A 57,671-nucleotide genomic window follows, 5' to 3' on the forward strand; every position below is an offset into this window, starting at 1 on the left:
GCATCCTTGCCCTTCTTGCCGGCGCCGTAGCGATCGCCAAGACGGGTCGCCAGTTCCAGTCCGCCCGCACCTCCGCCAACGACGATAAATCGATGCATTGCACTCTCCGTGTAGCCGATGAATTATGCGTCGCGACGCCGCGCACGAAGGCGCCGTTCCGGACCGATTGTCCTCGACCCACACGGGTAGCCACAAGTCTTCAAAACCCATGTGTGACATGCACACGACGTTATCGCGCGCGTGTCATGGCAATGTCAGTGCGCCTCTTCCCAGTTCAGCCCGGCGCCGACCTCGGCGACCAGCGGCACCTTCAGCGCGGCCACGCCGCACATCAGTTCAGGCAGACGCTTGCGCACTTCCGACAATTCGGCGTCCGGCACTTCGAGAATCAGTTCGTCGTGCACCTGCATGATCATGCGCGTGCCGATCTTCGAATCTTCGATCCACTTCTGCACCGCGATCATCGACAGCTTGATCAGGTCGGCGGCCGTACCCTGCATCGGCGCATTGATTGCCGCGCGCTCTGCTGCCTGCCGACGCGGCCCGTTGCCGCCGTTGATTTCCGGCAGCCACAGACGGCGGCCGAACACGGTTTCGACGTAACCCTTCGCCTTCGCGCTCAAACGCGTCTCGTCCATATAACGCGCGACGCCCGGATAGCGCGCGAAATAACGGTCGATATACATCTTCGCCGCGTCGCGCGTGATGCCGAGGTTGGCCGACAGGCCGAACGCGCTCATCCCGTAGATCAGGCCGAAGTTGATGACCTTCGCGACGCGCCGTTGATCGTTCGACACTTCGAGCGGCGTCACACTGAAGATCTCGGCAGCCGTAGCGCGGTGAATATCCTCGCCTTGCGAGAACGCGCGCATCAGCGATTCGTCGCCGGAGATGTGCGCCATGATGCGTAGTTCGATCTGCGAATAATCGGCGGACACGAGTTTGTGTCCAGGCGGCGCGATGAACGCCTCGCGAATGCGGCGGCCTTCGCCGGTGCGCACCGGAATGTTCTGCAGGTTCGGATCGTTCGACGCGAGCCGCCCGGTCACCGCGACCGCCTGTGCGTAATTCGTATGCACGCGGCCGGTCTGCGCATTGACCATGCGCGGCAGCTTGTCGGTGTAGGTGGATTTCAGCTTCGACAGGCCGCGATGCTCGAGCAGGATTTTCGGCAGCGGATAGTCTTCGGCGAGCTTTTGCAGTACTTCTTCGTCGGTCGACGGCGCGCCGCTCGGCGTCTTCTTGACGACCGGCAATTCAAGCTTCTCGAAGAAGATCTGACCGATCTGCTTCGGAGAACCAAGATTGAATTCGCCGCCGGCCAGTTCGTACGCTTTGCTTTCGAGCTCGATCAGCCGCGCGGCGATTTCGCTGCTTTGCTGACGCAGCTTCTCCGCGTCGATCAGCACGCCGGTGCGCTCCATCTTGCGCAGCACCCGCGAGGTCGGCACTTCTATCTCGCTGTACACGTGCTCGAGCGTCTTTTCGGCGGCGATCTGCGGGTACAGCGCCTGATGCAGGCGCAGCGTGATGTCGGCGTCTTCGGCCGCGTATTCGGCGGCTTTATCCAGCGCGACTTCGTCAAAGCCGATCTGTTGCGCGCCCTTGCCGCAAATCTCTTCGTACTTGATCGTCTTCACGCCGAGATGGCGCAGCGCGAGGCTGTCCATGTCGTGCGTGCGATGCGATTCGAGCACGTACGATTCGAGCAGCGTGTCGTGCTGCACGCCGCGCATTTCGATGCCGTAATTCGCGAGCACCTGTTCGTCGTACTTCAGATGCTGGCCGACCTTCTTGCGCTCTTCGCTTTCGAGCCACGGCTTGAGCTTGCCGAGCACTTCGTCGCGCGGCAGTTGCACGGGCGCGTCCGGGCCGCGATGAGCGAGCGGCACGTAGGCGGCGCGGCCCGCTTCGACCGACAGCGACAGGCCGACGATCTGCGCGGTCATCGGATCGAGCGAGGTGGTCTCGGTATCGAAGGAGGTCAGTTCGGCCGCGTTGATCTTTTCGAGCCACGCGTCGAACTGTTCCCACGTCTGCACGGTGTCGTAATGGCGCTCATGGTCGACCGACAACGCGGGCGGCACGTCCGTTTCCGGACCTTCGACCGCATCGGCGATTTCGACCTCGCGCAGCCAGGTCTTGAAGCCGTGGCGCGTGAACACCTCGCGCAGTTCTTCGCGCGACTCCGGCCGGCTCTGCAAACTTTCCCCGATCGACACGATGTGGTCGGTCAGATTGCAGTTGCGCTCGACGGTCACGAGCTTGCGCGCCATCGGCAGAAAATCGAGAGCGCGGCGCAGATTGTCTCCCACCGCACCTTTGATCTCGCTCGCATGTGCGACGATGCCGTCTAGCGAGTCGTATTGCGTGAGCCATTTGAGCGCGGTCTTCGGTCCGCATTTATCGACGCCCGGCACGTTGTCGACGGTATCGCCGATCAGCGACAGGTAATCGACGATGCGTTCCGGCGGCACGCCGAACTTCGCGATTACGCCTTCGCGGTCGAGCGTTTCGTTGGTCATCGTGTTGACCAGCGTGACGCGATCGGACACGAGTTGCGCGAGGTCTTTGTCGCCGGTAGAAACGACCACCTTCATGCCGAGCTTTTCGGCTTGCGCGCACAACGTGCCGATCACGTCGTCGGCTTCGACGCGTTCGATCATGAGCAGCGGCCAGCCGAGCGCGCGCACCGCGACGTGAATCGGTTCGATCTGACGCGACAGATCTTCCGGCATCGACGGGCGGTTCGCCTTGTAGTCCGGATACCAGTCGTCACGAAATGTTTTGCCCTTGGCGTCGAACACGCACGCGCTATACTCTGCGGTAACTTCCTTGCGCATGCGCCGGAGCATGTTGATCATCCCGTAGAGCGCACCCGTCGGGCTACTGTCGGGACCGCGCAGATCAGGCATCGCATGGTAGGCCCGGTATAGATAACTCGAACCGTCGACCAACAGCAGGGTCTTACCTTCAAGGCTTCGTTCTTCAGGCATTATGACTAAGAGAAAAGTGATTCCGAGTCTGCGATCGCTCGCAGATCAAGAGCGCGCAACGGCCAAAAAAGCCCGCGCATCGTGGCAGATGTTCACGATTATGGCAGAGTTTATCGAGGCGACCGAGTACCTGTCGGAGATTCGCCCGGCTGTCAGTATCTATGGTTCGGCGCGTCTGAAACCCAACACGCCGTACTACAAACTGGCCACGCAGATCGCCCGCAAATTGTCCGACGCGGGCTTCGCGGTGATCTCCGGCGGCGGCCCCGGCATCATGGAAGCGGCCAACAAAGGCGCGCATGCGGGCAAGGCGCCGTCGGTCGGTCTGAACATCGAACTGCCGCACGAGCAATCGGGCAACCAGTGGCAGGACATCTCGCTGCGCTTCCGTCATTTCTTCACGCGTAAAGTCACGTTCGTGAAGAACTCGGACGCGGTCATCGTGATGCCTGGCGGCTTCGGCACGCTCGACGAACTCGCGGAAGTTCTCACGCTCATCCAGACCAAGAAATCGCGTCACGTGCCGATCATTCTGGTCGGCGCCGAGTTCTGGGAAGGGCTGCTCGCGTGGTTCAAGAGCTCGCTGATTCCGATGGGCCTGATCAATCCGACCGACATCGATCTGATGCAGGTAATCGACGATCCGGACCAGGTGCTCGAAGCGGTGCTGAAGTTCTATGAAGATCGCGAGGAAGGCGAGCAGCATCCGGTGAAGTCGGACGAAGACCGGATGTTCTATCTGTAACGATGCAAGCCGCGGGCCCCGAAGCATCGCAACATGGACCACCCACTCACCTCGCCCGAGCCCGGCGCCGGACTCGCGCCCACCCCAACGGTGCGCGAAATCTTCAGCGGCTTTCTCGGCCTGGGACTGATCTCCTTTGGCGGCGCGTTACCGCTCGCGCGCCGCGCACTCGTCGAACAACGCCGCTGGCTCAGCGCTGAAGATTTCACCGACCTGCTCGGCCTCTGTCAATTCCTGCCGGGCGGCAACGTGATCAATCTGTCGGTTGCGATGGGAATGCGCTTTCGCGGCTTGCCGGGAGCGCTGGCCGGCTTGCTCGGGCTGATCGCCGGACCTTCACTGGTGGTGATCGGCCTCGGCGTGCTGTATGAACACACGCAAAACGATCCGCATGTACGCCATCTGTTCGCGGGGCTCGCGGCGGCCGCGTCGGGCCTGCTCATCTCGATGGCGATCAAAATCCTGCTGCCGTTGCGCAACAAGCCGCTCGCCGCGCTGATCGCGGCGCTCGGCTTCGTTGCGATTGCGATCCTGCGGCTGCCGCTGCTGCCGACCATGCTGGTGCTCACGCCGCTCAGCATTTATCTCGCCGCGAGGAGCGCACGATGACTCACACACTCGTTGCGCTCGCGGTTATTTTCAGTCAGCTGTCGCTGCTCGCGTTCGGCGGCGGCAACACGATTCTTCCGGAGATGCAGCGCCAGGTGGTCGATGTGCATCACTGGATGCCGGCCAGCGAATTCAGCGCGCTGTTCGCGCTCGCGCAGGCCGCGCCGGGGCCGAACCTGATGATCGTCACACTGATCGGCTGGCATGTGGCCGGCTGGGCTGGGATGCTGGTGACGTCGATTGCAAAGTTCGGGCCGTCGTCGATTGTGACGATCCTCGCGCTGCACGCGTGGGAGCGCTTCAAGGACCGGCCGTGGCGACGCTACGCGCAACTCGGCCTCGTGCCGGTGACGGCCGGTATCGTCGCGGCGAGCGCGGCGGTGATCGCGCGAGCCTCGAACCCGACCGCGATCGCGTGGGCGATCACCGCATTCACCGCGGTGCTCGCGACGAAGACGCGGATTCATCCGTTGTGGCTGCTGGCGGCGGGAAGTCTGATCGGTTTGAGCGGGTTCGGACAAGGTTGAACCAGCCGAACTCCTGACCAGTTATGCCCATAGGTTTCGTGCTGAAAGAGAAAGGTTCGGTAAGCTAAGCTTTCCGCTTACTCCCTTAGATTGCTCAGCCCGGCACAAGCCGGCGCTTGCGCCGCGCGCAGACAGGCTCGTAAAGCGCCGCGGGCGATGCCGGCAGTCCCGCTCAGGACACCCGCATCGCCCGCCGCATCCGCCTCAGGTTACCGGCGCGGTTACTGGAACGCCACCTCCGCAAAGCTGCGCAGCTTGCGACTATGCAATCGATGCAGCCCGTTCATCCGCAGCAGCTCCATCGCCTTCACCCCGATCTGCAGATGCTGATCGACCTGCGCGCGATAGAACTGATCCGCCATGCCCGGCAGCTTCAGCTCGCCGTGCAACGGCTTGTCCGACACGCACAGCAAGGTGCCGTACGGCACCCGGAAGCGAAAGCCGTTCGCGGCGATCGTCGCGCTTTCCATGTCGAGCGCGATCGCGCGGCTTTGCGACAGCCGCTGCACCGGTTCGCGATGATCGCGCAGTTCCCAGTTGCGGTTGTCGACGCTCGCGACCGTGCCGGTGCGCATCACGCGCTTCAACTCGACGCCGTCGAGCTGTGTGACCTGCGCGACCGCGCGTTCGAGCGCGACCTGCACTTCGGCAAGCGCCGGGATCGGCACCCACAGCGGCAGATCGGCGTCGAGCACGTGGTCCTCGCGCACATAGCCGTGCGCGAGCACGTAGTCGCCGAGACGCTGGGTGTTGCGCAGCCCCGCGCAGTGGCCGAGCATGATCCACGCGTGCGGGCGCAGCACCGCGATGTGATCGGTGATGGTCTTCGCATTCGACGGCCCGACGCCGATGTTGATCATCGTGATGCCGCTGCCGTCCGCGCGCTTCAGGTGATACGCGGGCATCTGCGGCAGCCGCGGCGGCGGCGTGCCTTCCTGGGCCTGCTCGCCGAGATTCTCGTTGTAGGTGACGACGTCGCCGGGCTCGACGAACGACGTGTATTCGCTGCGGTACGCGCGCAGTTCCTCGTCGTCGGTACGGGTCATCATGTTGCGGCCCAGTTTGACGAATTCGTCGATATAGAACTGGTAGTTCGTGTACAGCACGTAGTTCTGCACGTGCGTCGGCGAGGTCGCGGTGTAGTGCTTGAGCCGGTGCAGCGAGAAGTCGACCCGCGCCGCGGTGAACAGCGCGAGCGGATGCGGCTCGCCCGGCAGCGGTTCATAGGTGCCGTTGACGATCCGGTCGTCGAGCAGCGCGAGGTCCGGCGTATCGAAGATGTCGCGCATCAGGGACAGGCGCTCGCGGTCCAGATCGCCTTCGAGGTGAATGCCCTCGGCAAACGCGAAATGAATCGGGATCGGCTGATCCGATACGCCGACTTCGATCCGCACATGATGGTTTTTCGCCAGCAGCCGCAGTTGCTCGCGATAGTAGTTGCCGAACAGGTCGGGCCGCGTGACGGTCGTCTCGAACACGCCCGGCCCCGCGACGAAGCCGTACGAGCGGCGCGAATCGACGTGCGTGTTGACCTCGGTGCGCACCCGCACGAACGGATAGCAGGCGCGCACGCGATTGACAAACTGCTCGTTGCGGCGGTAGCGCGCGAATGCATCGCGCAGGAACGAAGTGTTTGCCTCGTAAATCGCGGCGAGGCGGGTGACGGCCTCGGCCGCGTCGTCGAAGCCCTCGGTGGGGAAGCTGTTGGCGGGAGTTTGCACCGTGCGTTGATTGATATCGTTGTTCATCATCGTTCACCCCTATTGATGAGACGACCTTACCACGGAACCCGGCGCCGCCAAATGTCAACCACAGGCTGAAGACGGGCTTGCACACGGTTCGCGCGCGTTGCGCGAAAGCGGCGCAAAATAAGGCCGCGCGCCCGTACGCGAGGCCGGATTTGCTAAAATCGGCGCACCCTTTCGGAGAATCACCATGAAGCCGCTCCTTCCCATCGCCGTTGCGCTGGCTTTAGCCTTCGGCAACGCCGCGATGGCTGCCCCCGTCGACGAACCGCCGCCCGCCGACGCGCCCCAGTCGGCCAATGAACGGGCCGGTCTGCCGGACCTGGCGAAGATCAATCGCCCCGCCGCGGAGGTCAGCTCGAAGGTCGAAATCAACGTTCCGCGCACGCCGAGCTTCCACGAGGTGAGCCCGAGCGGCACCGAAATCACGGAGTATCGCGACAAGGGCAAGCCGGTCGAAATCAACGTGCATTCGAATTTCGGCACGCGCTACCAGATGAGCGCGCCGCTCGACACGTCGCCGACCGTCCACGACAGCGGCCGTCCGAGCACCCGTTTGCCGTCGGTGAACCTGCGCTACTGATCGATCCCGAAGCGGCGCGCCGGCACTTGCCGGGTCCCGCGCCGCGGCCCGTGTTCCCCGCAAGCGCAATCCGGATACGCCGAACCGCCTGGTTCGACACCGCCTCCACCCGCTTGCTGCCTACTTTTGTCGCACCTCGCACTGGCCCTACCGCGCCAGCCCGAACAACCTGACCCGACGTTTCCCGCATGGCCGTCTTCACCGCTGTCAACGACTCCCAACTCGCAGAATGGATGCGCCACTACGACCTCGGCGATGTCGTCGAATTGCGTGGCATCTCGTCCGGCATTGAAAACAGCAACTTCTTTCTGACGACGACGCGCGGCGAATACGTGCTGACGATTTTCGAAAAGCTGACCGCCGAACAACTGCCGTTCTATCTCGACCTGATGCGCCACCTCGCGTCGCACCGCGTGCCGGTGCCCGATCCGATGCCGCGCAAGGACGGCGCACTGTTCGGCATGCTGCTCGGCAAGCCGGCGACGATCGTCACCAAGCTCGAGGGCGCGCCCGAACTCGCGCCCGGCATCGAGCACTGCGTCGAGGTCGGCCAGATGCTCGCGCGGATGCACCTCGCGGGCCGCGACTATCCGCGCTATCAGCCGAATCTGCGCAGCCTGCCGTGGTGGCGCGACACCGTGCCGACGATCCTGCCGTATCTGGAAGGCGAACAAGCCGAGCTGCTGGCGTCGGAGCTCGCGCATCAGGAAGCGTTTTTCGCGTCGGCCGATTACGCGGCGATGCCGGGCGGCCCCTGCCACGCCGACCTGTTCCGCGACAACGCGATGTTCGCGCACGCGGCGCCCGGCACCGGCCACGAAGTGCGGCTCGGCGGCTTCTTCGACTTCTATTTCGCCGGCTGCGACAAGTGGCTGTTCGACGTCGCGGTGACCGTCAACGACTGGTGCGTCGACCTCGCGACCGGCCAGCTCGACGACGCGCGCACCGAGGCGCTGCTGCGCGCGTACCAGACGGTGCGGCCGTTTACCGTCGAGGAAAACCGCCATTGGGGCGACATGCTGCGGGCCGGCGCGTACCGCTTCTGGGTCTCGCGCCTGTATGATTTTCACCTGCCGCGCGCGGCCGAGCTGCTCAAGCCGCACGACCCCGGCCATTTCGAACGCATTCTGCGCGAACGCCTGAAAGGCGTCGCCAATCCTGGCATCCATACTCCATGCAACTGATCGAAGTTCCCGCGAAAACCGGCTACGTGTGGTTCCGGCAAGGCATCTGGCTGTTCCGCAAGAATCCGCTCGCGTTCCTCACGTTGTTCTTCACCTATCTGCTGGTGATGACACTGGTGTCGCAGATCCCGGTGGTCGGCGGCGTGCTGCCGCTGCTGTTCATTCCGGGCGTCGCGGTCGGTTTCATGGCCGCGTGCCGCGACACGATCGCCGGCAAACCGGTGTTTCCGACCATCCTCGTCGACGGCTTTCATTCGTACGGTCCGGTGGTCACGCGGCGGCTGCTGGTGCTCGGCGTCGTGTACGTGATCGCGATGGCGCTGGTGCTGGCCGGCTCCGCGCTTGCCGACGGCGGCATGCTGCTGCAGGTGATGCTCGGCAACGCGGCGATGGACGAGAACGCGATCGCCAACAGCAACATCCCGCTCGCGGTGCTGACCGCGCTCGCGTTTTACGTGCCGGTCGCGATGCTGTTCTGGTTCTCGCCGATTCTCATCGCGTGGCACGACGTGCCGCCGGTCAAGGCGATGTTCTTCAGCGTCGTCAGTTGCTGGCGCAATCGCGGTGCGTTCGTCGTGTTCGCGGCGCTGTGGTTCGCGGTGGCGACGCTGGTGTCGCTCGGGCTGTCCACGCTGATGCAGGCGCTCGGCGCGGCCGAGTTCGCGTTCGCGATCCTGATGCCCGCGACGATGATCGTCACCACGATGCTGTATTGCTCGTTCTACGCGACCTATCGCGGTTGCTTCGGCGTGCAGACGCCGCAAACACCGGATCTGCCGACCCGGCCGGCGGCCTGATCTGTCGATTGCCGCGCGGGGGCCGTTCCGGCGCCCGCGCGTTCGTTCCTCTCGCGCCCGTCATCTACGCCGGATTGCGGCACAATGGTTAGCGTGCAAGCCATTTGCACGCTCTTTCAGCCGAGATGCACGATGACCACTCAGCGCGCCGCCCTCCCCTTCACGCTCGACGAGCAACTGTGCTTCGCCCTCTATTCGACCTCGCTGGCGATGACGAAGGCGTACAAGCCGCTGCTCGAAAAGCTCGGCCTGACCTACCCGCAATACCTGGCGATGCTGGTGCTGTGGGAAACCGACAACGTCACCGTGAAGGACATGGCCACGCGTCTGAATCTCGATCCGGCGACGGTCACGCCACTGCTCAAACGGCTCGAGGCTCAAGGCCTCGTCGAACGCGTGCGCGGCACCGACGACGAACGGCTCGTCTATATCCGGCTCTCCAGCGCGGGCAAGACGCTCAAACGCCAGGCGCGCGAAGTGCCCGCCGAAATCTTCTGCGCGACCCAGCAGACGCCGGAATTCCTGCTGCGCCTGCGCGACGATCTCACCCGTCTGCGCGCGACACTCAACGATTACATGGACGACGGCGAGTAACCGCCGCGCTGCAGCCGCTACCCAAAACGGGAAGCGCGCTATCGCGTCGATGCAAAATTTAATTTGCACACAAATGATTTGTGTACTATCTTAGTCGACATGCCGCTTCGCTGTTACCTCGCCAGACCGGCGAACCAGCCCGCGGCGGCAAGCATGCGAACCCTGACCATCCCAGACAAGGAGCAGCACCATGAACATCCTCTACAAGGCAAGCGCAACGAGCACCGGTGGCCGCGACGGCCGCGCCGTATCGTCGGACAATGCATTGGACGTGAAGCTGGCCGCGCCGCGTGAGCTCGGCGGCAACGGCGCGGCGGGCACCAACCCCGAACAGTTGTTCGCGGCCGGCTACTCGGCCTGTTTCCTGAGCGCGATGAAGTTCGTCGCCGGCCAGCGCAAGCAGGCGCTGCCGGCCGACACGCAGGTCTCCGCGGACGTCGGCATCGGCCCGAACGACCACGGCGGCTTCGCGCTCGACATCGATCTGCGCATCACCCTGCCGGGTCTCGCGCCGGAAGCGGCGAAGGAACTGGTCGACGCCGCGCATCAGGTTTGCCCGTACTCGAACGCCACGCGCAACAACGTCGCGGTTCGTCTGCACGTCGCGTAAGCCGGCCGACCGGCGCGCAACCGCGCGCCGTCGCGAACAATGCCCGCTCCCTGCACAATGAGGGGCGGGCGTTGTTGCATCTGACGCCCACGGCACGCAATCTGCGACACCGCACCCTAACTTCCCGCTTCCCACCGCTACCCACCCTACCCGATGACACGCGCCCGCCGCCTCGACGACTCCTTCGACACCGGCCTCGTCTGGTTCCGCCGCGATCTGCGCAGCACCGATCAGGCCGCGCTGTACTACGCACTCAAGCATTGCGAGCGGGTGTGGTGCGTCTTCGTGTTCGACACGACGATCCTGCAACCGCTGATCGACACATGGCAGACGCGTCATCCGGACGAGCCGGCGCAGGACCGGAGGATCGATTTCATCCTCGCATCGCTGCAAGAACTCGATCACGCGTTGCGCGCCGACGGCGGCGGTCTCGTCGTGCTGCATGGCGACCCGGCTGAGCTGGTACCGAAACTGGCCGCCGAACTGCGGGTCGATGCGGTGTTCGCGAATCACGATTACGAGCCGGTTGCGATCGAACGCGATGCAGCGGTCGGCGAACAGCTCGCCGAAGCGGGTCGCCAGTGGCTGACGTTCAAGGACCAGACGATTTTCGAGCGCGACGAGGTGCTCAACGGTCAGCGCAAACCGTTCGCGGTCTTCACGCCATACAAGAACGCGTGGCTCAAGCAGCTCCGCGCGTTCGACCTGAAGCCCTACCCTGTCGAAACCTATGCGAAGCATCTGGCGGCGCTGCCGCGCAAGCTGGACCGCCCCCTGCCGACGCTCGACCAGCTCGGCTTCGCACCGAGCAACCTCGCCGAACTGGCGCTGCCCGCCGGCATGAGCGGCGCGCAACAGTTGCTCGACGACTTCCTGACGCGCATCGACAGCTATGCGGAGCGCCGCGACTTTCCCGCCGCGAAGGGACCGAGCTATCTGTCGGTGCATCTGCGCTTCGGCACCGTGTCGATCCGCACGCTCGCGCGCCTCGCGTACGAGATGTCGCTCCAGCCCGACGGCGAAGGCGCGGCGACCTGGCTCTCCGAGCTGATCTGGCGGGACTTCTACTTCATGGTGCTCGCCCATCATCCGCGCATCGCGAGCGGCGCGCCGTTCAAGCGGGAATACGAGCATCTGCGCTGGGAGCATGGCGCCGAGGCCGACAAGGCGTTCGCCGCGTGGTGCGACGGCCGCACCGGCTATCCGCTGATCGACGCGGCGATGCTGCAACTAAACCGCACCGGCTACATGCACAACCGTCTGCGGATGGTGACCGCGAGCTTTCTCGCGAAGGATCTCGGCATCGACTGGCGTCGCGGCGAGCGCTATTTCGCGGACTTGCTCAACGACTTCGATTTCTCGGCGAACAACGGCGGCTGGCAATGGGCGGCCTCGACCGGTTGTGATGCGCAACCGTACTTCCGCATTTTCAATCCGGTCACCCAATCCGAAAAATTCGACCCGGACGGCCGCTTTATCAAACGCTATCTTCCCGAGCTCGCGAACTTGCCGGCAAAATGGATTCACGCGCCATGGGTTGCGGGCGCGCAGCGGCTCGCGGAACTCGGCGTGGTACTGGGCAAAGACTATCCGGAACCGATCGTCGATCACGCGCAGGCCCGCGAGCGCACGCTCGCCCGTTACGGCAAGTGAGGGCCCGCTTACATCAGTGAACAACAACGTCTGGAGGGGTAAAGATGCGTCGTCTGCCGTCGCTGCTCGTGTTTCTGATCCTGACGCTGGCGGCCGGCTGGGCCGCGAGTCTATCGATGCCGGACGCGTGGTACGCGGATCTGCACAAACCCGTCTTCAATCCGCCGAACTGGGTGTTCCCGCCGGTCTGGACCGTGCTGTACGTACTGATGGCGTTTTCCGCGTGTCGGGTCTGGAAGCGCGACGGGATGACCGCGGCGATCGTGCTGTGGGTCGTGCAACTGCTGTTCAACGCGGCGTGGATGTGGCTGTTTTTCGGCCTGCACCGGCCCGACGCGGGGCTCGTCGACATACTGATCCTGCTGGTGCTGATCGTCGTGCTGACCTATATGTTCTGGCGACGCGATCGCCTCGCGGGCGTGCTGCTGATGCCGTACGTGATATGGGTCGCGTATGCGGCGCTGCTCAATTACGCGTTGTGGCAGATGAATCCGGCTGCGTGATGCGAGCCGTTGGAGACGAGTTGGCCGAAGCCAGGCGCCAGCACCGAGGCGCCGAAAGTAAGCCGCTTGACTGGCCGCGCGGGCCGCATGGAGGGCGAAGCTGGTGAAGCGAGGGTTTCGGGCGAGCGCCTGAGCGGCGTGCCCCGAACACCGGCGTCTCACTACCCGCCGATGCTCCGATTGCTACAGTCCGATGCGGACGTTTGACGCCCGATTAACCGTAGTGCTGGCTCATCCACGACGGCTGACGCACGTTCGCGTCACGGTCGAGCTTGCGCATACGGAATTCGAGATCGTACAGATCGGTCGCTTCGGCGAGATAGGCGTCGGCGCGCTCTTTGGCGAGCTGGTCCGGCGACTTGGTCAGGAACAGAAACAGGCGGCTAAGCAGATACATGGTCGACCTCGGCAATGTGAGCTAGGCGTTTACGCCTAAGGGATAACCCGTATTATAGGGAAAACCCTAGGATTACGCTACTGGTCAATATTCGAGGTGTTGTTACGGCGTCAACGGCCGGCCGACGAAGCCGCCACCGCCGCGCCCTCGGCGAGACGCGCGGCCTCGGGCCGGCGTTGATGCTTGAAGAATTCCCAGATCATCGCGCTGGCGTCCGGGCCTTTCGACGAATGGAACGGCACCGCGTCATCGCCGCCCGCCCATGCGTGGCCGAGCCCCTGGACCCGGCAGGTCCGCACCACGCGACGCCCGCTGCGCACATAGTCGCGCATCACCACACCGCCCTTGCGGTCCTCGCGCATCTCGCCGGACTTGCGCGCGCCGCGCGCGTCGATCATCCGGTTCAGGCGCAGGAACTCGGTAGCCAGTTGCTCGGCGTTGACCGGCGCGACCACGTGATCGGCGTCGCCGTGAATGATGATGGCCGGCATCCCCGGGTATTGGGCGACGTCGGTGAGCGCGTCGACGAGTTCGACCGGCTCGCGGCGCGCGCCGCGCCGCATCACGTCCATCGCGGTGATGCCCGAGCGGGCTTCGCCTAAAGCGGGGCCAGAGTGAAGGGCCACTGCGGCGAAATGCTCCGGATACTTGACGGCAAGCAGCGAACTCAGGCCCGCGCCCGCCGAAATTCCCGCCACGTACACGCGCTCGGCGTCGAAGCCGTGCTGCGCGACCAGCGCATCGACCAGCGACACCACCGCCCGCGCCTCGGCGCCGCCCGCGCTGTCGCCTGCGTCGTACCAATGCCAGCAGCGATGCGAGTGCGCGTGCTTTGACTGCTCCGGGTAGACCACCGCGAAGCCGTACCGGTCGGCGAGCAGGTTCATCCGCGTGCCTTCGGCGAATTCGTCGATGGATTGGGTACAGCCGTGCAGCATCACGACGAGCGGCATCGCCTCATGTGCATGGCCGGCCGGAATGTACAGCCCATACTGCAGATGATTGACGAGCCGGCCCGGCGCGGCCGGCGCGGAATGGAACGAACGGGTCCACGCGCCGCTCGCCCACGCGGCCGCGCGCGGCCGCACACGTGATTCCCGCGGCGCTTCGCGTTTCGCGGGCGTGCGCAGCGCGGCGGCCGGCTTCAACGGCCGGGTTTTACTCGATGGTTTGTTGGCGGCGGCGCGAACCGGTCGCGTCGGCGTTCGCTTCGCGGTTTTTTGCCCGTGTTCGGTCTGAATCGCGAGCAGGCGCTTTAAACCGCGCAGCCAGATTTTCGACAGGCTTTTAGCCATCGGCGATAACCTCGCAAAAAGGGACAGTGCAGATCGGCGAAAATCACCAGATCGCATAAAGTTGTGCAATGCACAATAACATCATTTTTAGTCCGTTGCTGAAGACCGCTGCCGTTAGCCAAGCCCGATTTCCGCCGTGGCGAACCTTGTCGCGCCCCCATCGTCCAACTCGCACGATGGCCGTTCGGCAGCCAACATTCAAGGCGATAAAAGCGTTGCGGGCGACAAGACCGTCAACCGACACCCGTCTATACTGACGGCTAGCCTTCGACCCTGTCGAACCGAGTCGCACCGGCATGCACCGCCGGCCGCGCGCCGCTTCCCACTCACCCCAAATTCCACGCGACCCGGGTCGCGCTTTTGCCCATGCCCGATTTACCCATCCATCTGTGGTATTCGATCACCAGCCTCGGCGGCGCCGGCATGACGCTGCCGCTCGCGCTCGCCATCGCGATCTGGCTGGCGGTCGGTTATTCGTGGAGGCTCTCCGTCTGCTGGCTGGCCCTGCTCGGTTCGGCGATCGGTATCGTGACCGTCACCAAGCTCGCGTTCCTCGGCTGGGGCGTCGGTATCCGTGAACTCGACTTCACCGGCGTCAGCGGTCATGCGATGTTGTCCACCTCGGTCTATCCGGTTGCGCTGTTCCTGATGCTGCTGCCCGCGCGGCCCGCGCTGCGGCTGTTCGGGGTGCTGGTGGGGCTCGCCGCCGGTATCGCGGTGGGCTTGTCGCGCGTCGTGCTGAGTGCGCATTCGCCGTCCGAAGCGGTGACAGGCTGCCTCGTCGGTGCGCTCGCGGCGCTGGTGTTCGTGCGCATCGCGTGGAATGCGGAGCCGGGCCGGCTGTCGGTACTGCCGGTCGCCGTCAGCATGCTGGTGCTGGCAATCGTGATGCACGGCGTGCACGTGCCGACCCAACGCTGGGTCACCGATATCGCGCTCAAAGTCTCCGGCCACGACCGGCCGTTCATCCGCGCGAAATGGAAGGCCACGGGCGACTTCCGGCCGCAAGCCGCGCCGCTGTCGCAGACTCTCAACACCCTCGAACCGGTGCCGCGCGCGCCGATCGCCTAAGCGGCCGGGCGGCCGGGCGGGCTGGCCGCCGCTTTCGCGCCGTCAGCCGGTCTTCTCCCGCTTCCTCCGCCGGTCTTCACCGCTTTCTGCGCGTGCGTGCGCGTCACCCGTCACGCGTTGCGTGGCGCGTGACCAGCCGCCCTGAATTCTGTCGCGCTCACCGCTATAACCGCGCATATATTACGATAGCGGTTTCACCTCGCAGCTTTGTCCAGCTCAGGCTTTTCAGGTCCTTCATGACACTTTCCCGCCGTTTGAAGCAATCCGCGCTGTGCGTTGCGAGCGCCGTCTCCGTTCTCGTCAGCGTGAATGCACACGCCGCTGAACTCGTGGTGTCCGCCGCCGCCAGCCTGACGAACGCGTTCAAGGCAGTCGGCGACGCGTTCCAGCAGCAGCACCCGGGCACCAAGGTACTGATGAACTTCGGCGCATCCGACGTGCTGATGCAGCAGATCGTCAAGGGCGCGCCCGCCGACGTGTTCGCGTCGGCGGATCAGAAGGCGATGGACAAAGCCGCCGCGGAAAAAGTCATCGTGCCGGCCACGCGACGCGACTTCGCGGCCAATTCGCTGGCGCTGATCGTGCCGGCCGACAGCCGTTTCGCGCCCGCCGGCCTCAACGATCTGACCACGGCCAGCGTGAAGCGCGTCGCGTTCGGCGATCCGGCTTCGGTGCCGGTCGGCCGCTATACGCAGGGCGCGTTGCAGGCCGCCGGCGTGTGGGATGCGGTGAGCGCGAAGGCGGTGCTCGCGTCGAACGTGCGCCAGAGCCTCGATTACGTCGCGCGCGGCGAAGTCGACGCCGGCTTCGTGTTCGGCACCGATGCCGCGATCATGCCGGACAAGGTCAAGGTCGCGCTGACCGTGCCGACGCAAACCGCGATCACCTACCCGATCGCGCAGGTGGAAGGCAGCCGCCACGCGGCCGACGCGCGGGCGTTCGTCGATTTCGTGCTGTCGCCGGCCGGCCAGGCGGTGCTCGCGAAGTACGGCTTCAAGCCCGCGCACTGATCCACAGCACTGATCCATAGAAGAGGCACACCGTCATGCAAGAGGCCTGGGTTCCGCTGCTGCTGTCGCTGAAAGTGGCGGGCTGGGCCACCGCGCTCAACCTCGTGCTCGGCGTCGCGGCGGCGCTCGGTCTGTCGCGCTGGCGCTCCGCGGCGCGCGACGTGATCGATTCGCTGCTGATGCTGCCGCTCGTGCTGCCGCCGACGGTGCTCGGCTACTACCTGCTGGTGCTGCTCGGCCGACGCGGCGTGATCGGCGCATGGCTCGACCGCTTCGATATCCAGCTCGTGTTCACGTGGCAGGGGGCGGTGATCGCGTCGACGGTGGTCGCGTTTCCGCTGGTGCTGAAGTCGGCGCGCGCCGCGTTCGAGGGCGTCGATCCGCAGCTGGAGCACGCGGCGCGCACGCTCGGCGTCAGCGAAACCGCGGTGTTTTTCCGCGTGACGCTGCCGCTCGCCGCGCGCGGCATTCTGGCCGGCGGCCTGCTCGCGTTCGCTCGCGCGCTCGGCGAATTCGGCGCGACGCTGATGATCGCTGGCAATCTGCCCGGCCGTACGCAGACGCTGTCGGTCGCGGTGTATTCGGCGGTCCAGGCCGGCGACGACAGCACCGCGAACTTCCTCGTGCTGGTGACCTCGGTCGCATGCGTGACGATCCTGCTGCTCGCGGGACGCCTCGTGCCCCAGCACACACTTCTGAGGTCCCGCTGAAATGCCGCTCAACGTCGCGATCCGCAAAACCTTCGCCAGCGCCGAGCGGCGCTTCACACTCGACGTCGCGTTCAGCGCGAACACCCAGCGGCTCGTGCTGTTCGGGCCGTCCGGCGCGGGCAAAAGTCTGACCTTGCAGGCGATCGCCGGGCTGCTGCGACCCGACGAAGGGTCGATCACGCTGCACGGCGCCACGCTGTTCGACGCCGCGAGCGGCATCGACCTGACGCCGCAGGCGCGCAAGATCGCCTATCTGTTTCAGGACTACGCGCTGTTTCCGCATCTGAACGTGCGCCAGAACATCGGCTTCGGCCTGCGCCAGGGCTGGTTCAATCCGGGCGCGCGCGGCGCGCATCCGCAGGTCGATTACTGGCTCGATGCGCTGGAGTTGCGCGGCGTCGCGGGTAATCATCCGGCGCAGCTGTCCGGCGGGCAGAAGCAACGGGTCGCGCTGGCGCGCGCGCTGATTTCGCAACCGCGTCTGCTGCTGCTCGACGAACCGTTTTCCGCGCTCGACAGCGCGTTGCGCCAGCGCATGCGGCGCGAGCTGTCGGACCTGCAAACGCGGCTCGATATTCCGATGGTGCTGATCACGCACGATCCCGACGATGTCGCCGCGTTCGGCGATCAGGTCGTGCAGGTCAACGACGGCCAGGTGCGTGAAGATCAGCCGTTCGCGGGTTATGCGCGCAGCGAGGCCTCGCCGCGTTGAGTGGGGGCTGTCCGCAGGCTGGACAGGCGCCCGTTCAATGCCGCGGGCAGCGCTCAATCCTTCACACCAAGTATCACGCTCGATGCCTTGAACGCCGCGACCGCGCTCACGCCTTGCCGCAGGCCGAGCGTATCGACGCTCTCATTGGTGACGACCGCGGTGATCACCGCGCCGCCTTCGAGATCTAGCGCCACCTCCGCGTTCACCGCGCCGTGCTTCACGCTCTGCACGATGCCGCGCAACTGATTGCGCGCGGACAGCTTGAGCGGCACGCCGTCGTCGCGCTCGACCAGCAGCACGACCCACGACGCCTTGATCAGCGCAAACGCCGCGACGCCTTCGGCGAGCCCGAGCGCCTCGGTGCTCTCGTGCGTGACCACCGCGACGATGGTCTGGCCGCCGGGCAGCGCGAGCGACACTTCGTCGTTGACGGTGCCGCGCGTGAGCGCCGACACCTTGCCGTAGAACTGATTGCGCGCGCTCGTTTTCACACCGATCCGGCCGATCAGATCCCAGTCGTTCGCAAAGCCCTCGATCGCCGCGCCCGCGCGTTCGAGAAAGCGCCGATGCTCGCGCTCGACCGCGCGAAACGTGTCGATCAGCTTGAGCGCGCGCGGCGTCAACGTGGTGCCCCCGCCGCCCTTGCCGCCGGTCAGCCGCACCACGAGCGGCTCGCCGGCGAGGTTGTTCATCGTATCGATGGCATCCCACGCGCCCTTGTAGCTCATCCCGACCGCCTTCGCCGCGCTCGTGATCGAGCCTGTGTCGCCGATCGCCGCGAGCAGCGCGATGCGCGCCGCGCCGCCGAGCGTCTGCGTGCCGGCCTGGAACCAGACGGAGCCGCCGAGTTCGAGGGGGTCGTGGGGCTGGTCGGTGGGGTCGGTTGCTTCGGTGGTCATGATTGGAGCGCTCGGGGGCTTGGGGACTGTGGCTGGGCGAACAGGGGGCGGATCATTATAGCGACGCGATACCGGGCGGCTGCGGGCTCCGGCCGGCGATGAACGATCCGTCGTTGCCGCGCCGGCTACCTTCATGATCGTCCAAAGATCGCCGACAATCAGCAGGAATCCGAGTCGCTCAGGAGTACGGCCGACCCCCGGCAGTGCCCGAGTCTGGAGGTTGCGCAATGTCACCTAAGCATGACTACTGGTTTGCGGCCAAACGCTATGGCTGGGGTTGGGGCTTGCCTGTGCGTTGGCAGGGGTGGGCGACGCTGACTGCGTATTTGGTGCTGCTCGGCGTGGTCGTTTTTGGGTTTCGACCTGCTGGACATCCGTTCGCGTTCGCGGTGCTGGTTGGGGTGCTTACCGCCGCGTTCGTGGCGGTTTGCTGGATAAAGGGGGAGCCGGCTCGGTGGCGGTGGGGGAAGGATTAGAGATCAACGGCCAAAACTCAGTCCTCCGGAACAAACGCGGGATTGAACACAACCTCCCACAGATGCCCATCGGGATCCTGAAAATACCCGGCATAGCCGCCCCAAAAAGTCTTCCCCGCGGCCTTCACGAGCCGTGCTCCCGCAGCGACCGCTTGCTGCATCACCTGATCGACTTCCTCCGTACTGCCAACGTTATGACCGATGGTGAACTCGGTCGCGCTGCGTGCGGAGACCGGCAAGCCGGCATCGTGCGCAATGTCGGCGCGGGCGAAGAGCGCCAGCTTCAGTCCCGCCTGAAGATCGAAGAACGCAACCGCGCCGTGTTCGAATTCCGTTCCGATGATGCCCTCGGTCGCCAACCCCAAGTCGTCCCGGTAAAACTGCAGGGCCCGCTCCAGATCGTCTACACCGATGGTCAGCACACTGATTCTGGGTTTCATTCGGTCACCTTTCATGGAATCACGGAGATTGTCCAACCATAGCAGTGCGACGAGGGAATCGTCTTGCTGGTTACCAGATCGACCTACGCGCCGCAAACCCAGCGCTATCCTGGTGAGCGCGCACCAGGCTACTTGCGGCGATCCCGATCCTAGAACCGGTGCCGCAACCCGGCGACCACTCCCACCTGAACTGTACGGCCTTCGCCGCCGGGCCCAAGCACGTTGAGCGCCACGGTGTCGGCGTCCGCGGCCGCGCGCTGATAAAGCACGGAGACGTGCAAGTCGGTCCGCTTCGACAACAGATACATCGCGCCGAGATCCAGTTGATGCCATTGGGGATGATCGCCGCGCGCGAACGCTTTCGCGCCGGTGCCCACGAAGCCCGAGCCATCCGTGAAGATGTACCCCGCGCCGAGCATCAGCGCCGGCGTGACGTAATAACGCGTGTTGATTTCGTAGTTGCGCACGCCGAGGCTTCCAGCGCCGGCGTAATCGAGCAACGTGTCGGTGAACACGAAGTTGAACACGGCGTGCTGCGTTGCATAGCTGATCGCAGCACCATAGACGTTCTGACGGGTCACAAATCCGGTGTTGTAGAAGATGCTAGTAGCGTTCGTGTACTCGCCGCCGACGGCACCACCCGGGTTGCTGCCCGAAGTCGACGATGAAGGGTTATCCAGATGCAGCCACGTTAGCGCCGCCTGCCACCCGTTCGACTTCCACGAAAGGCCCAAGCTGTACGCGCGATTATTCGCGAAGCCCATGTCCGGTGCGCCGCCCGCCTGATTGCTGAACGCGTAGATCGCGCCCGCGCGCAGACCCTCGATCGGGGACACCTGGTACTTCACCGTGTTGTCGAGCCGGAAGGTGTCGAAGGTGTTGTCGACGTCGCCGATATGGGCGCCATAGATGCTGCCGAAGGTCTGCCACGCGAGGAACGGCGACAGATAGTCATAGCTGATGTCGTATTGCCGACCGAGCGTAACGCGTCCGAAGCGCTCCGAGTCGAGTCCGACGAACGCCTGGCGACCGAACATCCGGCCGCCTTGCAGTGCCGCTCCCGTCAAGCCGCTGAAACCGTTTTCGAGCGTGAAGACAGCGCGCGTGCCGCCGCCGAGGTCTTCAATGCCCGTCAAGCCAAAACGGTCGCCGGCGCCGAAGCCGGTCACGGCCGACACACGGCTCGCGCCCGCCGCGCTGATGCTCGACGCCGCGGTGTTCGTGTAGGCGATGCCGGTGTCCACGATCCCATACAACGCGATCGAGCTTTGCGCATGAACGCATTGCGTTGCCGCGGCCCAAAGCAGGCCCGCGACGGCAAGAGTCTTCCACATGAATGTCTCCGGTTTGCTGTTGTTAGATGGCGCGCGGGCGCACGGAGCTTTCCGTACGGAAAGCTCCGGCGATGCAATTTCATGCGTGGTTTGGAAGGAAGTGAACGCGCGCCGTTTTCCACGTCGCGCTTCGCCGCGCTTCGTACGCTAGTCCGGACTCGGCCCGGCTGCGACGGATTCGAGCGGCGCGTGCTCGCGCGGCGTGTTCGGCAGAACGAAGCGCAGCGCGATCATCCCCGTGGCGAGCACGATGGCGGCCACGCCGAGCGCACTGTCGAGATTGCCGCTCTGTGTTTTGAGCCAGCCCGTGACGGTCGAGCTGAGAAACCCGCCGATCGACCCGAGGCTTGCCATGATCGCGAGCGCGTGACGTGCGGCGTGTTCGGCGAAGCAGATGGTCGGCGTGGTCCAGAAGAGGCTCAGCGCCGTGAAGATGCCAACCGAGCCGAGACACAGAACAGATGCGCTCGCGAACGGACTGTTCGGGAACATCGGCAGCAGGACGAAGGCCACGATGGTGAGTGCCGCACCGACCACGATGTGCCAGAAACGCTCGAGCCGGCGGTCCGAGTGTAGCGACATCAGGTAAGCACCCACCGCGCTCACCAACGAAATCACGCTGCTATAAATGCCGATTTCGAGTGGTGTCGTGAGGCCCGCGCTGCGCAGCAGCGTGGGCGTCCAGGTGCCGAACACGTTAAGGCACCAGAAGATCGCGAAGTACACGTACGCGAATCCATAGACGCGCGGGTCGCGTGCGACTTCCATGAAACTCGCGCTCTGACGTGCGATCGTGCCGAGGCTCGCCTGCACGTCCGCCGCGATAAAACGCGCTTCGTCCACGCTAAGCCAGCGCGCATTGGCGGGACGCTCGGCGAGCCACCACCACGCCATCACGCCAAGCGCTACCGACGGCACGCCTTCGAGCACGAACAGCCATTGCCAGCCTTCGAGCGACGTGCCGTGGCCGAAATTCTGCAGAATCCAGCCTGCCAGCGGGCCGCCGATAATCCCGGCGATGGTAGGGCTGATTTCGAAGAGGCTCATCATCTGTCCGCGCAGACGATGCGGGAACCAGTACGTGAGATACAGAATCACGCATGGCGCAAAGGCCGCTTCGCTCGCGCCGATAAAAAAACGCATCAAATAGAATTCGTGTTTCGTCGTGGCAAATGCGAGCAACACGGTGCAGATGCCCCACGCGCACATGAGCAACGACATCGTGCGTCGCGCGCCGATCACGCCGACGAGCTTCATGCCCGGAATCACGAAGGCGGTATAGCCGAGAAACAGCATTCCCGCGGCGAGGCCATACGCGGCTTCGCTCAGTTGCAGGCTCTGCAGGAATTGCAGCTTCGCGAAGCTGATGTTCACGCGGTCGATAAAGTTCACCACATAACAGACGAACAGGAAGGTCACGAGCCGCCACGCGACCCTTCTATAGAGCAGCGCGGCGCGCCTGGGGTCATTGGGTTCTACTCTCGGGATCATGTCGTCTCCAGGTTTTTAGCTAATTGTGCGCAGCACGAACTCGATGCAATGTGGAGGGCAGGATACGATGCGTGTTTTTCCTTAACCAAGTTAAAGGTCGTATCGAATACCCTGGGGTGTGTCTTCCCCGGCGTCATTACAAAGGCCTTCTTCGCCATGACCGATTCCGATTCGCCCGCAGCCCCGTCGCGCCTCCTCGAGCCGCAGACGATCGACGACTTTCTCGTGCTGCGCCTGCGCCGCGTCGCCGTGGCGGCGGCCGACGGACCCGGCTGGCTCTACGAGCGCGAACTCGACATCAGCCGGCGCGACCTGCGTGTGCTCGGCATCATTCACGACCAGCCGGGGATGACCTCGGGCGCACTCGCCGCGCGGCTGAACGTAAGCGCGGTTCTCGCGAGCCGCACTGTTTCCGCGCTGGCGGACGAAGGACTCGTGCGCAAGGTGCGCAATCGCGACGACACACGCTCGATCGAACTCGTACTGAGCGAGAAAGGCCAGGCCGTCTACGCACGCGGCCTGCAACTGGGCGTGCAGTTCAATCGCGAGCTGGCGTCCTGTCTGTCCGACGCCGAAGCGCATGCGCTCGATGCACTGCTGCAAAAACTCGAGGAACGCGCACTCAAACTGTCGGAGCGCGAAAAAGCGCAGTTCATGGCGCAGCGCAAACGCTGAACTTGGTTAACGGTCTCGTCCTCTCCTACGATCTGCGCCACGCATCGCATCGATGCAACGCGCAGATTCGAGGAGACTTATTTCATGACCGCCCGCAACGTGCTGTTCATCATGTGCGACCAACTACGCGCCGATCACCTCGGCTGCTACGGTCATCCGTGGCTGCGCACGCGCAACATCGATGCGCTGGCCGCTCGCTCGGTCTGCTTCGAAAACGCATTCGTTTCGTCGGGCGTCTGCGGCCCGTCGCGCATGTCGTACTACACGGGCCGTACGGCGACGAGCCACGGGGCGACGTGGAACCGCGTGCCGATGAACATCGGCGAGATCACCCTCGGCGAGTATCTGGCTCGACATCGGCGCAGCCTCGCGCTGGCAGGCAAGACGCACGTCGTCGCCGATGAGGACGGCATCGCGCGCATGACGCTCGCCGGAAACAACGAGGCGCTCGCGGCGCGGCTGCGCGTCGGGCACTTTCACGAGCTCGACCGTTACGATGGTCATCACGAGCCGGGTAGCGAATCCGGCTATCCCGCATGGCTGCGCGCGCACGGTTACGACAGCGCGCGACCGTGGAGCGACTATGTGATCAGCGTGCAGGACGACGCGGGCGGCGTGCACTCGGGATGGAAGATGCGTAACGTGCACTGGCCGTCGCGCGTGCTCGAAGCGCACTCCGAAACGGCCTACATGACCGATCAGGCGATCCGCTACATCGAACAGGAAGGCGATACGCCGTGGGCGCTCCATCTGTCGTATGTCAAACCACATTGGCCTTATGTCGCGCCGGCGCCTTATCACAACCTCTATTCGCGCGATCAATGTCTGCCGCTCAAACGCAGCGAAGCGGAACTTGTCGATCAGCATCCGGTGCTCGCTGCCTATCGCGAGCAGGAGGAGTGCCGCAACTTCGCGCGCGCCGAAGTCTCGGACAAGGTGCGGCCTGTTTATCAAGGCCTGATCCAGCAGCTCGACGATCACCTCGGGCGCCTGTTCGACACGCTGGAGCGCCTGGGCCGTTTCAAGGACACGCTCATCGTGTTCTGCGCCGATCACGGCGATTTTCTCGGCGATCACTGGCTTGGCGAGAAGGAGATTTTCTACGACACCGTGCAACGCGTGCCGATGATCGTCTACGATCCGTCGCCGCTTGCCGACGCCACGCGCGGCACTCGTGAGCGCCGCTTCATGTCGAACATCGACGTGGTACCCACCGTGCTCGACAGCCTGAGCCTGCCGATCGACGACGCGCGTATCGAAGGCCGGTCGGTGCTGCCGCTGCTGCGCGGCGAGCCGTGCGGCGACTGGCGCGAATTCGTGGTCTCCGAACTCGACTACAGCTTCCGGCGCGCGCGTCTGATTCTCGATCGCCAGCCCGATGAATGCCGCGGGTGGATGGTCCGCGATGCGCGCTGGAAGTACGTGCACTGGCAGGGCTTCCGTGCGCAGCTTTTCGACCTCGAAAACGATCCCGACGAGTTCGTCGATCTCGGGTCCGCGGCCGACCTCGAACCTGTGCGCGAGGCGATGCATCGCAAACTCGGCGAATGGCAGCGAGCGGCCAGGACGCGCGTGACCGTCAACGACGCGCTCGTCCTGCGCACGACCGACGTGCATAAATCGAAGGGGGTTTTTTATGGAGAGTGGTGAGGGGGTGTCGGGAGAGCACCACTGCGCAATTCGCTTAAGCGCAACCATCCCCCCCAACCAACTCTGCCCCCTCAAACCGCATACTGTGCCACCCCATTCCCAAACGACCAATTCTCCGTCTTCACCTCGACGAGATTAATAAACACATCCTCCGGCCTAACTCCCGGCGACTTCCCAAGCTCATCGACAATCTGGCGATACAGCGCCTTCTTCTGCTCGATCGTCCGCGTATCGCTGACGGTCAGTTGAATGACGACGAAGTCATCGCCGCGCTGAATGTTCTGATACTGCCGGTCGTAAATCATGTTGTCGGCCGTGTGCTCGGTGATCAGCACGAACAGGTCGTCGGGCGGCACGTTGAACGTATTCACCAGCGACCGCTGGATCCCGGCGGTCAACGCCTGACGATACTCAGCCGGCTTGCCGGAGCGCAGAGAAATACGAGTAAGCGGCATGATCGACTCCTTGTTGCGGTGTTGAATTAAACACAGCTTAGGGACGTCGAGTCATAATAAACAGATATCCGTGCCTATTTCATTCATTTACATTTGAAATGAAAGTCCTCGATCTCGATGCGGTACGCGCGTTCGTGCTGGTCGCCGATCTGCGCAGCTTCACCCGCGCCGCCGACGCGCTCGACACCACCCAATCGGCCGTCAGCCTCAAGCTGAAGCGGCTCGAAGCCCACTTGGGCAAGCAGTTGCTGGAACGTACGCCGCGCGTCGTGCGTCTGTCCGCCGACGGCAATGCGTTCCTCGGCGCCGCCCGCGACCTGCTGAACGCGCACGAGCGCGCGCTGGGCGCGCTGTCGGTGGAGCGGCGGCGGCTCGTGCTCGGGCTCAGCGAGCACGTCGCCGGACCGGATCTGTCGCATCTGCTGTCCCGCCTCAATGCGCACGACCCGGCTCTGGTGGTCGAACTCCACATGGGCGCGTCGGCGACGCTGCTCGCACAGTTCGACGAACGCCGGCTCGATGCGGCGATCGTCCGTTATGGCGTCGACGAGCCGCCGCGCGACGACGCGCAGCCGCTGTTCAGCGAACCGCTCGGCTGGCTCGCGACACCCGCGTGGCTGCCCCGGCTCGGCGAGCCGCTGGCGCTCGCGCTGCTGAGCCCGCCGTGCAACGTGCGCGACGTCGCGTTGCGCTCGCTCGAAGAAGCGGGGATTGCGTGGCAGGAAGTGTTCGTTGGCGGCGGTGTGGCCGCGGTCGGCGCGGCGGTGGCGGCGGGACTCGCCGTATCGCCGCTCGCGCGGCGGGTCGCGCCGCGCGGTCTGATCGACGTGGGCAGCCGGCTCGGCTTGCCGGCGTTGCCGGAGTCGCGCGTGACGCTGCATTCGCGGGTGCGCGAGCCGCGTTCGGCGGAAACGCTGCGGCTGCTCGCGAATGGGCTCGCCGCGGCCTAAGCCGTCCACGTAACCCGTCCACGTAGTTCGCCCACGCCATCCGCCGGCGTGAGCCGGCTGCGTGACGCGGCGGCTATCGCACGCGGCGTCAAGCGAACCGGCAGAAAGAAAAACTCAGTGAATGATCGGCGGCAGCGAACCGCTGCTGGCGGTCGCCGGATTGGGCACGGAACCCATCGGCGCGATGTCGCCAACGTTTGCGGAAGCGGCCGGCGCGCTTTGCACGGCCGGCCGGATCGGATTGGCATGGACCACCGCCGGCTTCGCCGCGACCTTGATCGCGTGCGGATGCGCATTTCGACCCGTCGTCGCGAAGTTCGCGCGCACCACCTTGCCCTGAGCGGGCTTCGCGCGGACCAGTTGTGCGTGCGCTTGCGGATGGGAATGCGCGGGAGAATGCGCCGGAGAATGCGCCGGCAAATGCGCGGCCTGCGCGGTCACAGTCGCATGCGCACGCCCGTTGCCCGCGGCTGCGACGCGAGCGGGAGCCTTAACGCCGCCGTGCGCGCCCTTCACACCACCCTTGTTAGTCTCGACCGCCGCGACCTTCTTCACGCCACCGCGATGCGCGGCGAGCTTGTCGCCATGGCGCGCGCCGCCAGGCGCCGTCACAGCATGCGCGGCGGACCGCTGCCGGGTCCCCGCCGTTCGCACAGGATGCGCGCCCGCGCCAACCTTGCCGCCGGCATGACCGCCCACCGGCGCCTGCGCCGGCACGGTCCGCGCGTCACCGCCCGCCGCCTTCGCGATCCGCCCGCTCACCACATGCCCGCTAGCCTCGGGCGGATTCCACGTTTCCGTATAACCGGCCGCGACGGCCGCTTCCGACATGCACCACACGGCCAACGCCGCTGCCACTGCCACTGCTCGAACCCGCATCTCCTGCTTCTCCTGATCGACGACTGCCCAAACGAGCCGGGATTATATTCTCTTGCAATTATCCATATATGGACTAATATCGGTCTAAAGTACATATAGGGACTTACCCGCTCATGGCTCACGCTGCCCGACTGACCACACCCGAGGCGCCGCGACGCGCGCCGTCGGAACCCACTCTCACGGACATGTCCGCGGCGGGTCTGCGCGCGTTCTTCAACATCGCGCGCGACTGGGACCTGAACGCGGACGAACAGATCAAGCTACTCGGCTCGCCCGGCCGCTCGACGTTCTTCAACTGGAAAAAGGAGCCGCAGGCCGCGCGCCTGAGCCGCGACACGCTGGAGCGGCTGTCGCTGCTGCTGGGCATCTACAAGGCGCTGCAGATTCTGCTGCCGCAGCCGAGCGCGGCGGATAACTGGATCAAGCGCCCCAACAGTGCACCGCCGTTCGGCGGGCGCCGCGCGCTGGACCGTATGCTGGCCGGCAACATCAGCGATCTGGTGGCCGTGCGCCAGTATCTCGACGCAATGCGAGGCGGCTGGGCGTGACACAACCGCAATGGCAGGACCGCTGGACCAGCGCCGCGCTCGACTGGTCGCCCGCGTATCGCGTGATTCCGACGCGCTTTCCGGCAATCAATCTGTTCGACCGGGTCGCATCGCCGGAAGATTTCGACGCGCTCTACGCGCTCGAAGCGATGACCAACGACCGGCTGCGCACCGAGATCGGCGAACTCGATCTGGTGCCGCGCGAAGAACGCCGTTTCGGGCCCGGCTTCGGGCCGATCATGGCCGCGCTCACCCATCTGAATCCGCTCGGCAGCCGCTTCTCCGACGGCACCTACGGCGTGTTCTATTGCGCGCGCTCGCGGGCCACCGCGATTGCCGAAACGCGCTTTCACACCGGCCAGTTTCTCGCCGCGACCGCGGAGCCGCCGATGCGTCAGCAGATGCGGCTGTACACGGTGATCGCCCAGGGCGGCGTCGTCGATCTGCGCGGCGACGCGGCGTTCGATCCGGCGGTGCTGTCGCCGGACGACTATCTCGCCGGCCAGACGCTCGGGCGCGCGGTGCGGGCGGCGGGGGCGCCGGGCATCGTCTATCCGTCGGTGCGCGACGCGGCCGGCGAATGCCTCGCCGCGTTTCGCACCACGCTGCTGCGCGAGTGCCATCACGCGGCGTATCTGGAGTACAACTGGAACGGTTCGAGCGTCGATATGGTGTTCGAGCTCAATCAGGTGGGCTAACGGTTCGGCCAGGGGTTCGGCGCATCAAGGCAGCGCCAGCGCGCCCGCCCCTTCCGCGCGCGCCGCTTCCACCGAAATCGACCAGCGCCGCAGCGCCTGCGGCTGCACGATCGTCAGCGTGCCGCCGGGCCCGAACGCGCCGGTATCGATAAACACCTGCGAGCCGATCTGCGTGATGTCGCGCACCGGTGTATGGCCGCAATAAGTCAACGAGAGCCCGCGCTGGCCCGCCGGATCGCCGTTGCCCAGCGCCAGTTCGCGGCCCCACAGCAGTTGCTGGCGGGTTTCCGCCGAATAGTTGCCGGCGTCCAGCTCGGCGTCGGAACCGAAAAATTCGGCATGCAGAATATTGAAGCGCTCCTTGCCTTCGCCGACCACGCGCACCAGCGGCAGCGTGCGCAGATGCTCGGCGTAGTGGCGCAGACGCTCGTCGGGCACGTCGATCGCCCACGCGCCGCCGATGCCGTACCACCACTGGCGCCGCAAACGGCCCTCGGCGACCGCGCACAGCGTGTCCTCGTGATTGCCGAGCACCGCGTAAAACCACGGCTTCGCGAGCAGCGCGAGCGCCTGCTCCGAATGCTCGCCGCGATCGACGAGGTCGCCGACCGAAAACAGCCGGTCGCGCGCCGGATCGAACGCGATCTGGCACAGCAGGTAACGCAGCGCATCGACGCAGCCATGCAGGTCGCCGACCACGAAATCGCGGCCGAGCCGATTGGCGGCGTGATGCTGAATGAAGTTAGCGGGTGTCGAACTCATCTTTGAATAATAATGCGCGCCGCGCCGGTATGTATGCGCGGTGCCTCTCTTAGCCGCGCGCCATTACGCAATTCGCGTGCCCGCGCGCCGGAGCGCCGTCCCGTGGTCCTGTGCCCCTATTGCAGCGTGCGCAGCTTCGCCACCCGGCTCGCGCCGATCGTCGCTTGCGGGTTGCCGAATTGCCTCGTCACGTAGTTCGTGAGCGCCGCGATCTGCTCGTCGTCGAGGTGGCCGCCGAACGCGGGCATCATCACGTCCGCATGCGCGGTCGTGCGGTTCACGCCGTGCAGGATCACGAGTGCGAGATTGTTCGGGTCGCTCGCGCCGACCGTCGAGTTATGGATCAGCGACGGATACGCGCCCGGCGCGCTCGCGCCGACGCCCTGCCCGCTCCAGTTGTGGCAGCTCGCGCAATTGGCGACGAACAGCTGCGCGCCGTTCACGCCTTTGACCGCGGTGCCGCGCAAGCCGGTGACGTCGTCGGCCGGCGCGCCCCAGTCGTGGCGGCTGCGCGTATCGCCGCCGCTGACGGGCGGCACCGAGCGCAGATAGACGACGATCGAGCGCAAATCCACCGGCGTCAGATACTGCGTACTGTTCGCGACCACCTCGCCCATCGGGCCGGCCGCGTTCGCGCGGCCCGGCGCCGCGCCGGTCGCCAGATACGCGCGCAGCTCCGCGTCGCTCCACGCGCCGACGCCGCTCAGCTTGTCCGGCGTGATGTTGAACGCGTGCCAGCCGGCCAGCACCGCGCCGGACAGACGCGCGTCCGACTTCAGCCCCTGCATGAAATTGCGCGGCGTATGGCACTCCCCGCAATGCGCGAGCCCCTCGACCAGATACGCGCCGCGATTCCATTCGGCGCTCTTCTGCGGGTCCGGCACGAACCGGCCCTCGGTGAAGTTGAACATGTTCCAGAACACCATCAGCCAGCGCTGATTGAACGGAAACTTCAGGCTGTTCGCGGGCGGCGTGAAGTGGATCGGCTGCAGCGTGTTCAGATACGCGCGGATCGCCAGCACATCCTGCTCGGTCACGCGCGTGTACGCGGTGTACGGAAACGCCGGGTACAGCCGCTCGCCGCTCTTGCCGATGCCCTCGTGCATCGCGCGTATGAAGTCGGCATCGGTCCAGCGGCCGATGCCGGTGTCCGGGTCCGGCGTGATGTTCGGCGTCACGATCGTGCCGAACGGCGTACTGATCGGCAGACCGCCGGCGAACGGGCGCGACTTGTCGGCGGTATGGCACGCGGCGCAATCGGCGGCGCGGGCCAGGTACTGGCCGCGTTTGATCAGATCGCCGTTGGCGAGCGGGCCGGCGGGCGCGGCCGTGTCGTCCGGCGTCCGCGCGGCGTCGTCGGCATACGCCTGGGTGATCGGCAACTCGTCGCTCTGTTGCGCGCGCGGGCCGCGCGCCTCGTGCCACGCGATCGACAGCGAGAACACCGAAAACGCCGCCGCCAGCGCCGCGCCGCCGAAACGCCGGCGGGGCGCTGGCCGCAGCGGACGATCCGGTTGCGCGCGAGAGGAATGGTTCAACATGATGGCTCTCCGCTCGGGCTCAGATTTCGCGCTTCAGCTTGTCGGCCAGCTTCAGCGACAACGCCGCGATCGTCAGCGTGCAGTTCACCGACGCCGCGCTCGGCATCACGCTGCTGCTCGCGACGAACAGGTTCGAATGATCGTGCGTGCGGCAGTCCTCGTCGACGACCGAATTCGCCGCGTCGCTGCCCATGATCGTCGTGCCCATGATGTGATTGTTCGGCGCGAAGCTGTCGTCGAACGACACCTCGGCGCCACCGAACAGCTGCGCGATCCGCGCGTACTGTTCGCGCGTGTCGGCGGCGCTTTTCTTCACGTAATCGTTGATCGAGTAGTAGATCTCGGGCTGCGCAATGCCGAGCGCGTCCTTGTGATCGGCCGACGGCACGACCCGGTTGCGCGGTTCCGGCAAATGCTCGTGAAAGCTGTTGATGGTCAGCGTGCGCGCCGCGCGGTCGCGAATCTGCCGGTCGAGTTCGGCGCCGGTCAGCCCTCGTTTCAGCAGCTCGGCGGTCACGCCCAGCGTCGGCACGCCGTTCGACAGATGGAGCTTTTTCGCCGCGTAGTCGGAGCGAAACGCGCCGTCGCGGAAATTGACGATCGAGGTCATCTCCATCGGGCCGCGCCCGGGCCACAGCGGCTCGTTCGCGAGAAAGGTCACGCCGGTGCCGGGATGGTCCATCAGGTTGCGGCCCACCTGATCGGAACTGTTGCCGATGCCGTGCGGGAATTTATCGGAAGTCGACATCAGCATCAGCTTCGGCGTTTCGATGCCGTTCGCCGCGAGCACGAACAGCTTGCCGGTCACGCGCGTGCTGTTGCCGTTCGGGTCCTTGTAGTGGACCGCGGTGATCAATCCTTTGTTGTCCGCTTCGACGCGATACACGACCGCTTCGGGAATCAGTCGCGCGCCGGCCTGTTCGGCCTTCTCCGCGTGGATCACGCCGTTGTACATCGCGGCGATCGGACAGATCGGCATGCAGTTGTTGTTGCCGCAGCAGGTGGGCCGCGCATCGTATGGCCGGCTGTTGCGCGCGACCGGCTCGGGCACGACCTTGAAGCCCTGCGCATTGAGCACGTCGCTAAAGCGCTGGTCCATGTACGACAGCGGCAACTGCTGCATCGGATACGGCTTCGAGCGCGGCGAGCCGAGATCGATCGACGTATCGGGACCGGACACGCCCAGTTGCACTTCGGCGGCGACATACCAGGGCTCGAGTGTCTCGTATGGATACGGCCAGTCGCGTCCGACGCCATACAGTTTGTGCAATTGAAAGTCCGCAGGCAGCAGCCGCCACGCGGCGGCCGCCCAGTGCCACGTGGTACCGCCGACCAGCCGCACATATTGTGAGTTGTACGGATAATGGCCCTTCTGGATCAGGTAGTTGTTCGGCGGCGAATACTCTGGATGCGGCGCATAGGCGGTGGACGGATACGGCGTCGCGAAGTCGGTCTTGGCCGGCGAGTTGCGAAAGTTCTCGACGATGTGCCAGCGCGCGATCCGCGGCCCCGCTTCGAGCACGATCACCGACGCGCCCGCCTGCGCCAGCTGATGCGCGACCAGACTGCCGGCGACGCCCGAGCCGACCACGACGATATCGGCGAAATTCGTGTTTGCCATTGTTGTCCTCTTCTATGCGCTTGCCGCTGCGTGTGGCGCGTCGTGACGACGCCCCCCCACACGCAGCGACCCGCGCGGCAGCCGCGCCGCTCACGCGGACGCGGGATTGCGCGTCCAGTAGAACGGCACGTCGCGGCAATAGGATGGAATCGTGAGCACGTCGCTCACCGGCGTGAACATCAGCGCCTTCTCATATGCGACCACCTCGACGTGCGGCATGTCGCCGACGAGGCCGAGATACCACGCGCGCATGATCGCGCCGACCGTCTTCGCGAGCGCGGGCTGCTCGCTTTGCAACGCCTGCGTGACGGTGTCGGACGGCACCCCGCCGTGCGATTGCAGCCACGTATTGAGCGCGCCGACGTTCTGCGCGAACTGGCTGTCGGCGCGCGACAGCGCCGCATAGACGCGCTGGCCGAGCAACGGATCGAACTCGCTACGGCCGGTGAGATGTTGCGATAGCGCGAGGAACGCATCGAGTCCAGCGGCGGCCGGAGCCGCATCGGCGGCGAAAGCGGAGGTCAGCAAAGGCGCGCGGCTCACGCCGGCAAACGCGAGTGCGGCGGCCGCCGCGCACGAGCCGAGCAGCCACGTTCTGCGCGCGGCCGAAAACGAAGCCGGCGAGCCGGCGGGGGAGATCATGCTGCGGTAGGACTTCGATCCCTGGAGATGCGGCACCTTGCGATGCGCATCGTTATTCTCAGGAACATCTGTCATGGGGGCTCCAGACGGTGAATCGTTCTGAACGAGCGGCACGGCGACGGCACGATGCCGTTGGCGAGCCGCTGCGTTTGCTCTTCCCCAAACCCTGGTCTTGCGCCGCTTGCGCGGTCTCATATGCGAGCGCGAAACTCGCGCGTGTGGCAGGCCCGCTTGCAACCTTGGACGCTGTGCGTCGCTGCACACGACGCCGCGAACATGGCAGAGAACGGCCTCGGTGCCGCTTGCTGCCAATCGCCTTTCAACCGAAAGCGGCGTGCAAGGCCGCTGCGGGAGACTATAGCTTGCGAGCCGCCGATTCGACAAATGCTCCGCAAATAGTCCGCGTGCCGCGCAGTAGAATCCGCGACACGCACCACTCGACCCGACCACGCCCGCTTCATGTCCATCAAATACTATCCGCAAGTTCTTCGCAATCGGCCCCGCACGATGATCGGGCTCGCGATCGGTATCGTCGTCGCGTGTCTGGTGCCGGCCCACACGAGCCCGATGGCGCGCGCGCTGATCGGCTGGGACGCGGCGATCTGGAGCTACCTGCTGATGATCTGGCTGCACATGGCGCTCGCCAACGAGCACGAGGTGCGCCAATATGCGATCCGCGACGACGAAAACGCCGGCGTCGTGCTGGTCGTGATCTGCGTCGCGACCGTCGCGAGCATCGCCGCGATCGTGCTCGAACTCGCGTCCGCGAAGGGCGCGGGCGGCGCGTCGGGGGCCTGGCACTATCTGCTGACCGGACTCACGCTGATCGGCGCGTGGTTTCTGATCCCGACGATTTTCACGCTGCATTACGCGCGGCTTTACTACGACACCGATGCGCAGGAAACCGCGCTGAAATTTCCCGATCATCGTTTGCTGCCGAATTACTGGGACTTCCTGTACTACTCGTTCACGATCGCGGTCGCTTCGCAGACGTCGGACATCGTGCTGCGCTCGCGCGAAATTCGTCGCGCGACGCTCGCGCAATCGATCCTGTCGTTCTACTTCAACGTCGCGGTGCTCGGGCTGTGCGTGAATATAGCAGCCGGGCTGCTAGGTTCGTGACCGCCAAAAGACCTGCCGATGAACGCGCGATGAAATTTGTGTCATCCGTCGCGGCCACGTTCGCCCGACGAACCGCTTCACCTGAACGCGCCGTGTAAAAGCCGGCCCCTCGCCGCCGGTTTTACATACCCGGCCACCTGTCACCCGCCGCGCGCGCGCAGTGCGCGCCGGTTCTATCGCGCAGCGTGCGCTGCCGCGCCTTGCGCGGGAGCGCGGCTCGCACCGTGCGGGCGCCGCCGCGCCGCCCCGCCGCCCGCCCCTTTGGCACAACGTTTGCTCCCTTCCGCCACGAGTGTCGCCCAGCCGCGCGCGGCGGGCGTCTGGCGTCAAAGCACCCGCGACTTGGCCAGCGGCGTGCCGATCTATGCACTACTCTGACCAGTACGCGCGCGCGCTAACGCAGCGCGCGGTATCCGGCTCGGCAAGCCCAATGAGCGCTGTGATCGCATGCCCAACTGCATCCACACCGCAGCAGGACAACTCTGGAAACGACCGATGGAACCTCCAAACGGGTACGCGCCACGGATTTACTTTTTCCATTCTCTTCTGGTAGGGCCGCTCGATGCATGGCCCGCGCAGTTCGCTCATGCGGCCGGGCTCGGCTTCGATCACGCGCTGATCGGCGGCCTGTTCGAGCCGGGTGAGGCCAATCACGGCCAGCTGGTCGGCAATCACGCACAACTGCATCCGGTGTTCGAGGCGCAACAGTCCGCGTCCGAGTCGCTGCGCAAGCTCGCCGAAGCCGCGCGCCGCAACGGTCTGACGCTGCTGGTCGATCTGGTGGTCGACCGGATGGCCGCCGACGGCGTGCTGTACGCCGAGCACGCCGACTGGTTCCATCCGCGCGAATCGGAACTCGCGCGGCTCGATCCGCGCCACGTGCATCGCGAAGACAACGTGGTCTATGCGAATTTCGACGACCCGGCGACCAGCGCGTCGCTGACCGTATGGTGGACCCAGCAGTTGCTCGCGCTCGCCGAAGCGGGCGTTGGCGGCTTCCGTTTCGATTCACCGCATCGGGTACCGGCCGCCGTGTGGCGCCATCTGCGCGACGAGGTGCGCGCGAAGCATCCCGACGTGCGCTTTCTCGCGGCGACCCCGGGCCTCGCGCGCGGCGATCTGCCCGGACTCGAGGGGGCCGGTTTCGATAGCGTGTTTTCGTCGGTGCGCTGGTGGGATTTCCGTTCGAGCTGGATGGCCGAAGAACACGCGGCGCTCGCGCGCGTCGGCGCGCCGATCGCGTTTCCCGAAGCGCCGTACGGCACGCGCCTTTGCGCCGAGCTGACCGACACGCACGATGCGGCGATCGTCGAGCGCGCGTACCGGCGCGCGCTGTTCACGTCGGTCGCGCTCGGCAGCGGCTGGATGATGCCGATGGGGTTCGAATACGGTCTTGCCGAGCCGCTGTCGCAAACCCGCGGCGACCCCGCGCAGTTCGCGCGCGCCGCGCAGTCGCGGCGCTTCGATCTGACGGCCGCGGTCACCCAGGCGAACGACTTCGCGCGCAATACGGCGACGCTGCACGCCAATGGTGAATTGCGCCCGCTGTCCGGGCCGGGCGCACCGGCGGCGGTCCTGCTGCGCGCCGACCACGCCGACCTGCGCGACGCAACCGAAGCAGTCCTGATCGCGATCAATCCCGATCTCGGCGCGCCGGTGCGGGTCGATCCCGCGCGTTTCCTGAACGGCGTGCCGGGCAGCTTCACGCGCTTCGTGCCGCTCGATGCGGCCGGCCGCGCGGAGCCCGCCGCGCTCACGCCGTTCGCACTGGCGCCCGGCGCGGTGCGGCTGTTGCGCGCCGCGCCCGAAGCGCCGATCCGCCTTGCGCCGCCGATCGACAAAGCGAACAGCAAACGCAGCGGCCGCAAGACCGTGCTCGAAGCGCTCGAAGCGCCGCGCGTCGCCATCGAAAGCGTGACACCGTCGGTCGACCATGGCCGCTTCGCGGCGAAGCGCAGCGTCGGCGAACGCGCCGAAATCAGCGCCGCGATCTTCGCCGAAGGTCACGACAAGATCGCCGCCGCGGTGCTGTGGCGCGCCGCCGACGAAACCGCGTGGCACGAACAGCTGATGTCTCCGGCGCCGCCCGCCGGCCTCGATCTATGGAGCGCGCGGATTCCGCTCGAACGGGTCGGGCGCTACGAATTCACCGTGATCGCATGGCGCGACGATTTCGCGTCGCTGGTCGAGCACATCGAGAAGAAGCTGAAGGCCGGGCAAACGGTGGAAATCGAAATCGACGAAGCCGCGCATCTGTTCGCGCTGGTGCTCGCCGAGGTCGAAACCACCGAAGGCGCGCAGAAGGCGCCGCTCGAACAGATCGTGCGCGAGTTCACGAAGGCCGATGCGCAGCGCAAGCTGGAGCTGATCCTCGCGCCGGCCACGAAGCAGGCGATGACCGCCGCGCGTCATCGCCCGTTCCTGAGCCGCGACCCCGTGATCTACAAGATCGACGCGGACCGCACGGCTGCGTCGTTCGCGAGCTGGTACGAGATCTTCCCGCGTTCGATGAGCGATGACGAGTCGCGCCACGGCACCTTCGCGGACGTCACGGCGAAGCTGCCGCGGATTCGCGCGATGGGCTTCGACGTGCTGTACTTCCCGCCGATCCACCCGATCGGCGTCGCCAACCGCAAAGGCCGCAACAACACGCTGACCGCGCAGCCCGGCGACGTCGGCAGCCCGTACGCGATCGGCGGGGCCGAGGGCGGCCACACCGCGGTGCATCCGCAGCTCGGCACGCTCGACGACTTCAAGGCGATGCTGGCCGCCGCGCACGAGCACGGCCTCGAAATCGCGCTCGACTTTGCGATCCAGTGCTCGCCCGATCACCCGTGGCTGAAAGAGAATCCGACGTGGTTCGCGTGGCGCCCCGACGGCACGCTGCGCTACGCGGAAAATCCGCCGAAGAAGTACCAGGACATCGTCAACCCGGACTTCTATGCACGCGACGCCAAGCCCGGCCTGTGGCTTGCATTGCGCGACGTGATCCTGTTCTGGATCGACGCGGGCGTGCGGATTTTCCGCGTCGATAATCCGCACACCAAGCCGTTGCCGTTCTGGGAATGGATGATCGGCGACGTGCGCGCGCGTCACCCGGACGTGATCTTCCTCGCCGAAGCGTTCACGCGGCCGCGCATGATGAACCGTCTGGGCAAGATCGGCTTCTCGCAGTCGTACACATATTTCACGTGGCGCGAATCGAAGCGCGACTTCATCGAGTACATGACCGAGCTGACGCAGACCGGCGCGCGCGATTTTTATCGGCCGAACTTCTTCGTCAACACGCCGGACATCAACCCGCGCCATCTGCAGGGGCAGGGCCGCACCGGCTTTCTGATTCGCGCGGCGCTGGCGTCGACGCTCGCCGGTTTGTGGGGCGTGTATAGCGGCTTTGAGTTGTGCGAGGCGACTGCGTTGCCGAACAGCGAGGAATATCTGGATTCCGAAAAGTATCAGCTGCGCGCGTGGGACTGGAACCGGCCCGGCAATATCGTCGGCGAGATCACCGCGCTGAACCGGATCCGCCGCGCGAATCCGGCGCTGCACACGCATCTCGGCCTCACGTTCCTGACCGCGCACAACGACCACATCCTGCTGTTCGAAAAAGCCACCGAGGCGCGCGACAACGTGATCGTCGTCGCGATCAATCTCGATCCATACAACGAACAGGGCGCGGACATCGAGTTGTCGTGGGACACGTTCCAGCGCTGGCATCTGCACGACCACGCGACGCTCGAAGTGACCGACCAGATGACCGGCGCGCGCTTCGAGTGGCAGGGCCGCCGCCAGCACGTACGGCTCGGCTCGGGGCAGCCGTTCTCGATCTGGTGCATCGCGCCGCAAGGCGGCTTGCCCGCCGAACGCCCGCAGGAGACCGATCACGATCCGGACAGCGCTCATCACGCAGCCGCTGGCAACCCAACCTATATGGAAGGTGGAACATGAAGCGTGACGAACCGGCCCAAACCGCCCGCGAAGCGCAAACGGTCGCCGCCACCGCCAGCGCCGGCGCGGCCAAAGCGCCGCGTGCGCGCCGCCGCGGCAAGCCCGCGATGCTGAGCGACGACCCGCTCTGGTACAAGGACGCGATCATCTACCAGGTGCACATCAAGTCGTTCTTCGACGCGAACAACGACGGTGTCGGCGACTTCCCCGGCCTGATCGCGAAGCTCGACTACATCGCCGAACTCGGCGTCAACGCGATCTGGCTGCTGCCGTTCTATCCGTCGCCGCGCCGCGACGACGGCTACGACATCGCCGATTACCGCGCCGTGCATCCGGACTATGGCCAGCTCGCGGACGTGCGGCGCTTCATCCAGGAAGCGCATTCGCGCGGCATCCGCGTGATCACCGAGCTGGTGATCAACCACACGTCGGATCAGCATCCTTGGTTCCAGCGCGCGCGCCGCGCGAAGCCCGGCTCCAGCTATCGCAACTTCTATGTGTGGTCGGACACCGACCAGAAGTACGCGGAAACACGCATCATCTTCATCGATTCGGAACCGTCGAACTGGACTCACGATCCGGTCGCGGGCGCCTATTACTGGCATCGCTTCTACTCGCACCAGCCCGATCTGAACTTCGACAATCCGGCGGTGCTGAAGGAAGTGCTGCAGGTGATGCGCTTCTGGCTCGATATGGGGATCGACGGGTTGCGGCTCGATGCGGTGCCGTATCTGGTCGAGCGCGAAGGCACCAACAACGAGAACCTGCCGGAAACGCACGCGATCCTGAAGAAGATTCGCGCGACCATCGACGCCGAATATCCGAACCGTATGCTGCTCGCCGAAGCGAACCAGTGGCCGGAAGACGTGAAGGAGTACTTCGGCGCCGAAGACGAATGCCATATGGCGTTCCACTTCCCGCTGATGCCGCGCATCTATATGTCGATCGCGAGCGAGGACCGCTTCCCGATCACCGACATCATGAAGCAGACGCCGGACCTCGCCGAGTCGAACCAGTGGGCGATCTTTCTGCGCAATCACGACGAGCTGACGCTCGAGATGGTCACCGACTCCGAGCGCGACTATCTGTGGAACACCTACGCGAGCGACCGGCGCGCGCGCCTGAATCTCGGCATCCGGCGCCGCCTCGCGCCGTTGATGGAGCGCGACCGGCGCCGCATCGAGCTGATCAATTCGCTGCTGCTGTCGATGCCGGGCACGCCGGTGATCTACTACGGCGACGAACTCGGGATGGGCGACAACATTCACCTCGGCGACCGCGACGGCGTACGCACGCCGATGCAATGGTCGTCCGATCGCAACGGCGGCTTCTCGCGCGCCGACCCCGAGCAACTGGTGCTGCCGCCGGTGATGGGTTCGCTGTACGGCTTCGACGCGGTCAACGTCGAAGCGCAAAGCCGCGACCCGCATTCGCTGCTGAACTGGACGCGGCGGATGCTGGCGACGCGCCGCTCCAAGCAGAGCTTCGGACGCGGCACGATCCGCTTTCTGAAGCCGGAAAACCGCAAGATTCTCGCGTATCTGCGCGAGATGCCGGGTGAGGCGCCGATCCTGTGCGTCGCGAATCTGTCGCGCGCGCCGCAGGCAGTCGAACTCGATCTTTCCGAATTCAACGGCTTCGTGCCGATCGAGATGACCGCCGATTCGGTGTTCCCCGCGATCGGTCAGCTGACCTATCTATTGACGTTCCCGCCGTACGGCTTCCTGTGGTTCATGCTGTGCGAAAGCGGTCAGCGGCCGAGCTGGGCGCAGGCGCATTCGGAGCCGCTGCCCGAGTTCGTGACGATCGTGATCCGCGAAGGCCAGGCCGGCCCGACGCCGGAGAACGTGCGGCTGCTGGAATCCGAAGTGCTGCCTTCATGGCTGAGCCGGCGCCGCTGGTTCGCGTCGAAGGATCAGAAGATGCATGCGGTGCGGCTCGCCGCGCTGACCACGATTCCGAACGGCGGCTTCGCGTTCACCGAGATCGAAGCAGATGTAGGCGATCACACCGAGCGCTACGTGGTGCCGATCGCGATCACGTGGGGCGGCGAAACCACTACGCCGCTGTTCATGCAGCTCGCGCTCGCGCGCGTGCGGCGCGGCCGCAACGTTGGTCACCTGACCGACGCGTTCGCGCTGCCGATCTTCGCGCACAACGTGCTGCGCAAACTGCGCGAACGCGCGGTCGTGCCGACCGTGCAGAAGAGCGAGATCAGATTCATCCCGAGCGAGCGCTTCAGCGAACTCGACAGCCTTGGCGAGCGCCCGGAAATTCGCTGGCTCGCGGCCGAGCAGAGCAACAGCTCGTTGATCATCGCCGACGCCGCGGTGCTCAAGCTGGTGCGCCGGCTCGTCGCCGGTATTCATCCGGAGGCGGAGATCAGCCGCTATCTGACCCAGCTTGGCTATGCGAACACCGCGCCGTTGTACGGCGAAGTGGTGCGCGTCGATCCGCAAGGCGTGCCCCATACGCTCGCGATTCTGCAAGGCTTTATCGATAACCAGGGCGATGCGTGGAACTGGTCGCTCGACTACCTGCGCCGCTCGGTCGACGAACTCGCAATCGCGATCGACACCGAAACGCAGACCATCCCGGATCGCACCAACGAATCGATCCTGCTGGACGGTTACGGCGAACTGGCGGGCATCATCGGCCGCCGGCTCGGCGAACTGCACGTCGCGCTCGCGTCGCCGACCGACGACCCGGCGTTCGCGCCGGAGCCGGCCAACGCGCAGCAGGTGCGGGCGTGGGTCGACGGCACGCAGAAGATGCTCGCCGCCGCGCTCGATCTGCTGGCCCCACGCATCGACCAGATCAGCGACCCGGAAACCCAGGCGCTCGCGAAGAGCCTGCTCGACCGGCGTGACGCCCTCGTGGCCGCGGTCGATCAACTGGTGGCGGGCGAGCTCGACGCGCTGCGTATCCGCATCCACGGTGACTTCCATCTCGGCCAGGTGCTGGTCGCGCATGGCGACGCGTATCTGATCGACTTCGAGGGCGAGCCCGCGCGCTCGCTCGAAGAGCGGCGCCAGAAGTCGAGCCCGCTGCGCGACGTCGCCGGGCTGCTGCGCTCGCTGTCGTATGCGAGCGCAGCCGCGCAATCGACCACTGAAAGCGCGCCGCAACAGACCGCCGACCGCAAGCGCGTGCTGTTCGAGCGATTCCGAGCGCAGGCCACCAGCGCGTTCCTCGCCGAGTACCGCGCGGCGGTCGCCGACGCGCCGACGCCGCTGGTCGCGCCCGAAGCCGAGCAGGCGCTGCTCGATCTGTTCCTGATCGAGAAGGCCGCCTATGAAATCCGCTACGAAGCGGCCAACCGGCCGACGTGGCTCGGCTTGCCGGTGCGCGGCCTCGCCGCGCTCGCGAGCAGGCTGCTCGGCGACACCGGTACGCCGCCCGATACTTCATCAACCCAGGCGTCAGACGCCGCAACGCCGCCTAACCCGGCCGAGGGCGACTATGAGTGAGCATGATCCGGCCGCTGGCCTGCAACCCGTCGATATCGACGCCCTGGTCGAAGCGCGCCACCCCGATCCGTTCTCGCAGCTCGGCTTGCATCACACCGACGCGGGGCCGATCGTGCGCGCGCTGTTGCCCAATGCCGCGCACGTGACGGTGATTTCGCGCGCCGACGGCGCGACGCTCGGCGAACTCGAGCAGTTGCGCCCCGGTCTGTTCGCCGGGCGCATCACCGAGGCGATGCCGTACCGGTTGCGCATCGACTGGCATGGCGTCGTGCAGGAAGTGGAGGACACCTATTCGTTCGGTCCGGTGCTCGGCGACGAACCGTTGCAGCGGCTCGCACACGGCGATCCGTATGCGGTGCTCGAATGCCTCGGCGCGCGGCCGCTTGAAGTCGACGGCGTGCCCGGCGTGCGCTTCGCGGTGTGGGCGCCGAATGCGCGGCGCGTGTCGGTGGTCGGCGACTTCAACGCGTGGGACGGCCGCCGTCATCCGATGCGGCTGCGTCATCAGGCCGGCGTGTGGGAGCTGTTCGTGCCGCGCGTCGGCGCCGGCACCCGCTACAAATACGAGCTGCTGTCGCGCGACGGTCATCCGCTGCCGCTGAAGGCCGACCCCTGCGCGATGCAGACGGAGAAGCCCCCCGGCACCGCGTCGGTGGTCGCGCACGTGGACGAAATCGAGCAGTTTCCGTGGACCGATCACACGTGGATCGAAGCGCGCGCGGACAGGCAGACCGCCGGCGCGCCGATCTCGATCTACGAAGTGCACGCGGAATCGTGGCTGCGCATCGGCGAGGAAGGCAATCGCGGCCTCGACTGGGAAGAACTCGCCGAGCGGCTGATTCCGTACGCGAAGAGCATGGGTTTCTCGCACGTCGAATTTCTGCCGATTGCCGAGCATCCGTTCGGCGGCTCGTGGGGCTACCAGCCGCTCGGCCAGTTCGCGCCGTCCGCGCGCTTCGGCAAGCCCGAGCAGTTCGCGCGCTTCGTCGATCGCGCGCATGAAGCCGGGCTCGGCGTGATTCTCGACTGGGTGCCCGCGCACTTTCCGAACGACGCGCACGGGCTGATCGATTTCGACGGCACGCCGCTGTACGAGCACGCCGATCCGCGCGAGGGCTATCACCAGGACTGGAACACGATGATCTACAACCTCGGCCGCAACGAGGTCAGCGCGTTCCTGATCGCGTCGGGGCTCGCGTGGTTGAAGCGCTATCACGTCGACGGTTTGCGCGTCGACGCGGTTGCGTCGATGCTGTACCGCGATTATTCGCGCGCGGCCGGCGAATGGGTGCCGAACATCTATGGCGGGCGCGAGAACCTCGAATCGATCGCGTTCCTGAAGCGCCTGAATCACGAGGTTCGCTACGTGCCCGGCGCGCCCGGCGCGATCACGATCGCCGAGGAGTCGACCGCATGGCCGGGCGTGACTGCGCGCGTCGAAGACGGCGGGCTCGGTTTCGACTTCAAGTGGAACATGGGCTGGATGCACGACACGCTGCACTACATGCACGAAGACCCGGTGTACCGGCAGTACCATCACCACAACATGACGTTCGGGATGGTCTATGCGTACTCCGAACGTTTCGTGCTGCCGCTGTCGCACGACGAAGTGGTGCACGGCAAGGGCTCGCTGCTCGGCAAGATGCCGGGCGACCGCTGGCAGCGGTTTGCGAATCTGCGCGCGTACTTCGGTTTCATGTGGACGCATCCGGGCAAGAAGCTGCTGTTCATGGGCGGCGAATTCGGCCAGATGGCGGAGTTCGACCATGACGGCTCGCCGCACTGGCATCTGCTCGACGATCCGAATCATCACGGCGTGCAACTGCTGGTGCGCGATCTGAACCACCTGTACCGCAACGAGGCCGCGCTGCATCAGACCGACAGCGAGCCGGGCGGCTTCGAATGGCTGATCGGCGACGACAGCGGCAACAGCGTGTTCGCCTACCGGCGCACCGACGGCGCCGGCCAGGAGGTGGTGGTGGTCTGCAACATGACGCCGGTGCCGCGCGCCGACTACCGACTCGGCCTGCCGCGCGGCGGACGCTGGGTCGAAGTGCTCAATACCGACGCGGGCGTGTACGGCGGCTCGAACATCGGCAACGGTGGGCTGATTCACACCGACCACATCACGAGCCACGGCCGCCCGCATTCCGCCGCGCTGGTCCTGCCGCCGCTCGCGACGATCGTGTTGCGCGCGGATTGAAGGAGTTGCCGCGACACGCGGCGCGCGGCGCCTCGCGAAGGGGCCGCGCGAGCGTGGCATGAAGACCCGGGCCGCGCGCCCAACAATCAGAACAGGAAAGGGGAATCATGTCGCATGCGATGCCCGACCGGCTGCTGCCCGGCTCGCCCTACCCGCTCGGTGCGAGCTGGGACGGCCTCGGCGTCAATTTCGCGGTGTTCTCGGCGAACGCGCAGAAAATCGAGCTGTGCCTGTTCGATCCGACCGGCCGCAAGGAAATCCGCCGCTACCCGCTGCCCGAATGTACCGACGAAGTCTGGCACGGCTATCTGCCCGGCGCGCATCCGGGCACCGCGTATGGGTTTCGCGCGCATGGGCCGTATCAGCCGCATTTCGGCCATCGCTTCAATCCGCACAAGCTGCTGCTCGACCCTTACGCGCGCAAGCTGGTCGGCCACTTTCGCTGGTCCGACGCGCTGTTCGGCTACCGGATGCATTCGAATCGCGCGGACTTGTCGTTCGACCGGCGCGATTCGGCGCCCGCGATGCCCAAGTGCGTAGTGGTCGACGAAGCGTTCGACTGGTCGCACGACAAACGCCCGAACGTGCCGTGGGGCGAGACCGTGATCTACGAAACCCACGTGCGCGGCGCGTCGATGCTGCGCAACGATCTGCGCCAGCACGAACGCGGCACCTTTGCCGCGCTGGCGTCGCCGGAGTTCATCGAGCATCTGCTGAAACTCGGCGTGACCGCGGTCGAACTGCTGCCGGTGCATGCGTTTCTGAACGACCGCTTTCTGGTCGAGCGCGGGCTGCGCAATTACTGGGGCTACAACACCGCGGCGTTTTTCGCGCCGGAGCCGACCTATCTGAGTTCGCACCGGCTCGACGAAATGCGCATCGCGGTGCGCCAGCTGCACGCGGCCGGCATCGAAGTGATACTCGACGTGGTCTACAACCACACCTGCGAAAGCAACGAGATGGGCCCGACCATCTCGTGGCGCGGGCTCGACAACGCCAGCTACTACCGGCTGGTTCCCGGCGACGAACGTCACCACATCAACGACACCGGTTGCGGCAACACGGTGAACCTGCCGCATCCGCGCGTGCTGCAGATGGTGATGGATTCGCTGCGCTACTGGTCGACCGCTTTCAACATCGACGGCTTCCGTTTCGATCTCGGCGTCACGCTCGGGCGCGAGAGTCACGGCTTCGATCCGGGCTCGGGGCTGTTCGACGCGTTGCGCCAGGACCCGGTGCTGTCGCAGCGCAAGCTGATTTCCGAGCCGTGGGACATCGGCCCCGGCGGCTATCAGCTCGGCAACCATCCGCCCGGCTTCAGCGAATGGAACGACCGGTTTCGCGACACAGTGCGCCGTTTCTGGCGCGGCGACGCGGGACTGCGGCCCGATCTGGCCGCGCGCCTGACCGGCTCGGCCGACGTGTTCAACCGGCGCCATCGCAAGCCGTGGGCGTCGCTGAACTTCGTCACCTCGCACGACGGCTTCACGCTGGCCGATGTCACCGCGTACGAGCACAAGCACAACGAGGACAACAAGGAGGGCAACAACGACGGCCACAACGAGAACTGCAGCCGCAACTGGGGCGTCGAAGGCCCGACCGACGATCCGGCGATTCTGGCGACGCGCCGTCGCGTGATGCGCTCGCTGATCGCGACGCTGTTCATTGCGCTCGGCACGCCGATGATGCTGGCCGGCGACGAAGCGTTGCGGACCCAGCGCGGCAACAACAACGCGTATTGTCAGGATAACGACCTATCGTGGATCGACTGGGACCTCGCCGATTCGCCGGAAGGGCGCCGCATGACCGAGTTCGTCGCGCGAGTGATCGCGTTGCGCAAGCAGCACCCGTTGCTGCGCGAAACGCGCTTTCTGTTCGGCGACCGCGAAGTGCTGCCGGGCCTGTTCGACGTGGGCTGGTTCGACGAGCACGGCGATCCGCTGACGATCGAAGCGTGGCAGGACCCGGAAGGCCGCGCGTTCACGCTGCGTCGCGCGGGACCGGGTCTGAACGGCGAAACCGAAGTATTGTTATTGATGCTCAACGCGCACGAGCAAGCGTTGCAATTCGTTCCTCCCGCACCGCATCTGGAATGGCACGTGCTATTGGACACGGCCGCGCCGGAGCGCGCCCCCGAGCGGCTCGCGACGCCTGCACTGGAAGTGGGCGCGCACGGCCTCGTGATCGTCGCCGCGCAGCCGACCGGCGACGCGGACTGGCAGGCGGGCTGGATAGCCGGCGCGCAGCATGGGCCGCGTTTGCTGACCGCGCTGCCGCCCGATCCGGGCACGCAGACGCACGACGATGACGGCGCGCGCTGAGGTTGCATTAAGGCTGCGATGAGGCTGCGTTGAGCTTGCGTCGAGGTCGCGCCGACGTTCGCAATTCGCGCCGGCGGGGTGGCAAGAATGTTGCGACGCAACCGGAGCGCGGCGCCGCGGCGCATTCATCACATCAATGCATGCACGTAAGGCGTTGCGTATTTTCTGTAGCGCATTCCACTTGGCGGCTCGATAGCCGCTTCGAATGGTGAAGAAATGTCCGAAAGACCGCTCGATCCACACACGCATCACTTCGCGCACTGCCTGCCGTTCAGCGCGCAACTGCTCGGCGCGCACGGCAGCCAGCCGCGCACGCGCTTCCGGTTCTGGGCACCGTCGTGCGCGAGCGTGCAGGTGGCCATCGAAAACGGTCCCGCCCAGGGGCTGCACGACATGACCTCGACCGGCAATGGCTGGTTCGAGGCCTGCATCGACAGCGGCGCAGGCACCCTGTATCGCTTTCGGCTCGACGACGGCCAACTGGTCCCCGACCCGGCCTCGCGCTTTCAGCCGCGGGACGTGCACGGCCCGAGCGAAGTAATCGACCCGCGCGCATACCGCTGGGAACATACCGGCTGGACCGGGCGGCCGTGGGAGGAAACGGTGTTGTACGAGCTGCACGTCGGCGCGCTGGGCGGCTATGCGGGCGTGCAACAGCGTCTGCCCGCGCTCGCCGCGCTCGGCGTGACGGCAATCGAGTTGATGCCGTTGAACGATTTTCCCGGCCGCCACAACTGGGGTTACGACGGCGTGCTGCCTTACGCGCCCGATTCCGCGTACGGCCGGCCGGAAGAACTGAAAGCGCTGATCGACGCGGCCCACGGTCACGGCTTGATGGTGTTCCTCGACGTGGTCTACAACCACTTCGGCCCCGACGGCAACTATCTGCATACCTACGCAAAGAAGTTTTTCCGCGAAGGCAAAACGACCCCGTGGGGACCGGCGATCGATTTCGCGCGCAGTGAAGTCAGCGACTTCTTCACCGACAACGCGGTCTACTGGATCAACGAATACCGTATCGACGGTCTGCGCTTCGACGCGGTCCACGCGATCGACGACCACGAATGGCTGCGCGAGCTGTCCGACCACATCCGCGCGCGCGTCGAACATGGCCGCCACGTGCATCTGGTGCTCGAAAACGAGCACAACAGCGCGAGCCTGCTCGACACGCATTTCGACGCGCAATGGAACGACGACGCGCACAACACGCTGCACGTGCTGCTGACCGGCGAAACCGAAGGCTATTACCACGCGTATGCGGAGCGGCCGATCCGCCGGCTCGCGCGCGTGCTGGCCGAAGGCTTCGCGTATCAGGGCGACCCGTCGCCGATTCACGACGGCGCGCCGCGCGGCGAAGCGAGCGGCCATCTGCCGCCCACCTCGTTCGTGATGTTTCTGCAAAACCACGATCAGATCGGCAATCGCGCAATGGGCGAGCGGCTGCGCTCGCTGACTTCCGATGCCGCGCTCAGAGCGGCGACCGGCTTGCTGCTGCTGTCGCCGCAAATCCCGCTGCTGTTCATGGACGAGGAATACGGCTCGACCCAGCCGTTCCTGTTTTTCACCGACTACGAAGGCGAACTCGCCGACGCGGTACGCGAAGGACGGCGCCGCGAATTCGCCAGATTCTCCGCGTTCAGCGACGAGAAACGCCGCGCGCAGATTCCCGATCCGAACGACGAGCAGACCTTCGCCGCATCGTCGCCGCCGGCGGCCGATGCGGCGCCGACACTGGAGCGGCTCGACTGGATGCATTTTTACAAGTCCGCGCTGGCGGTGCGCGCGAAACTGATCACGCCGCGCCTGAAGCACGGCAAGGCGCTGGGCGCGACCGTGCTGCCCGCGGCCGGCGGCGCCGACGCGAATGCGCTGATCGCGAGCTGGCGGCTCGGCGACGGCGAGACGCTATCGATCGCGCTGAATCTGTCGAACGACGACGTCGCGTTGAACCACGCGCCGGACGGCAAGGTCATTTTCGAAACGCCGCCGCGCGTGCGCGAGCGGATCGACGCGCAGACGCTGCCGGCCAATAGCTTCGTCGCGTGGCTCACCGGCGACGTCAGCGAATACGCGAGCCGCCACGATGCCCGCGTCGTCTCCCACGAGGAGCAGCGCGCGTGACGACCCGACGCCCCAGTGAAAAACTGCTTGCCCTCGCGACCCGCGCGGGCTTCGAAGTCGAGTGGCAGGATGCGCACCACAACGTGCAGCACGTGCCGCCTCAGACGCTCGCGACGCTGCTCGACCGCATGGGCCTGCCGTGCGCGAACGCCACGGAAATCCGCCACAGCGCCAGTGCTCTGGAGGCCGAACTATCCGGCCGCCGCTTGCCGCCGCTGATGACCGCGGTGATCGGGCGCGGGATCGCGCTGCCCGCGGCCGCCGTGAGGTCGGGCAGCCATTACCGGATCGAACTCGAAAGCGGCGCGATCATCGATGGCCGCTTTACCGCCCCGAAAGGCGAGCAAGCGCTGCTCGCGCCGATCGACGAAGCCGGCTATCACACGCTGGTGATCAACGAGCAGCGGATGACGCTCGCGGTCGCGCCGCCGCGTTGCTATACGGTCGCCGATGCGTGGCGCACGCTGCAAGACGGTCAGGACGCCGAGGCGCCGCCGCTGTGGGGTATCGCCGCGCAGCTATACGGCTTGCGGCGCGTCGGCGACGGCGGTATCGGCGATTACACGGCGCTCGCGCAACTCGCGGAACTGGGCGCGAAGCGCGGCGCGCATGCGCTGGCGGTCAGTCCGACCCATGCGATGTTCAGCGCGCAGCCGGAACGCTTCAGTCCGTACGCGCCGTCGTCGCGTTTATGGCTGAACGTCACGCATATCGATCCCGCCGCGGTGTTCGGCGCGGACGCCGCGCGCGCCGCGCTGGCGGCCGCGACCGCGGATGGCGACAACGCGTGGGCTCGCAACGAAGCGCTGCCGCTGATCGACTACCCGCACGCGACACCTCTGAAGCTGAAGGTATTGCGCGCGCTGTACCAGCAGTTCAATGCGGGCGAACGCGCGCAGCATTCGGCGCACGCGCTCGAATTCCATGGCTTTTGCGAACGCGCGGGCCGGGCGCTCGAAGATCATGCGCGCTTCGAAGCATTGCAGGCCGCGCAACTCGCGCGAGGCGGCGACGGTCATTGGCGCAACTGGCCCGACGCGCTGCGCGATCCGCGCAGTCCCGAAGTCGATGCGTTCGCCGCCGCGCAGCGCGACGAAGTGGATTTCTATCTGTTCATGCAATGGCTCGCCGCGCGCGGGCTGTCGCACGCGCAGCACACGGCGCGCGAAGCGGGCATGGCGGTCGGCCTCATCGCCGATCTCGCGGTCGGCTGCGACAGCGCCGGCAGCCACGCATGGTCGTACCCGGACGACATGCTGCAACACGTATCAGTCGGCGCGCCGCCGGACCTGTTCAACCAGGCCGGCCAGTCGTGGGGCCTCACCACCTTCTCGCCGCGGGCGATGCGAACTCAGGGCTTCGCCGCGTTTATCGACATGCTGCGCGCGGCATTCGCGCACGCGGGCGGCATCCGCATCGACCACATTCTCGGCTTGCGGCGGCTGTGGCTCGTGCCCGACGGCGAAAGCGCGCGCAACGGCGCGTATCTGCGCTACCCGCTCGAAGACCTGTTGCGGCTGATTGCGCTGGAATCATGGCGGCATCGCGCGATCGTGATCGGCGAAGATCTGGGTACGGTGCCGCCCGGTTTTCGCGAGCGGCTCGACGAACACGGCATCGATGGCATCCGCGTACTGTGGTTCGAGGGCGCGCCCGACGGCGTCGGCTTCAAGGCACCGCGCGACTGGGATCGCTTCGCGGTCGGCACGACGACCACGCACGATTTACCGACCGTGGCCGGCTGGTGGCGCGGCAGCGACATCCAGTGGCGCAACCGGATCGGCCAGACGCTGGCACGCGCGGACGGCCGCGATCCCGAGCAGGTTGCGCTCGAAGAGCGGGCCGAACAGCGCGGCCAGCTGTGGCGCGCGTTTCAGCAGGCCGGCGTGGCGGCCCCGCAGGTCGAGCCGCCGTCCGCCGACGACGCGCCGGTCGACGAAGCGCTTGCTTTCGTCGCCGCGACGCCGGGGCCGCTGGTGACGTTCCCGCTCGAAGATCTGCTCGGGCTGGCCGAACAGCCGAACTTGCCGGGTTCGATCGACGAGCATCCGAACTGGCGCCGGCGGATGACGCTGCCGGTCGACGCGATGTTCGACGACGCCGCGTTCAGCGACCGCCTGCTGGCCGTCGAGCGCGCGCGCCGGGCCGCGGCCGGGGCGGATGGCGCCGTTGCTTCGTCATCCTCTTCATCGAAACTTTCTTCGGAGCCTGACACGCCATCATGACCGTCCCACGCTCCACCCTGCGCCTCCAGTTCCATCGAGGCTTCACGTTCGACGACGCCGCGCGACGCGTCGAGTACTTCGCCGCGCTCGGTATCAGCCATCTGTACGCATCGCCTGTCACGACCGCCGAGCCCGGTTCGCAGCACGGCTACGACACCGTCGACTACACCCAGGTCAGCGCCGAATGCGGCGGCGAGGCGGGGCTGCAACGCCTCGTCGAAAAACTGCGCGCGCACGGCATGGGACTGATCGTCGATATCGTGCCGAACCATATGGGCGTCGGCGGTTCGAGCAACGCGTGGTGGCTCGACATTCTCGAGTGGGGGCGGCACAGCCCGTACGCGCGCCACTTCGACGTCGACTGGCACTCGCCCGATCCGGCGTTGCGCGGCAAGGTGCTGTTGCCGACGCTCGGCGCGCAGTACGGCGACGAACTCGCGGCGGGCCGCATCGCGCTGCGTTTCGCGGCCGACAGCGGGCGCTTTCTGATCGGCTACGGGCCGCACGTGTTTCCGGTCTGCCCGGTCGATTACCCGGCGATCCTGCAAAGCGCGGACCGCGCCGATCTGAGCGCGCTCGCCGCGCGCTTCCAGGGGCTGACGACCCAGCCCGCCGATCAACCGCGCGCCGCCGAGGCGCGCGATGCGCTGCGCGAGTTCGTCGCGCGCGAAGGCGAGTCGGCGCTCGAGTTCGTGCTGGAAACGTATGCGCCCGAGGATCCGGTCACGCGCGACCGCCTGCATCGGCTGCTCGAGAAGCAGCACTTCCGGCTCGCATGGTGGCGCACCGCATCGGACGAAGTGAACTGGCGGCGCTTCTTCGACATCTCGACGCTCGCCGCCGTGCGGGTCGAGCGGCCCGAGGTTTTCGAGGCCGTGCACGCGCTGATCTTCCGGCTGTATCGCGACGGACTCGTCGACGGCTTGCGCATCGATCACATCGACGGCCTCGCCGAGCCGCGCGAATACACGCAGCGTTTGCGGCAGCGGCTCACCGAGCTGCGCGAGACCACGCCCTATGTCGTCGTCGAAAAGATTCTCGGCCGCGGCGAGGCGTTGCGCGACGACTGGCCCGTCGACGGCACGACCGGCTACGACTTCATGAACGACGTCGGCGCGCTGCTGCACGATCCGGCCGGCGCGGAGCCGCTCGCGCGCACGTGGAGCGAGCTGACCGGCCGCAGCCCGCGGTTCGCCGACGAGGCGCTCGACGCGCGGCGCAAGATCCTCGCCGAGAATCTGACCGCGGAACTCGATCGCGCCGCGCGTGCGCTGCACCGGATCGCGCGCGATTCGTTGACGACGCGCGATTTCACCTACCCGACGCTGCGTCGCGTGCTGACCGAGCTGGTCGTGCATTTTCCGGTGTACCGGATGTACCCGCAGAGCGCGGTGCGCAGCGCGGCCGATAACGTCTACTTCGACGTCGCGCTGGCCGGCGCGCGCGCGACGCTGCCGCGCTCCGATCATGCGGCGCTGGAGCGCGTGAACGCGTGGCTCGGCGGCAGCGCGGAAGAGCCGCCGCCTGCGCGCACGGGCGCGCCCGCCGGCGCCGGTTCCAGCGGCGCGACCGGCGCCGCGCAAGCACAGCCGCAAGGACCGAACGCCGGACCGCCGTCGCATGTGAACTCGGCGCGGCGCAATGCGCAGGCGCTGTTCTCGCAACTGAGCGCGCCGCTCGCCGCGAAGGCGATCGAGGACACCGCGTGTTATCGCTATGGCCGGCTGCTGTCGCGCAACGAAGTCGGCGCGGACCCGGGCGAGTTCGCGCTGTCCGTCGAGCAGTTTCATGCCGGCAATCAGGAGCGCGCGCAGCGCTTTCCGCACGCGCTGCTGGCGACTGCCACGCACGATCACAAGCGCGGCGAAGACGTGCGCGCGCGGCTCGCGGTGCTCAGCGAAATCGCCGACGAATGGAGCGCGACGCTGCGCGCGTGGTCTACGTTGAATGCGCCGCAACGGCGCGCGCTCGACGGCACGCCGGTCAACAGCGTCAGTCAGGACAAGAGCGATGCGTGGGCGCCCGGCCCCGCGGCCGAGGCGATGCTGTATCAGACGCTGGTCGGCTGCTGGCCGCCACAATTGCGCCCCGACGACGATGCCGGTGTGAAGGAGCTGGCCGAGCGCGTCGCCCAATGGCAGTTGAAGGCGCTGCGCGAAGCAAAGCTGCATACGAGCTGGCTCGCACCCGATGAAGCGTACGAGGCCGGCTGCCGCGAGTTTCTGTTCGACATCCTGGCGCCGCAGCGGCGCGACGGGTTCCTGAAGGAGCTGGCGGCGTTCGTCGAACGCATCGGCCGGGCGGGCGCGCTCAACAGTTTGCAGCAGACGGTGTTGCGGCTTACCTCGCCAGGGATTCCTGATCTTTATCAGGGCACGGAGTTGTGGGACTTCAGCCTCGTCGATCCGGACAACCGGCGGCCGGTCGATTTCGCGCAACGGGAAGCATGGCTTGCGCCGACGCAAACGCCGCCGTCGGAGTTTCTGGCCGACTGGCGCGACGGACGCGTGAAGCTCGCGATGATTCAACGCGTGCTTGCGTTGCGCACGCATCTGCCGGAGCTGCTGAGTCAGGGGGCGTATCTGCCGCTCGCGGTGCGGGGCAAGCATGCGGCGAGCGTGATTGCGTTCGCCCGGCGACATGGGAATGCGTGGGCGGTGGTGGTCGCGAGCCGGTTGGCGGCGCGGTTGTTGGGTGTGGATGAGGCGAGCGGCGATGCCGCGGCTCCCGGCACTCAAGCGGATTTGCCGCTAGTCGACCCCGCGCGCTGGGAAGACACCGCAGTCGAAATGCCGGCCGACCTGTCGGCGCGCGCGTTGTTCGACTGGCTCAGTCCAGCCGCGCCGAAAGTCGACGACGGCCTGCTGTATCTGCGCGACGCGCTCACCGTGATGCCGGTGGCGGTGCTGGTGGAGGATGGCGTGCCGAGGAGTTGACGCTGGGGCAGCGGCGGCGCGCGGTTCAGCGCCGCGCCGCCCGTCAACCGCCCATCAACCGCCCTCGTCGTCGAACACCTTCGGGTACACGCGCACCAGCACGATGCGTGGCCCCTTCATTTTCTTGACCACGACGTCGAAATCTTCGAACTCGATCCGCTGCCCTTCGCTCGGCAGATCGTTGAGCGCCTGGATCACGAGGCCGCCGACCGATTCGGCCTGCCCTTCGTCGATATCGATCCCGAGCGCGCGTTCCAGCGACACCACCGGCAAGCTGCCCTTGCCCATCAGCGTGCCGTCGTCCATCCGGGTCCAGTCGGCGTCGCCCTGGCGGAATTCGTCGTGGATCTGGCCGACCAGCGCGCCGAGCAGATTGTCGAGCGTGAGGAAACCGATCGGCTTCTCGTTCTTGTGACCGACCAGCGCGAAATGCGGCGCGCCCTTGCGAAAGCGCCGGAACAGTTCGAGCGCCGGCATTTCCGGCTTCACGTACTGCACCGGGCGCACGTAGCGCGACAGGTCGTCGAGCGTGCTGCCGGCGTGACGCGCGAGCAGCAAATCTTTCAGATGGATCATGCCGGCGACCCGCTCGCCCGATGCATCCTCGAACAGCGGATAGCGGCTGAAGCGATGCCGCGCGACCACCTGCATGTTGTCGCGCAGCGGCAGATCGCGGCGCAGTCCGACCATCTCGTACGACGGCCGCATCAGGTCCGACACCGTCATGCGCGAGAAGTCGAGCGAGTGCGCGATCGTATTCCATTCGTCCTGGCTGTACGCACCGGCGGGCGAGCCGAGTTCGCTCACGACATTGGTGCGGCGGCCACGCAGGATCAGCTTCAGTTCGTCGGTCGAGTAATGCGAGTCGTGGCCGTGATCGGCGTCGAGCCCGGCGGCCTTCAGCACCGTGTTGGCGCTCGTGTTGAGCACCCAGATGGCCGGATACATGGCCCAGTAGAACGCGTACAGCGGCATCGCGGCCCACAGCGAAATCTTCTCCGCCTCGCGGATCGCGAGCGACTTCGGCGCAAGTTCGCCGACCACGATATGCAGGAACGAGATGCACGAGAACGCGAAGAACAGCGAGATGCCGTGGATCAGCTGAGCCGATTCGACGCCGAGCAGACCGAACAGCGGCGTCAGCAATTGCGCGAACGCCGGTTCGCCGATCCAGCCCAGGCCCAGCGAAGCGAGCGTGATGCCGAGCTGACACGCGGACAGGTAGGCGTCGAGCTGGCCGTGGACCTTCGCGAGCAGACGGCCGCGCATGCCGTGCTGGGTCGCGAGGCTGTGCACGCGAGTCTGCCGCAGTTTGACGAGCCCGAATTCGGCGGCGACGAAAAAACCGTTGAGAGCAACGAGAAACAATGCACCGATAAGGGCGACAACCTGGATCAAAGCGACGGGCTCCGGCAACAAAAGTTGTCAGTATAGAGGCTGAAAGCTGACTGAAACGTTAATCGCGCTCAACCGCGTCGACGAGCCTTCGCACGACGACGCTCATCTCGGCGCGCTCGCGCTCAGCGGCACGCGCAGCGCGAGCGTGGCCGGCGAGCCGTCGCCGGCTTCACCCGCGTCGCTCTGTTCGAAGCCGCCGCCGTGCGCCTCGGTCACGCGCTTGCAGAGCGCGAATACCCATGCGATCCGCTTCGCCTCGCGCGGCTCGCCGGCCTGTTTGCGCGCGAACGCTTCGAGCAGATGCGGCAACGCCGGGTCGTTCAGCGTGGCCTCGTTCGGCGTGTAGGTGACGCTCGCGTGCCAGGTGCCCGGATCCGCACGCGTGCTGAGCACGACCTCGGCGCCCTGCGCGCTCGCTTCGACGGCGAACGCCAACATCAGCCAGAGCGCGGCGGCCAGACGCTCGCGATCGCCGTTCAGCTGTTCGGTCGCGAGTTGCGAGTCGAGCCGCACTTCGACACCGCGCGCGCGGGCGAGACCGGCGCGCACTTCCTCGGCGGTTTCGACGAGCAGCGGATGCAGCGGGAACGGCTCATACACGAGCGCGAGCGCCTTGGTTTCGGCGCGCGTCGCATCGACGATCGTCTCGAGCAGCTTCACCTGCTGATCGACACCGCTGCGAATGCCGGCGATCGCGCGTTGCGAGTTGGGATCGTTCGCATCGAGCTTGCGTTCGAGCACGTAGGCCCAGCTATGGATCGCATTCAGCGGACCGCGCAGGTCGTGCGACACCAGCGACAACACGTGATCACGCATGAACAACGCAGTTTCGGCGCGCAGATGCGCGCTGCGTTCGGAGATGGCGAAGCCGGCAGTTGCCGGCTGTGCGCCCGCAGTGCCGGTTGGAGACGTTGTCACGATCGAGCCCTCTCAGGCAGTGCTGGATGATGGAAGGAAGCCTCATTATAGGCAACTGATCCGGCCCGACCAGCACGGCCGGACGATCAACGCCGCGCAATCCGCATGCCACGGCGGAACCCGGCGATGCGATGTCGACACGCATACAAACACGCCTACAATGTCGGTTTTACGTTTTGACTAAAGGAGCGACGCATGTCGACTGTGACGACCGAATCCGGCCTGAAATATGAAGACCTCGTGGAAGGCACCGGCGCCGAGGCCGTGGCCGGCAAGACCGTGAGCGTGCACTACACGGGCTGGCTCACCGACGGCCAGAAGTTCGATTCGAGCAAGGACCGCAACGACCCGTTCGCGTTCGTGCTCGGCGGCGGCATGGTGATCAAGGGCTGGGACGAAGGTGTGCAAGGTATGAAGGTCGGCGGCAAGCGCAAGCTGACGATCCCGCCGCAACTCGGCTACGGCGTGCGCGGCGCGGGCGGCGTGATTCCGCCGAATGCGACGCTCGTGTTCGAAGTCGAATTGCTCGAAGTCTGAGTCTGCTCGTCTCGAGCTTCTTCGGTTTTACGCAGCTGCTTTCATGAGCCACGCCGCCGTCACCGCCCCTAACGTCTCGCTACGCTGCTACGGCGCGATTGAGGCGTCGGACGTGCACGACTTTCACCAGGTCGTGCTGGGGCTCGACGGCGCGATGGTGATGGCGGTGGACGGCGTCGCGCAACAGATCGACGCCGGCTCCGCGTGGCTGATTCCAGCCGGCGCGCGGCACGATTACGCGGGCGTCGGCACCAACCGGCAGCTGGTGCTCGATTTGCCGGCCGCATCGCTGGCGGTGCCGGAGCGGCTGTTCGAGCGTGCCCGGGCCGTGAGCGTCGACGCATCGCTCGCGCAGCTCGTGCATCGGATCGCCGCTCATGCGACCGGCGACGAGCAACCCGCGGCCGGCGACAATCGCCGTTTCCACTGGGACGCCGCGGCCCGCCTCGGCGCCGCGCTGGTCGCCGATACGGGCGCGCTTGCCGGCACCCAGGCCGAGCGCGGCAGCCTCGATTTCGCGCGTATCGATCGCTGGCTGCGCGCGCATCTGTCCGAGCCGCTGCGGATCGCCGACCTCGCCGCGCATTGCGGCTTCGGCATGCGGCGCTTTCACCAGTTATTCATCGATGCGTTCGGCGAAACGCCGCATCGCTATTTGCAGCGGCTGCGGCTCGATACGTCGGTCACGCTGCTCGCTAACCCGCGCCTGTCGTTGACCGAGATCGCGCTCGAGATCGGCTTCGGCGATCAGAGCGCTTACACGCACGCGTTCACGCGGCGTTTTGGGCTCGCGCCCGGGCAGTGGCGCGCGTTGCGGCACTGAGCGCGCTTGCCCGCCCGGTCAGCCTTGCAGACCGCGCTGCAAATCCGCGCGGATATCTCCAACGTGTTCCAGTCCCACCGCTAGCCGGATCAGGCCTTCGGTAATCCCCGCCGCCGCGCGCGCTTCCGGCGTGATACGGCCGTGCGTGGTGGTCGCCGGATGGGTGATCGTGGTGCGCGTGTCGCCGAGATTGCCGGTGATCGAGCAGATCTTCGTGCCGTCGATCACACGCCAGGCATTCGCGCGCATCTGCTCGGGCGTGTCGCCCTTCAGCTCGAACGACAGAATCGCGCCGCCCGACTTCTGCTGACGCATCGCCAGTGCATGCTGCGGATGCGATTCGAGCCCCGGATAGAACACCCGCCCGACGGCCGGATGCGCTTCGAGCCAACGGGCAATTTCCAGCGCATTGGCCGACTGCTTTTCGACCCGCAGCGATAGCGTTTCAAGTCCCTTCAGCAGCACCCACGCATTGAACGCGGACAGCGTCGGCCCCGCGCTGCGCACGAACGGGAACACCTGTTCGATGATGATTTTCTTCGAGCCGACCAGCGCGCCGCCGAGCACGCGGCCCTGACCGTCGAGGAACTTGGTCGCCGAATGCATGACGATGTCCGCGCCGAGCTTCAGCGGTTGCTGCAATGCCGGGCTGCAGAAACAGTTGTCGACTACGAACAGCGCATTCGCCGCCCTGGCGATCCCGCTTATCGCTTCGATGTCCGAAACCTCGGTCAGCGGGTTCGACGGCGTCTCCAGAAAAAACATCTTCGTCTCCGGACGCACCGCGCGTTGCCAGGCGTCCAGATCGGACGGATCGACGAACGTGGTGGTGATGCCGAAGCGGCTG

At 65.9% G+C, this 57,671-nt stretch carries 47 protein-coding genes (2 of these 47 only partly in view); 29 read left to right on the plus strand and 18 right to left on the minus strand.

The annotated features are described in order from the left end of the window. Together LJ656_RS29470 and polA are read right to left on the minus strand one after the other, a co-directional pair. On the minus strand, positions 1-98 hold the 5' portion of the coding sequence (locus tag LJ656_RS29470) for an NAD(P)/FAD-dependent oxidoreductase (RefSeq protein ID WP_230513014.1). It extends 1,258 nt beyond the left edge of the window; the window shows 98 of its 1,356 coding nt (coding positions 1-98); the start codon lies at positions 96-98; its stop codon lies off the left edge, out of view. 156 nt (positions 99-254) lie between these two features. Then, positions 255-2,996, minus strand: coding sequence for a DNA polymerase I (gene polA, locus LJ656_RS29475; protein WP_230513015.1), 2,742 nt, complete (start codon positions 2,994-2,996; stop codon positions 255-257). A gap of 1 nt (position 2,997) precedes the next feature. Between polA and LJ656_RS29480 the strand changes: the two genes are divergently transcribed. From LJ656_RS29480 to LJ656_RS29490, 3 genes are read left to right on the plus strand one after another with little or no spacing between them, the layout of a single operon-like run. Then, on the plus strand, positions 2,998-3,741 hold the full coding sequence (locus tag LJ656_RS29480; RefSeq protein ID WP_230513016.1) for an LOG family protein: 744 nt from the start codon (positions 2,998-3,000) through the stop codon (positions 3,739-3,741). 33 nt (positions 3,742-3,774) lie between these two features. Beyond that, positions 3,775-4,350 carry a chromate transporter gene (locus LJ656_RS29485; RefSeq protein ID WP_230513017.1) on the plus strand — a complete coding sequence of 192 codons (576 nt, stop codon included), beginning with the start codon at positions 3,775-3,777 and terminating at the stop codon, positions 4,348-4,350. Continuing rightward, a complete protein-coding gene (locus tag LJ656_RS29490) occupies positions 4,347-4,877 on the plus strand; it encodes a chromate transporter (RefSeq protein WP_230513018.1) in 531 nt (176 codons plus the stop codon). Before LJ656_RS29485 ends, LJ656_RS29490 begins: the two co-directional genes overlap by 4 nt. 221 nt (positions 4,878-5,098) lie before the next feature. Here the strand turns inward: LJ656_RS29490 and LJ656_RS29495 are convergent, their stop codons facing one another. Next, a complete protein-coding gene (locus LJ656_RS29495; protein ID WP_230513082.1) occupies positions 5,099-6,625 on the minus strand; it encodes an AMP nucleosidase in 1,527 nt (508 codons plus the stop codon). Between the two features lie 187 nt (positions 6,626-6,812). Here LJ656_RS29495 and LJ656_RS29500 point away from each other — a divergent pair, with 187 nt between their 5' ends. The 7 genes from LJ656_RS29500 to LJ656_RS29530 all read left to right on the plus strand — a co-directional run bounded on the left by LJ656_RS29500 (position 6,813) and on the right by LJ656_RS29530 (position 12,546). Beyond that, a complete protein-coding gene (locus LJ656_RS29500) occupies positions 6,813-7,205 on the plus strand; it encodes a hypothetical protein (protein ID WP_230513019.1) in 393 nt (130 codons plus the stop codon). A 188-nt stretch (positions 7,206-7,393) separates the two neighbouring features. After that, positions 7,394-8,389, plus strand: a complete 996-nt coding sequence (locus LJ656_RS29505; protein ID WP_230513020.1) for a homoserine kinase — start codon at positions 7,394-7,396, stop codon at positions 8,387-8,389. Next, positions 8,380-9,186, plus strand: coding sequence for a BPSS1780 family membrane protein (locus LJ656_RS29510; protein ID WP_230513021.1), 807 nt, complete (start codon positions 8,380-8,382; stop codon positions 9,184-9,186). Before LJ656_RS29505 ends, LJ656_RS29510 begins: the two co-directional genes overlap by 10 nt. Positions 9,187-9,318: 132 nt before the next feature. Continuing rightward, on the plus strand, positions 9,319-9,780 hold the full coding sequence (locus LJ656_RS29515) for a MarR family winged helix-turn-helix transcriptional regulator (protein ID WP_230513022.1): 462 nt from the start codon (positions 9,319-9,321) through the stop codon (positions 9,778-9,780). Positions 9,781-9,970: 190 nt separating this feature from the next. Continuing rightward, entirely contained in the window at positions 9,971-10,390 is a 420-nt protein-coding gene (locus LJ656_RS29520) for an organic hydroperoxide resistance protein (protein WP_075304923.1), read from the plus strand. A gap of 153 nt (positions 10,391-10,543) precedes the next feature. Further along, entirely contained in the window at positions 10,544-12,043 is a 1,500-nt protein-coding gene (locus LJ656_RS29525) for a cryptochrome/photolyase family protein (RefSeq protein ID WP_230513023.1), read from the plus strand. Between the two features lie 44 nt (positions 12,044-12,087). Next, positions 12,088-12,546, plus strand: coding sequence for a TspO/MBR family protein (locus tag LJ656_RS29530; RefSeq protein WP_230513024.1), 459 nt, complete (start codon positions 12,088-12,090; stop codon positions 12,544-12,546). A gap of 214 nt (positions 12,547-12,760) precedes the next feature. Here LJ656_RS29530 and LJ656_RS29535 read toward each other — a convergent pair whose 3' ends face one another. Both LJ656_RS29535 and LJ656_RS29540 read right to left on the minus strand, forming a co-directional pair. Further along, entirely contained in the window at positions 12,761-12,943 is a 183-nt protein-coding gene (locus LJ656_RS29535) for a DUF3563 family protein (RefSeq protein WP_075304920.1), read from the minus strand. 110 nt (positions 12,944-13,053) lie between these two features. Then, the gene (locus LJ656_RS29540; RefSeq protein WP_230513025.1) at positions 13,054-14,238 is read right to left on the minus strand and encodes an extracellular catalytic domain type 1 short-chain-length polyhydroxyalkanoate depolymerase; all 1,185 of its coding nucleotides are present in this window, start codon (positions 14,236-14,238) and stop codon (positions 13,054-13,056) included. A gap of 366 nt (positions 14,239-14,604) precedes the next feature. Between LJ656_RS29540 and LJ656_RS29545 the strand changes: the two genes are divergently transcribed. The 4 genes from LJ656_RS29545 (at position 14,605) to LJ656_RS29560 (ending at position 17,741) form a co-directional block, all read left to right on the plus strand. Beyond that, on the plus strand, positions 14,605-15,309 hold the full coding sequence (locus LJ656_RS29545; RefSeq protein WP_230513026.1) for a phosphatase PAP2 family protein: 705 nt from the start codon (positions 14,605-14,607) through the stop codon (positions 15,307-15,309). Between the two features lie 236 nt (positions 15,310-15,545). Further along, a complete protein-coding gene (gene modA / locus LJ656_RS29550) occupies positions 15,546-16,319 on the plus strand; it encodes a molybdate ABC transporter substrate-binding protein (RefSeq protein WP_230513027.1) in 774 nt (257 codons plus the stop codon). 35 nt (positions 16,320-16,354) lie between these two features. Beyond that, positions 16,355-17,029 carry a molybdate ABC transporter permease subunit gene (gene modB / locus LJ656_RS29555; protein ID WP_230513028.1) on the plus strand — a complete coding sequence of 225 codons (675 nt, stop codon included), beginning with the start codon at positions 16,355-16,357 and terminating at the stop codon, positions 17,027-17,029. Between the two features lies 1 nt (position 17,030). Next, positions 17,031-17,741: a sulfate/molybdate ABC transporter ATP-binding protein gene (locus LJ656_RS29560; RefSeq protein ID WP_230513029.1), complete on the plus strand. Its 711-nt coding sequence runs from the start codon at positions 17,031-17,033 to the stop codon at positions 17,739-17,741. A 53-nt stretch (positions 17,742-17,794) separates the two neighbouring features. On the opposite strand, the gene LJ656_RS29565 is transcribed toward LJ656_RS29560, so the two are convergent. The 4 genes from LJ656_RS29565 to LJ656_RS29585 form a co-directional block, all read right to left on the minus strand. Beyond that, a complete protein-coding gene (locus LJ656_RS29565) occupies positions 17,795-18,640 on the minus strand; it encodes a TOBE domain-containing protein (protein WP_230513030.1) in 846 nt (281 codons plus the stop codon). A 493-nt stretch (positions 18,641-19,133) separates the two neighbouring features. Next, positions 19,134-19,556 carry a VOC family protein gene (locus tag LJ656_RS29575; protein WP_230513032.1) on the minus strand — a complete coding sequence of 141 codons (423 nt, stop codon included), beginning with the start codon at positions 19,554-19,556 and terminating at the stop codon, positions 19,134-19,136. Positions 19,557-19,705: 149 nt separating this feature from the next. After that, entirely contained in the window at positions 19,706-20,890 is a 1,185-nt protein-coding gene (locus LJ656_RS29580; RefSeq protein ID WP_230513033.1) for a porin, read from the minus strand. 147 nt (positions 20,891-21,037) lie between these two features. Further along, positions 21,038-22,381 (minus strand): MFS transporter, encoded by a 1,344-nt coding sequence (locus tag LJ656_RS29585; protein WP_230513034.1) that lies wholly within the window; start codon positions 22,379-22,381, stop codon positions 21,038-21,040. 156 nt (positions 22,382-22,537) lie between these two features. Between LJ656_RS29585 and LJ656_RS29590 the strand changes: the two genes are divergently transcribed. Together LJ656_RS29590 and LJ656_RS29595 are read left to right on the plus strand one after the other, a co-directional pair. Next, positions 22,538-23,056 carry a MarR family winged helix-turn-helix transcriptional regulator gene (locus LJ656_RS29590; RefSeq protein ID WP_230513035.1) on the plus strand — a complete coding sequence of 173 codons (519 nt, stop codon included), beginning with the start codon at positions 22,538-22,540 and terminating at the stop codon, positions 23,054-23,056. An 84-nt stretch (positions 23,057-23,140) separates the two neighbouring features. Then, positions 23,141-24,706 carry a sulfatase-like hydrolase/transferase gene (locus tag LJ656_RS29595; RefSeq protein ID WP_230513036.1) on the plus strand — a complete coding sequence of 522 codons (1,566 nt, stop codon included), beginning with the start codon at positions 23,141-23,143 and terminating at the stop codon, positions 24,704-24,706. Positions 24,707-24,777: 71 nt separating this feature from the next. On the opposite strand, the gene LJ656_RS29600 is transcribed toward LJ656_RS29595, so the two are convergent. After that, a complete protein-coding gene (locus LJ656_RS29600; protein WP_230513037.1) occupies positions 24,778-25,161 on the minus strand; it encodes a tautomerase family protein in 384 nt (127 codons plus the stop codon). A gap of 98 nt (positions 25,162-25,259) precedes the next feature. On the opposite strand from LJ656_RS29600, the gene LJ656_RS29605 reads away from it, so the two are divergent. Continuing rightward, on the plus strand, positions 25,260-26,111 hold the full coding sequence (locus tag LJ656_RS29605; RefSeq protein WP_230513038.1) for a LysR family transcriptional regulator: 852 nt from the start codon (positions 25,260-25,262) through the stop codon (positions 26,109-26,111). 114 nt (positions 26,112-26,225) lie between these two features. Here LJ656_RS29605 and LJ656_RS29610 read toward each other — a convergent pair whose 3' ends face one another. Further along, a complete protein-coding gene (locus LJ656_RS29610; protein ID WP_230513039.1) occupies positions 26,226-26,990 on the minus strand; it encodes a hypothetical protein in 765 nt (254 codons plus the stop codon). A 113-nt stretch (positions 26,991-27,103) separates the two neighbouring features. Here LJ656_RS29610 and LJ656_RS29615 point away from each other — a divergent pair, with 113 nt between their 5' ends. Next, positions 27,104-27,538 (plus strand): MbcA/ParS/Xre antitoxin family protein, encoded by a 435-nt coding sequence (locus tag LJ656_RS29615; RefSeq protein WP_230513040.1) that lies wholly within the window; start codon positions 27,104-27,106, stop codon positions 27,536-27,538. After that, positions 27,535-28,236 (plus strand): RES family NAD+ phosphorylase, encoded by a 702-nt coding sequence (locus tag LJ656_RS29620; RefSeq protein ID WP_230513041.1) that lies wholly within the window; start codon positions 27,535-27,537, stop codon positions 28,234-28,236. The genes LJ656_RS29615 and LJ656_RS29620 overlap by 4 nt, the downstream gene beginning before the upstream one ends. A gap of 24 nt (positions 28,237-28,260) precedes the next feature. Here LJ656_RS29620 and LJ656_RS29625 read toward each other — a convergent pair whose 3' ends face one another. The 4 genes from LJ656_RS29625 to LJ656_RS29640 all read right to left on the minus strand — a co-directional run bounded on the left by LJ656_RS29625 (position 28,261) and on the right by LJ656_RS29640 (position 32,877). Next, the gene (locus LJ656_RS29625) at positions 28,261-28,998 is read right to left on the minus strand and encodes a metallophosphoesterase (RefSeq protein WP_230513042.1); all 738 of its coding nucleotides are present in this window, start codon (positions 28,996-28,998) and stop codon (positions 28,261-28,263) included. 116 nt (positions 28,999-29,114) lie between these two features. After that, positions 29,115-30,539, minus strand: a complete 1,425-nt coding sequence (locus tag LJ656_RS29630) for a cytochrome c (RefSeq protein ID WP_230513043.1) — start codon at positions 30,537-30,539, stop codon at positions 29,115-29,117. A 19-nt stretch (positions 30,540-30,558) separates the two neighbouring features. After that, on the minus strand, positions 30,559-32,160 hold the full coding sequence (locus tag LJ656_RS29635) for a GMC family oxidoreductase (RefSeq protein ID WP_230513044.1): 1,602 nt from the start codon (positions 32,158-32,160) through the stop codon (positions 30,559-30,561). Positions 32,161-32,250: 90 nt separating this feature from the next. Next, on the minus strand, positions 32,251-32,877 hold the full coding sequence (locus LJ656_RS29640; RefSeq protein ID WP_230513045.1) for a sorbitol dehydrogenase family protein: 627 nt from the start codon (positions 32,875-32,877) through the stop codon (positions 32,251-32,253). Between the two features lie 384 nt (positions 32,878-33,261). Between LJ656_RS29640 and LJ656_RS29645 the strand changes: the two genes are divergently transcribed. The 8 genes from LJ656_RS29645 to treY all read left to right on the plus strand — a co-directional run bounded on the left by LJ656_RS29645 (position 33,262) and on the right by treY (position 53,148). Then, on the plus strand, positions 33,262-33,924 hold the full coding sequence (locus LJ656_RS29645) for a DUF1345 domain-containing protein (RefSeq protein ID WP_230513046.1): 663 nt from the start codon (positions 33,262-33,264) through the stop codon (positions 33,922-33,924). A 495-nt stretch (positions 33,925-34,419) separates the two neighbouring features. Beyond that, complete coding sequence (locus LJ656_RS29650) at positions 34,420-37,872, plus strand: maltotransferase domain-containing protein (RefSeq protein WP_230513047.1); 3,453 nt, start codon at positions 34,420-34,422, stop codon at positions 37,870-37,872. Next, the gene (treS, locus tag LJ656_RS29655; protein WP_230513048.1) at positions 37,869-41,342 is read left to right on the plus strand and encodes a maltose alpha-D-glucosyltransferase; all 3,474 of its coding nucleotides are present in this window, start codon (positions 37,869-37,871) and stop codon (positions 41,340-41,342) included. The genes LJ656_RS29650 and treS overlap by 4 nt, the downstream gene beginning before the upstream one ends. After that, positions 41,335-43,545 carry a 1,4-alpha-glucan branching protein GlgB gene (glgB, locus tag LJ656_RS29660; RefSeq protein WP_230513049.1) on the plus strand — a complete coding sequence of 737 codons (2,211 nt, stop codon included), beginning with the start codon at positions 41,335-41,337 and terminating at the stop codon, positions 43,543-43,545. The genes treS and glgB overlap by 8 nt, the downstream gene beginning before the upstream one ends. 107 nt (positions 43,546-43,652) lie before the next feature. Then, on the plus strand, positions 43,653-45,866 hold the full coding sequence (glgX, locus tag LJ656_RS29665; RefSeq protein WP_230513050.1) for a glycogen debranching protein GlgX: 2,214 nt from the start codon (positions 43,653-43,655) through the stop codon (positions 45,864-45,866). A gap of 216 nt (positions 45,867-46,082) precedes the next feature. After that, the gene (gene treZ, locus LJ656_RS29670) at positions 46,083-47,987 is read left to right on the plus strand and encodes a malto-oligosyltrehalose trehalohydrolase (RefSeq protein ID WP_230513051.1); all 1,905 of its coding nucleotides are present in this window, start codon (positions 46,083-46,085) and stop codon (positions 47,985-47,987) included. Further along, positions 47,984-50,212, plus strand: a complete 2,229-nt coding sequence (malQ, locus tag LJ656_RS29675; protein WP_230513052.1) for a 4-alpha-glucanotransferase — start codon at positions 47,984-47,986, stop codon at positions 50,210-50,212. The genes treZ and malQ overlap by 4 nt, the downstream gene beginning before the upstream one ends. After that, complete coding sequence (treY, locus tag LJ656_RS29680; RefSeq protein ID WP_230513053.1) at positions 50,209-53,148, plus strand: malto-oligosyltrehalose synthase; 2,940 nt, start codon at positions 50,209-50,211, stop codon at positions 53,146-53,148. Before malQ ends, treY begins: the two co-directional genes overlap by 4 nt. A gap of 54 nt (positions 53,149-53,202) precedes the next feature. On the opposite strand, the gene LJ656_RS29685 is transcribed toward treY, so the two are convergent. Together LJ656_RS29685 and LJ656_RS29690 are read right to left on the minus strand one after the other, a co-directional pair. Further along, positions 53,203-54,546 carry a hemolysin family protein gene (locus LJ656_RS29685; RefSeq protein WP_230513054.1) on the minus strand — a complete coding sequence of 448 codons (1,344 nt, stop codon included), beginning with the start codon at positions 54,544-54,546 and terminating at the stop codon, positions 53,203-53,205. A 102-nt stretch (positions 54,547-54,648) separates the two neighbouring features. Further along, on the minus strand, positions 54,649-55,464 hold the full coding sequence (locus tag LJ656_RS29690; protein ID WP_230513055.1) for a sensor histidine kinase: 816 nt from the start codon (positions 55,462-55,464) through the stop codon (positions 54,649-54,651). Positions 55,465-55,659: 195 nt separating this feature from the next. Here LJ656_RS29690 and LJ656_RS29695 point away from each other — a divergent pair, with 195 nt between their 5' ends. Beyond that, positions 55,660-56,001, plus strand: coding sequence for an FKBP-type peptidyl-prolyl cis-trans isomerase (locus LJ656_RS29695; RefSeq protein ID WP_230513056.1), 342 nt, complete (start codon positions 55,660-55,662; stop codon positions 55,999-56,001). A gap of 43 nt (positions 56,002-56,044) precedes the next feature. Further along, on the plus strand, positions 56,045-56,824 hold the full coding sequence (locus LJ656_RS29700; RefSeq protein ID WP_230513057.1) for an AraC family transcriptional regulator: 780 nt from the start codon (positions 56,045-56,047) through the stop codon (positions 56,822-56,824). An 18-nt stretch (positions 56,825-56,842) separates the two neighbouring features. Here LJ656_RS29700 and LJ656_RS29705 read toward each other — a convergent pair whose 3' ends face one another. Beyond that, a protein-coding gene (locus LJ656_RS29705) for an O-succinylhomoserine sulfhydrylase (protein WP_230513058.1) crosses the window boundary here: on the minus strand, positions 56,843-57,671 show its 3' portion. 368 nt of this gene lie beyond the right edge of the window; 829 of the gene's 1,197 nt are visible here — the last part of the coding sequence; the start codon falls outside the window, past its right edge — the gene reads right to left on this strand; the stop codon is at positions 56,843-56,845.

It is taken from the genome of Paraburkholderia sejongensis, assembly GCF_020880815.1.
GTDB classification, from domain to species: Bacteria; Pseudomonadota; Gammaproteobacteria; order Burkholderiales; family Burkholderiaceae; genus Paraburkholderia; species Paraburkholderia sejongensis.

Coding starts and splice junctions, on each gene's coding strand:
- LJ656_RS29490 (WP_230513018.1), top strand. CDS start 4,347: ATGACTCACACACTCGTTGCGCTCGCGGTTATTTTCAGTCAGCTGTCG.
- LJ656_RS29645 (WP_230513046.1), top strand. CDS start 33,262: ATGTCCATCAAATACTATCCGCAAGTTCTTCGCAATCGGCCCCGCACG.
- LJ656_RS29565 (WP_230513030.1), bottom strand. CDS start 18,640: ATGACCACCGAAGCAACCGACCCCACCGACCAGCCCCACGACCCCCTC.
- LJ656_RS29575 (WP_230513032.1), bottom strand. CDS start 19,556: ATGAAACCCAGAATCAGTGTGCTGACCATCGGTGTAGACGATCTGGAG.
- LJ656_RS29635 (WP_230513044.1), bottom strand. CDS start 32,160: ATGGCAAACACGAATTTCGCCGATATCGTCGTGGTCGGCTCGGGCGTC.
- LJ656_RS29510 (WP_230513021.1), top strand. CDS start 8,380: ATGCAACTGATCGAAGTTCCCGCGAAAACCGGCTACGTGTGGTTCCGG.
- LJ656_RS29545 (WP_230513026.1), top strand. CDS start 14,605: ATGCCCGATTTACCCATCCATCTGTGGTATTCGATCACCAGCCTCGGC.
- treY (WP_230513053.1), top strand. CDS start 50,209: ATGACCGTCCCACGCTCCACCCTGCGCCTCCAGTTCCATCGAGGCTTC.
- LJ656_RS29650 (WP_230513047.1), top strand. CDS start 34,420: ATGGAACCTCCAAACGGGTACGCGCCACGGATTTACTTTTTCCATTCT.
- LJ656_RS29520 (WP_075304923.1), top strand. CDS start 9,971: ATGAACATCCTCTACAAGGCAAGCGCAACGAGCACCGGTGGCCGCGAC.
- LJ656_RS29615 (WP_230513040.1), top strand. CDS start 27,104: ATGGCTCACGCTGCCCGACTGACCACACCCGAGGCGCCGCGACGCGCG.
- LJ656_RS29585 (WP_230513034.1), bottom strand. CDS start 22,381: ATGATCCCGAGAGTAGAACCCAATGACCCCAGGCGCGCCGCGCTGCTC.
- LJ656_RS29700 (WP_230513057.1), top strand. CDS start 56,045: ATGAGCCACGCCGCCGTCACCGCCCCTAACGTCTCGCTACGCTGCTAC.
- glgB (WP_230513049.1), top strand. CDS start 41,335: ATGAGTGAGCATGATCCGGCCGCTGGCCTGCAACCCGTCGATATCGAC.
- LJ656_RS29495 (WP_230513082.1), bottom strand. CDS start 6,625: ATGAACAACGATATCAATCAACGCACGGTGCAAACTCCCGCCAACAGC.
- LJ656_RS29535 (WP_075304920.1), bottom strand. CDS start 12,943: ATGTATCTGCTTAGCCGCCTGTTTCTGTTCCTGACCAAGTCGCCGGAC.
- LJ656_RS29530 (WP_230513024.1), top strand. CDS start 12,088: ATGCGTCGTCTGCCGTCGCTGCTCGTGTTTCTGATCCTGACGCTGGCG.
- LJ656_RS29605 (WP_230513038.1), top strand. CDS start 25,260: ATGAAAGTCCTCGATCTCGATGCGGTACGCGCGTTCGTGCTGGTCGCC.
- modB (WP_230513028.1), top strand. CDS start 16,355: ATGCAAGAGGCCTGGGTTCCGCTGCTGCTGTCGCTGAAAGTGGCGGGC.
- LJ656_RS29595 (WP_230513036.1), top strand. CDS start 23,141: ATGACCGCCCGCAACGTGCTGTTCATCATGTGCGACCAACTACGCGCC.
- LJ656_RS29695 (WP_230513056.1), top strand. CDS start 55,660: ATGTCGACTGTGACGACCGAATCCGGCCTGAAATATGAAGACCTCGTG.
- LJ656_RS29610 (WP_230513039.1), bottom strand. CDS start 26,990: ATGCGGGTTCGAGCAGTGGCAGTGGCAGCGGCGTTGGCCGTGTGGTGC.
- polA (WP_230513015.1), bottom strand. CDS start 2,996: ATGCCTGAAGAACGAAGCCTTGAAGGTAAGACCCTGCTGTTGGTCGAC.
- LJ656_RS29515 (WP_230513022.1), top strand. CDS start 9,319: ATGACCACTCAGCGCGCCGCCCTCCCCTTCACGCTCGACGAGCAACTG.
- LJ656_RS29600 (WP_230513037.1), bottom strand. CDS start 25,161: ATGCCGCTTACTCGTATTTCTCTGCGCTCCGGCAAGCCGGCTGAGTAT.
- LJ656_RS29540 (WP_230513025.1), bottom strand. CDS start 14,238: ATGGCTAAAAGCCTGTCGAAAATCTGGCTGCGCGGTTTAAAGCGCCTG.
- LJ656_RS29525 (WP_230513023.1), top strand. CDS start 10,544: ATGACACGCGCCCGCCGCCTCGACGACTCCTTCGACACCGGCCTCGTC.
- LJ656_RS29640 (WP_230513045.1), bottom strand. CDS start 32,877: ATGACAGATGTTCCTGAGAATAACGATGCGCATCGCAAGGTGCCGCAT.
- treZ (WP_230513051.1), top strand. CDS start 46,083: ATGTCCGAAAGACCGCTCGATCCACACACGCATCACTTCGCGCACTGC.
- glgX (WP_230513050.1), top strand. CDS start 43,653: ATGTCGCATGCGATGCCCGACCGGCTGCTGCCCGGCTCGCCCTACCCG.
- LJ656_RS29560 (WP_230513029.1), top strand. CDS start 17,031: ATGCCGCTCAACGTCGCGATCCGCAAAACCTTCGCCAGCGCCGAGCGG.
- LJ656_RS29625 (WP_230513042.1), bottom strand. CDS start 28,998: ATGAGTTCGACACCCGCTAACTTCATTCAGCATCACGCCGCCAATCGG.
- treS (WP_230513048.1), top strand. CDS start 37,869: ATGAAGCGTGACGAACCGGCCCAAACCGCCCGCGAAGCGCAAACGGTC.
- LJ656_RS29630 (WP_230513043.1), bottom strand. CDS start 30,539: ATGTTGAACCATTCCTCTCGCGCGCAACCGGATCGTCCGCTGCGGCCA.
- modA (WP_230513027.1), top strand. CDS start 15,546: ATGACACTTTCCCGCCGTTTGAAGCAATCCGCGCTGTGCGTTGCGAGC.
- LJ656_RS29485 (WP_230513017.1), top strand. CDS start 3,775: ATGGACCACCCACTCACCTCGCCCGAGCCCGGCGCCGGACTCGCGCCC.
- LJ656_RS29505 (WP_230513020.1), top strand. CDS start 7,394: ATGGCCGTCTTCACCGCTGTCAACGACTCCCAACTCGCAGAATGGATG.
- LJ656_RS29590 (WP_230513035.1), top strand. CDS start 22,538: ATGACCGATTCCGATTCGCCCGCAGCCCCGTCGCGCCTCCTCGAGCCG.
- LJ656_RS29500 (WP_230513019.1), top strand. CDS start 6,813: ATGAAGCCGCTCCTTCCCATCGCCGTTGCGCTGGCTTTAGCCTTCGGC.
- LJ656_RS29580 (WP_230513033.1), bottom strand. CDS start 20,890: ATGTGGAAGACTCTTGCCGTCGCGGGCCTGCTTTGGGCCGCGGCAACG.
- LJ656_RS29480 (WP_230513016.1), top strand. CDS start 2,998: ATGACTAAGAGAAAAGTGATTCCGAGTCTGCGATCGCTCGCAGATCAA.